Raw genomic sequence first — 57,671 nt, 5'->3', positions numbered from 1 at the left:
CATCGCGCTGAGCGGCTTCCTCGTTGAGTTGCCTCCCGATGGCGCGCAGCCGCTCTTCACGCGTCGTCTCATATTCCGTCCGCTCCCGCTGCACTTGCGCTAGTTTGTCCTGCTCCTGTCTTGCCTGCTCTTTTTGTAGTGTCTCTTTTCGTAAATTTTCTTGACGCAAACTCTCCTGTCGCAGACTCTCTTGCCGGGCAAGTTCCTGACGTTCGGCAGCTACACGCTCGGTCTCTTTACGTGCTGCTTCGCTTCTGGCTGCTTGCTCTGCGCGCGCGGCGTCTTGTTGCAGCTGCTCTTGCCGCGCTGTGTCGAGCTGGGTTTGCCTGATCTGTTCTTGTCGTGCAGCTTCTCTGCGACTGGCTTCCAGTCTGGTCGCTTCAGCTTTGGCAAGTTCTTGTCGAGATGTTTCTTGCTCAGCCTGTTCGGTTTGCCTTGCCAACTCTTTTTGTGCCGTGTCTCGTCGCAACTTTTCTTGTTGCGCAAGTTCCTGACGTTGGGTTTCAAGGCGCTCAGCCTCTTTGCGCGCCGCTTCGTTTTTGGCAGTTTGTTCAGCGCGTGCAGCATCTTGTCGTAGCTGTTCTTGCCGCGATGCGTCGAGCTGGGCTTGTCGGATTTGCTCTTGTCGTGCCGTTTCTTTACGGTTCGCTTCTACTCTTGAGGCATCAGCCCGGGCTAGCTCTTGTCGAGCGGCCTCCTGCTGAATCTGTTCGGTTTGCCTTGCCTGCTCTTTTTGCAGTATCTCTTGTCGCAAATTTTCTTGGTGAAAACTCTCTTGCCGCGCAAGCTCCTGACGTTCTGCCCTCTGGCGTTCGAGTTCCAGTTGAGCAGCTTCATTTTTCGCGATTTTTTCAGCGCGTGTAGCGTCCTGTTTTACCTGCTCTTGCTGCTTGTTTTCTCGTTGAGCGGTCGCTATCAGTTCTGCTTGTTTCAATTGTTCGGTGTTCTGCTTCTCGCGCTCAAGTGCGATCTGTTCAGGCGCTTGTTCTTGGGTATCTTGTTTAACCGGTTTCGGCGGTGAGCTGTCCGCATTGATTGGTAAGGAAGTTTTATTAACCTGAGCAGGCGCGTTTTGCGCCACAGAAGTCATCGCTACTACCGTTGGTTGCGGGTCGAATCGCTTCTGCGATGTCATGACCGGCTCCGCAGGCGGAGCGGGGACGACTGTCGGTGTTGTCGCGGATGTTGGCGGAGGTATCAATATCGGAGTGATTTCGCTGTGTTCCACTGAGGGATCTGACATCGTCATTGATGTGAGCTGACCCGACGCGGTGGGCGTGTCTACAGCGCTATGCTTCGCCTTGGGTAGTTCAGCTGGTTCTGGTGCTGATGTCGAGGTTGTGGGCTGCGCTGGCAGAAGCAGGACGAGTAAATCGTTGGCTACCAGCCGCCTTTCCTTCCAAGGAAAGTTAAGTCCGGGAAGCCCGAACGCCTGACCACCCAAAGTGATGCTCAACAGCAGCGCGTGAGCTATTAAGGAGAGCAGCAGCGCAGCGCTCAATCGCGAGGGTTCATTCTGAAAGAAAAAATCAGTTCTCAAATGTCAAACCCTTTGCGCAGATGCGGACGACGTTCCTCGCGTTTCTGCCAGCTTATAATTGGTTCATACGTCGCTAACTTATGTCGATGTCACCGTCGGTGAAAACAGCATTATTGTTGCTTAATATTTGTTGCAATTTCGATTACATGTATTTTACAGGCAGTCGCGTGGTAAATGAAAAAATTACGTCATTTGTGATTGCATATTAGGTCGATAGCCCATTGTGTCTCTATGTCACCCCGGCGCTTTTTTAAGCAAAATTCCATGTTCTTATCCTGATAATGGAAATTGCTGATTTCACTTAAGGTAGCGTGAGCAGACATCGCATCATTTCGGAAAAAAACACATTGAAACGACGCGTCATTTTTTTGTAAATTGATGTGACTAGCATCAATATTCAATCAGAATATAGTCTCAAATATCAATTACTCATAGGGAGTATATTTTTATTGCCTATGTAAATAATGCGGAGTGAGGCATTTTTATAGGGGTAAATAAGGGAGTATATGAATTTCGTGTTATTTGCTTGCATCCGCCAACATGTAGAAATCCGGCGTTTGCTCCAGATATAGGTTTACTTGGTTTTCCCCTGATCGTCCGTATTTTTCAGGCCAAGCATGGTTTTGATTTTCTCTTTTGCGGCGACTAGTACTGCCGCACTGATCGCGGCGAGTATGCCTAGATACAGTTTGTTGATTTCATCCCAGGTTTGCCTGACGAGATCCCAGAAACCATTTTGCACATTGTTCTTGATGTCGACACTCACGGTGATCTCCGTATCCTGAGCAATCACGGACTTTGGTGTGCCGCTGCAGTCCTCGGATTTATACAGTTCGACCGTGGCACTGACTTTAAACTTGCCTAGTTTTTTTGGGGTTAATGAAAACGGGATTTCAGAACCGGACGGCGTGAGTTCGGTGCAGTCTTTACCTATCGCTTTCCATTCAAAATCGGGCGCAATCGGAACGATCTTTGCAGATCTTTTTTGTGGATCGACGCTGAAGGTTTTTTGTGTCTCTGCCTGACCCGTTTCTTTGGCGGGCACATTGCTCGCCAGTCCTACCCATACCTGCATCTCGCCTGAGCTTTTCATCGGGATTCTAGTATCGGCTCTGACGCGCGCTAGATAAAGTGCTTCGCTGTTGTTTGAGCTTGGGCTAGTGGCTGAGTTGGTAGCAGGACTGGGATTGTCGCCGCCCCTGGCGCTGGCGGCTGCCGGTTTTTCTGGTTCTTCGCCCACTGCGGCCCGCGTCGCTTTGTGTGCTTTTTTGTGTTTCTGGTTGGTCGCATGATGCTGGCCTGTGACGGCGACTGCTCCCAACTCTGGCATCGCAGCGGGCGGCTTAGCGGTGTCGCGATACGGTGCGGCTTGAGCTGGATATGCCGGATACGGTGGTGGGGCAGGAGAGGGGGGAGGCGGTGATGCATGTACAGTTGCCGGTGTTGGTTCTCCAGTTGTATGAGCTGTTAGCGGCGTATCGGATGCGCAGCCGTTGAGCGCAGTCAGCAGGCACAGAAGCAAGCTCAATCTGGTTCGCATGAGATGTCCTTTGAGGCGCGATCAGAAGGCGCCAGTGACTTCTATTATATTGATAAATTTACAATTATCAATGATTTTTATTTGTTCGCTAAGTCTTGGTCGCCGGCACTATGCGCTGGACGGTGAGGGGTGGATAGTAGTTCTCAATCGAAACTTCTAACAAACCCAGAATCGATATGCATGAAGTGACTTACTCCTGTCTTTTCTCTACGTCTCCGTGCCTCTGTGTTGAGAGGTCTCGTTTTTTTGCGTCGGTTCCGTCGACGTGAATTTTATTTTGGAGGTTTTAGAAGTTTCCAAGACGATACACGCAATGTTGATGCGCCTCCCAGGCCTAAAACACGTTGTAAGGCGCGCCAGTGCTGCGGATCAATCTGAGAAACTGTGTAATCCAGAGATATTTTATATCGCTCGCTCGGCAAAGACTTCTTTTGCAGTAAACATGCCATTCAATGCCGCGGGAAAGCCTGCGTAGACCGCCATCTGGGTGATGATCTCGATAATTTCTTCTTTGCTGCAGCCGACATTGAGTGCGCCGTGAATGTGGACTTTTAGTTGAGGCTGGCAATGACCCATCGCTGTCAATGCGGCGACGGTGGCGATCTCCCGGCTTTTGAGATCTAGACCGGGTCGCGAATAGATATCGCCGAACGGGAACTCAATGGTGTAGCGGGCCAGATCGGGGGCGATATCGCTGAGTGCATCGATGACTTTTTGACCGGCGTCGCCATCGATTTCTGCGAGTTTGCTTAATCCGCGCTGATACCGGCGGGTATCGGTATCGCTTGATGCGATGGCGCCATGGCTGGTGTCTGAGATTGAGGTGCTGTCGGTCATGCTGCTCTCCTGATGCGAAGGGTGTTAAGGGAAAACAGCAGCGTAGACCTGAGAGCGGACTCTCAGTCAATAGGGTTTGTGCTACATATCGTATTTGATATTGAGTTATTTTTTCTTCGAGATGTTGGTCGTCGCGACGATTGCATTTTGGTACCAGCGAATTTTTTCTTGTAGCTGGGCGTAGTGCTCTTGCTGTAGTTGGATTTGTGATGCCAGTCGCTGTGCATGAACGTCTAGCATGTGCTGTCGGGCTGACAGTGTTGTTGCGCCTTGTGATCTCAGCGTCGCATAGGCGAGGATGTCGGCTAGCGGCATGCCGGTATTTTTTAATCGTGTGATGAATTCCATCCAGAGAATGTCGCTGTCGCTAAAGTCGCGATGCCCGCTTGCCGTTCTCCGCACATCGGGGAGTAAGCCGATTTTTTCGTAGTAGCGAACAGTGTGCGGACTGATGCCGGTGCGACTGGCGAACTCCTGAACATTCATTGGTGAGTCCAGATAGTGGTGGTGATTGCGGTCATTTGATAGAGGTCTTTATCTATTGCGCCGATTGTGTATCTATTGCGGTCTGGCGCATTTGAGCCAGACTCATACCGGGAGTAATCAGGTTGCCGTCATAACGCAATTCAATCAGTGCCGGTAGCTGATGAGTGCGGGTATGAGTGAGTGCGCGTTGCAGAGCGGGAGCGAATTCTGCCGTGGTGCTGACGACTTCGCCGCTGGCGCCGTAAGCGCGTGCCAGTGCGGCAAAATCGGGGTTGTGCAAGTCGGTACCGGAGACGCGTGCCGGGAAGGTTTTTTCCTGATGCATGCGGATGGTGCCGAACATGCCGTTGTTAAACACAATGATGATCACACCGGCCTGATATTGCACAGCGGTGGCCAGCTCCTGGCCGTTCATCAGGTATTCGCCGTCACCGGCAAAAGTAATCACGGTACGTGCAGGATCAATGATTTTGGCGGCAATACCCGAGGGGACGCTGTAACCCATGGCGCCAGAAGTCGGTGCCAGTTGTGTGCGCCAGCCACCATAGCGGAAATAGCGATGCGCCCAGGTAGCGTAGTTACCTGCGCCGTTGGTGATGACGGTGTCTGCGGGCACTGACTGCATGATGTCTTGCACGACTTGCCAGAGATTCAGCGGTGCTTGCTCGTTCTTAAAAATCACCGGTTCTTGTTGCCATGCCAGCAGTTCTGCGCGTGCTTCTGCAACTGTATGTTGCCAGGCGCTGGCATCGAGTGCTGCCATCTCGGCCAGACACTCGGCGATCTCTTGCATGCCGCTGTTGATCATCAGATCTGCCTGGTACACGCGGCCGAGTTCCAGCGCGTCGCTGTGAATGTGGATGAGTGTCTGGCGAGGGATTGGCGCTTCCAGGATGGTGTAACCGCTGGTGGTCATTTCGCCGAGGCGCGGGCCGATGGCGATGATCAGATCCGCTTCCTGCACGCGTTTTGCGAGCTTGGGATTGATGCCGATACCGACATCGCCGACGTAGTGTGGATGGGCATTGTCCATCAGATCCTGAAAGCGGAAAGCGCAGGCGACTGGCAACCGATTGCTGACGGCGAAGCTGGCGATATGCTCGCAGGCTTGCTTGTTCCAGCCGCCGCCGCCGAGCAGCACGAGCGGTCGTTGCGCGTCGGCTAGCAGACGGCGAAATTGTGCAAGCAGACTGCTGGAGGCTGAGGCTTGTATCGGAGTGTAATGGCGGGTGTCAGCGACGTCGGCAATTGCGGACAGGCAGTCCTCTGGTAATGCCAGAACGACGGGGCCGGGGCGGCCACTGGTGGCGACCTGAAAAGCCCGTGCGATGTATTCGGGAATACGATCGGCGCGATCAATTTGCGCTACCCATTTCGCCATCGGCCCGAACATGCGGCGATAGTCGATTTCCTGAAAAGCTTCCCGCTCAACAAAGTCATTACCAACCTGGCCGATAAATAAAATCATCGGTGTTGAATCCTGATACGCCGTGTGAACGCCGATGGAGGCATTGGTGGCACCGGGGCCGCGCGTCACAAAGCAGATGCCGGGTTTGCCTGTCATTTTGCCATAGGCGTCTGCCATGAATGCTGCGCCACCTTCTTGACGGTTGACGATGAAACGGATGGGACTGTCATGCAGCGCATCCAGCACCGGTAAATAGCTTTCGCCCGGTACACCAAAAATCGTATCGACGCCATGCACTTCTAAAGCATTGACGACCAGCTGACCACCAGAACGCGATTTAATCATGACAATAAGACCAGTTCGGAAAAACCCATACGCTAGCAGAAAGCGCTCGCGTCGTGCTGGCTTTGCGCCGGAAATAGAGCGGTAGTTGTGCAGGATCAGGGTATTTCGATGTTGCGTCGCATCATCCCTGTAGCTGGTACAATAGCGCCCGAAGCAGGCCAGACAATCGCTGGCTTTGGTGTGAGCCAAAGCGGGAGGAAGGTCCGGACTCCATAGAGCAGGGTGACGGCTAACGGCCGTACGTTGAAAGCCAGAGCGCAAGCCGAGGTATAAGACGAGGAATAGGGCCACAGAGACGAGCGTATTTAGTTACGGTGAAACGCGGTAACCTCCACCCGGAGCAATTTCAAATAGGCACGCGTTGAGGCGGCTCGCGGAGCGTGCGGGTAGAAAGCTTGAGCGGCGGAGTAATCCGTCGCCTAGAGGAATGATTGTCATAGCACGAGGCAGCAATGCGCAGTGCCGTAACAGAATCCGGCCTACCGGCCTGCTTCATTTTTTATCTCGTATCCATTTATATTCCCACGCACTGCCATCAGGCTCGCACACTTGCATAAACCGACATGGTTTTCGGAGTAGTGGTAACGCTCACAAAAAACCATCAGACTGCTTGGCAATTCGCTGCCCTTGGCGCACTATTGTTAAAAATCCAGTGTTACACTGATAATAGGTCTCTACCCGTTTAGACTCATTCGCACTCCCGATGTAATTGTTAACCGACCCTAAGGTAGCGCATGGAGAGAAAAGCAAGTAATCGTCAATGGCGTGATTTGCCGACGCTGGCTTTTTTGGTGTTTGTCAGTTTGATTGTAGTCGCGATTATGGCGCAGACCTGGTGGTCGATTGTTCAGGATCGCCAGCTAACGCTGAGCGGTGCACAAGAGAACAGCTATTTAACCGTGCGTATTCTGGAAGAGCATGCCAGTCGTATCTTGCATGATGCCACTCGCGCCATTAATGCCGCCGCAGAAGAAATCCAAAGTGATACGGAGCCGGCACCTCACGATGAGGTTGATGTCCGGAAAATCCTGATCAATCAGCGGCAGGATTCCCCCTTTTTGCAATCGCTCTCCATTGTCGATACCAAAGGTGTCTTGTGGGGCACCTCATTTCAATACCCGGCCGAACCTCAAAATATGCGCAGTGTGGCGTATGTAAAAGAGTTGCTGGAGCATCCTGAGAATCATGAAATTGTCACTGGCAAGCCGATGCAGTTGCCTAATTCCAGTCGCTGGGTATTGCCGGTAGCGAAAAATATTTTTAACCAGCATGGCCAGCACGTTGGTATTTTGCAGGCATATATCGGCTTGGTTTATCTGCGCGAGTTTTATGAGCGTCTGGCAAAAGATGGTGGTGCCGTCATTTCTCTGCATGATGAACAGGGCAATATATATATCCGTGCGCCGAATGATCCCGTGTATCTCGACCAGAACGTCGCCAAGTCCTTATTGGCAAATAAAATTCGTTCGGATACGGTAGAGGGAAGTGTGCAGGATGGACCCTTGATCGGCGGTGATGCACAATTGATTTATACCTACCGCAAGACCAAGGATTTTCCTATTGTCTTGGTGTATGCCAAAGACGTAGAGGTGATTCTTGCCAATTGGCGGGATCGCGCAAGGCAAAAACTTATATATGCCGTATTGACGGTCTCCTGCATTCTGGCGTTCATCTTTCTGCTGCTAGGAAAAATTCGCCGATTGCGAGGTTCTTCTGAGGAGCTGAGTGCCAGTGAGAGTCGATATCGGATGTTGTTTCAAGATGCTGAAGATACAATTTTGCTGATCAATCGTGACTATGTGTATGTCGACTGTAATGCAGCCGCTTTGGAGATGTTTGGTGTAACGGATCGTGCCGAATTGCTGAATAAGCGAGCTGGCCGTTATTCGCCAGAAGTACAGCCAGTCAGGCATTTACCTAGTTTGCAAAGAGATCGTCTTATCGAGACGCTGGTGGATGCAGCTTTTGCTGGAAAGGTACAACACTTTGACTGGATCGTGACGCGTAAAGGTGTTTTGCTGTATAGCGAAGTGACGATGAGTAGGGTGGAGATTGGCGATGAAAGCCTGATTTTTTGTGTGATGCGCGATGTCAGTGCCAGAAAATCCGTTGAGCTGTTACTTGAAGGGCAAAATCAACTATTGCAATTGATCGCAACTAGTGAGGATATGTTGATTATCCTGGAGTCGATTTGCCAATTTGCAGAAAGATTGTCGCCAAATTGGTGTTGCGGCATTCAGTTGCTAGGAAACGAGCAACATAGTTTTACCATGTCGGTCGGTAAGAATTTTCCGGAAGTACTTAGGTCGCAATTGGATGGCATGTCCGTCACTTTTGGAAATGGTGTGTGGAGTGAGGCGATCTTAAATGCGTCGCCAGTGTGGATATGTAAACCACAGGAGTCAACGTCGATGCAGTTTGTCAATGAGCTTGAGACGCTGATGGAATTTCCTAGTTGCGGTGCCTGGCCTATTATGGGGAAAAAAGGACAGTTGCTGGGCAGTTTCACATTATTTTCTCGTTCTGCGGACTTGCTCAATGATCACCAATTAAAATTAATCGGTATTACGACGGATATTGCAAGTATCGCGATCGAAGGTCGCCGCTCGGAAGATAAGATACTCAAACTGGCACATTATGATGAGCTGACCGGATTGCCCAATCGGTTTTTATACAGCCAGCATTTAAGTAAGTCCCTTGCTCATGCCGAGCGCAATCGGAGTCGCCTCGCTGTCTTCTTTCTTGATCTCGATCGTTTTAAAAATATCAACGATACTTTCGGACATGACGAGGGTGACACCGTATTGCGTAATATTTCGCAGCGTTTCAAGCAGTGTTTGCGTGAATCGGACATTATTGCCCGCGTTGGCGGGGATGAATTTATTTTGCTGGTTGATCAGTTCAGTGATCCGAAAGATCTCGGTGACATCGCTGACAAACTCTTGTTTGAAGCATCTTATCCGTTTGATCTGCATGGACAGGAATGTCAATTGAGCGCAAGTATCGGGATTGCGACTTTTCCCGATGACGGACGTGATCCGCAAACCTTGCTAAAAAATGCAGATATCGCGATGTATCGTGCCAAGAACAAAGGCAAGGATAACTATCAGTTTTACGCTTCTGAAATGAATGTGCATACGGTTGAGCGTCTCGCATTTGAGGCACGGCTCAGGCGCGCGCTGGAGCGGCGTGAGTTCGTGGTGTATTACCAGCCTAAAGTGAATGTTGCGTCGGGCAGAATCGTCGGTGCCGAGGCGTTAGTGCGTTGGAACCATCCTGAGCGCGGCATTCTCTTTCCCGGGGATTTCATTACGCTGGCAGAAGAGGCTGGCCTGATCGCTCGCCTCGGGATGCTGGTACTGGATATCGCGTGCCGTGATGTGCTGGCATTCCGTGCCGCGGATAAATCCTTTGGCAGGGTCGCCATCAATTTATCAGGGGCGCAGTTCAATGATGTACATCTGCTGGAAGAAGTGAAAAGCGTGGTCGATTTCTGGCGGGTGCACCCTAGCTGGATAGAATTTGAAATCACTGAAAGCATGGTGATGCATAATCGCGACCAGGCAATTGTCCTGATGGATGGCTTGAAAGAAGCAGGCTTTACATTGTCCATCGATGATTTTGGAACCGGTTATTCATCTCTGGCTTACCTGAAGCGCTTCCCTGTGGATAGCGTCAAAGTTGACCGATCCTCCATTAAGGATATCCCAGGTGATCCGAACGACACGGCGATTGTGCTTGCGATTGTGGCGATGGCGCATACCTTGAGCCTGAAAGTCATCGCCGAGGGGGTAGAAACGGAATTGCAATTAGAGACTTTGCAAGCCAACCGTTGCGATGAATATCAGGGCTTTTATTTTAGTAAAGCGGTTCCTGAGAGCGAATTTTTGCAGCTCTTACAGCGTCAATATGTGACGGAGACGCAATAAACACTGGTTTGCTACTTGCCTTTGGTCTTGTCCCACTCATCTCTGATCTCCCGTTTCTCTGGTAATTCCCTCTCCGCCCAGCCGATTTTGCCCACATACTGCCTGGGTTTAACTCAAGTCGTTCGCACTTGGATTACTCTCGCTTCTCCCTTTGCTTGCTTCCGGCATTTCTCTGACGCCCTTTTGGGTAATCATTATTTCCATATAGCATCGGCATTCAGGCGTTAGTGGGGGCTTACATCTTCTTCGCAAATATGGGAATTAAGGTATTTTCAGACAAAGTGTTTTTTGATGAAACACATGGGTATATATGAGGCGCTACTTTCAGTATGTATCGTAAGTGCCTAATTTATTGGAATATTCTTCTTTTTATTGCTTGAGGAGTCTACGCTAAGTCCTTGACTTCATTAAAGAATTTCACATTTTCACTCCTGAATTCGCTTGACCCGGCTTAACTGATCCTCTAAAGTGGGCAATAGTGTGAAAAAGTGTATTTTTGTGGTGAATATTTTTTATTTCCATAGAAAAATAATTCTCAAGTTCAGGGTAAAAGGCATAGCGTGTTCCAAGGGGCGTCCTCACTTAATCTCGATGCAAAAGGCAGAATGACTGTGCCTTCCCGGCATCGCGACGCCCTGAGCTTGCAATGCGAGGGACGCATTACCCTGACCCGTCATCCAGATGGTTGTCTCCTGCTTTTTCCTCGTCCTACCTGGGAAGCGCATCGTGAAAAAATCGCGGCTTGGCCGATTCAGGCGCGTGACTGGAAACGTATTTTTCTTGGCAATGCTTCTGATGTCGAGATGGACGGTGCGGGTCGCATTTTGGTAGCGCCGGAATTACGTAGCGCCGTCAGTATGCAACGCGATGTCATGTTGCTTGGTATGGGTACGCATTTCGAAATCTGGGATGCGGTACGACTTGCCGAAAATGAGGCGAAAGCCATCGCCAGCGGTGCGCCTGATGCGCTCAGCAATTTCTCCTTCTGAGCAGCACATGATAGATAGTCCAGCGCAAGAGTTAACACACCAGACGGTGTTGTTAAACGAGGCCGTCAATGCACTTGATCTGAGTGGCGATCGCGCTGCCAGTATCGTGGTAGATGGCACGTTCGGTCGCGGTGGTCATAGCCGCAAAATCTTAGAGCATCTCAATCCTTCTGGTCGTCTGATTGCTTTTGATAAAGACACTCAGGCCATTGCCAATGCACAGCAAATTCAGGACCCTCGTTTTGTCATCGTCCACGACAGTTTTGCCACGATGGCGGACGCATTGGCCGACATGGGGATTGCCAGTGTCAACGGTATTTTGATGGATCTGGGGATTTCTTCGCCTCAGGTGGATGATGCTGCACGTGGCTTTAGTTTTAGAGCCGATGGTCCGCTGGATATGCGCATGGATACCACACGTGGTATTTCGGCGGCAGAGTGGCTGGCGACCGAAGATGAACAAAAAATCAGGGAGGTTATAAAAAATTATGGGGAAGAACGGTTTGCTTTTCAGATTGCAAAGGCGATTGTTGCTCGCCGGGCGATCGAGCCCATTTCAAGTACTCGACAACTTGCCGAGATCGTCGCAAACACCGTCAAAACTCGCGAGAAGGGCAAAGACCCGGCAACTCGCACCTTTCAGGCTATACGGATTTTCATCAATAAGGAACTGGAAGATCTCGAAATAGGACTGGCTGGTGCCTATGAGCGTCTGGCGCCGCATGGCCGGATGTCGGTGATTAGCTTCCACTCGCTGGAAGATAGAATAGTCAAACAATTCTTCGCCTCGAAAGTGACGCTGACCCAGCCGGATCGTCGCTTGCCAATCCGCTCAGTTGATTTGCCGCAGCCAGAGATGCGCCTGATTGCCAAGATCAAGCCATCGGATGCAGAGGTCGCGGCGAACCCGCGAGCACGTTCTGCGATACTGCGCGTAGCAGAACGTTTGCCGGGAGTGGTGCGGTGAGTACGCGACTGAATTTTTTACTCGGCGTGATTCTGATGTTATGCGCATTGTCTCTGATTAACTCTCAATATCAGGCGCGTCGCCTGTTCATCGAGTTAGAGCGTGCACAAACGCAAAGTCGTCAATATGAATTGCAGTGGACGCAACTCAAGCTGGATCAGTCTACATTCGGTAAGCACTCTCGTATCGAGGCGAACGCCAGTAAAGAACTGAACATGGTGCCGGTGACGCCTGATCGCACCCAATATTTGACCGCGGTGGGGACAAAGTGAGTCGCGCTTCCCCTATGTCACGCACCGCTGCTGCTAAGGGCGTTCCCTTCTCCTCAAGCCCTTTGCTGGCAGTGAAGTTGCCGGTCTGGCGCTCGCGTCTGGTGCTGTTCTTCTTGTTCGCTGCATTTCTGGCGCTGATTACGCGCGCCTTGTGGCTGCAGGGAATGAGTACCGAATTTTTGCAAAAACAAGGCGCAAGTCGCTACGCCCGTACGCTGGAGTTACCTGCGACACGCGGCCGCATTACCGACAGGAATGGACAGGTGCTTGCATCATCCGTGCCTGTTAAAGCGATCTGGGCGATTCCGGATGATGTCCTGGAAGCGCCAAAAGAGAAGCTGCATCAGCTTGCTGCTCTACTCGATATGCCTGAATCTGAACTGCGTAAAAAACTGGATTCCGACCGCCAGTTCGTCTATCTGAAACGTCAAGTCGAAGCTGAAGTCGCGGAAAAAATCGTAGCGCTTGGTATCAACGGTATTGAAACGCGTAAAGAATATAAACGCTTCTACCCGGAGGGCGAAGTCATGTCCCACGTGGTTGGTTTTACGAATGTCGAAGACATTGGCCAGGAGGGTATTGAGCTGGCGTCAGAAAAAAATCTTGCTGGCAAGACCGGTAGTCGCCGCGTCATTAAAGATCGCCTTGGCCGTATTGTTGAGGATATCGAATCGATCCGTGAGCCACATGACGGCAAAGATTTAACTCTCTCGATTGACAGCAAGGTTCAGTACATTGCCTATACGCATTTGAAAGAAGCAATAGAAAAGCACAAAGCGAAGGCAGGTGGTGCGGTGGTATTAGATGTTAAAACCGGTGAGGTGCTGGCACTGGTTAATTTACCCTCGTATAACCCGAACGATCGCTCAATTTTAACTGGCGCGCAACTACGTAATCGTGTCATGACCGATACGTTTGAGCCTGGCTCAACGATGAAGCCATTCACCGTTGCATTAGCCCTAGAAACTGGTCGCGTTACACCGGATACGCAAATCCAGACAGCACCTGGCAGCATGACGATTGGTAAGGATACTATCCATGATGCCCATAAACAGGGCGTATTGACTGTTGCACAGGTCATACAAAAATCATCGAATATCGGTACGGTAAAAATGGCATTACAAATGCCGCCACAGGAAATGTGGGAAATGTTCACAACTGTCGGCTTCGGTCAGCAGCCAAAATTTGGCTTCCCCGGCGCGGTTGCCGGGCGTTTGCGCAACTTTAAAACCTGGCGTCCAATTGAGCAGGCGACCATGAGTTATGGCCACGGTGTTTCTGTTTCTTTGATCCAGATGGCGCGCGCTTATATGATTTTTGCCCGTAACGGCGACATGATTCCTTTGACGTTTCAGAAATCATCGGATCAGCCCGTCGGTCATCGTGTGATTTCAGAAAAAACTGCCCAGCAATTACGCATGATGATGGAGACCGTGACTGAGCCGGGTGGCACCGCTACACAGGCGCGTATCGCCGGATATCGTGTAGCGGGTAAAACCGGTACGGCGCATAAGATCGAAGGCGGTAAGTACGTCAATAAATACGTCGGCGACTTCGTCGGTTTTGCGCCGGTATCGAATCCCCGTGTCATCGTTGCGGTCATGATCGATGAGCCGACAACTGGTGGCTACTATGGCGGCACAGTTGCCGCGCCAGTATTCGCCGCAATTACTGCGAATATTTTACGCTCTATGAACGTCCCCCCGGATTCCAGTGTCATCAACATTATTCCTGATAACAGTGTGCAGGAGAGTATGTGATGGCCAATCATAAAGAACCAATGACAGAAATTTTAAAATGGCTGCGTCAGCTTCCAGCCGTAACACCGCGTTCGCACTTGAGTTCAGATTCTCGTGCGATTGCGAAGGGCGATGTGTTTTTTGCCTTCCCTATCAACGGTGCTCATGGGGTGAGTGGTGACGGTCGTCGCCATATTCAAAGCGCGATCGATAATGGCGCCGTTGCTGTCGTTTACGAAGCCGACAATTTTTCCTGGGATGCGAGTTTGGCCTTCCCGCATCTCGCAGTAACCGGATTGCAGGGTCAACTGGGTTCAATTGCAAATGGCTGGTACGCCGAGCCTGATCGCGACATGGTGACGATCGCCGTTACCGGCACTAACGGGAAAACCTCGTGCTCACAATGGCTGGCAAAGGCGCTGTCACTGACGGGTAAAACTAGTGCCGTTATCGGTACTCTGGGCGTCGGCAATTATAGAGACGGTGTACTGGCGAATCTGGTTGAGACTGGCTTTACGACTCCTGATGCGATACAGCTGCAGCGCCGGCTGGCAGATTTGCGTGACACGGGAGCTAAAGCGCTGGCGATCGAAGCATCGTCGATCGGCTTGCATCAAGGTCGTTTGAACGGTTTGCATTTTGACGTCGCTTTGCTAACGAACCTGACTCGTGATCATCTCGATTATCACGGCGATATGGATGCTTACGCGGCAGCTAAAACAGCCTTGTTCGACTGGCCTGATTTAGGTGTTGCCGTGCTCAATCTAGATGATGCTTATGGTGTCGAGCTGATACAGCATCTGAAAGCGAATGAGCCTGCTAAGCAAGTAAAGACCCGTATACTTGCCTATAGCCTTGAGCAAAAACAGCACGACGCTGCCGAAGTTATCTATGCCCATAATATCCGCACCCATCATGCGGGAACCAGTTTTCATGTTGATTCTCCGTTTGGATCCGGACAGGTCAAGACGCAAATGATTGGTCGCTTCAACGTCAGTAATATCCTCGGCGTATTGAGCGTGTTATTGGCAACTGGCGTGACCTGGAGCAAGGCACTCAGCGTGATTGAAAAACTGACCTCGGTTTCGGGACGTATGCAGCAATTAGGGACTGCCGGCCATGTGATGGTGGTGATCGACTACGCACATACACCGGATGCTTTAGAAAAAACTGTCCAGACTTTGTTGCAGGTGGCTCAAGAGCGTCACGGCGAATTATGGTGTGTATTTGGTTGTGGTGGTGACCGGGATCCGGGTAAACGTCCGCAGATGGGCAAGATTGCCGAACAGGCACATCATGCGGTAGTCACCAGTGATAATCCACGAACAGAAAGTCCTGCCGCCATCATTGCTCAGATCCTCCAAGGGATGAGTAGTACGCCGCATGCAATCGAAGACCGAGCGTCTGCAATTCTGTATGCAATCAAACATGCTGGCAATAATGATGTCGTCCTGCTCGCAGGTAAGGGGCACGAGAGCTATCAGGACATTAATGGCAAAAAATGGCCATTTTCTGACGAAGAACATGCAGCCTTGGCATTGGCAACCGTTGCTACCAGCGGCAATATGAAGAGGAGTAACTGATGCAGGCAACTCTTCAACAATTGTGTGCTGTAGTGAGTCATGCACGTTTACATAGCGCGGTTGCGAGCGGTGCAGACAACACCGCACTGACAGGATTAACCACCGATAGCCGCAAAGTGACTATAGGTGATTTATTTGTTGCCTTGCGCGGTGAACATTTTGACGCGCATGATTTCTTGACGGATGTTGTAGAAAAAGGTGCGGTTGCTGTTGTGGCAGAACAAGTGCCGGCGGGTCTGGGTGTGCCTGCACTGATCGTGCCGGACACTTTATTGGCATTGCAGGAAATCGCTCGTTACTGGCGGCAGCAATTTAGCTTGCCTGTCATCGCCGTGACAGGCAGTAACGGTAAGACTACTGTAAAAGAAATGATTGCTGCGATTTTGACTGCCTATGTAGGCGAAGAACATTCGCTTGCAACCAGTGGCAATCTGAATAACGAGATCGGCGTGCCATTGACGGTATTGCGTTTGAATAAGGCACATCAGGCTGCTGTGTTCGAGCTTGGTATGAATCATCCTGGCGAGATTGCAGTGCTGGCGTCGGTAGCGCAAGCGACAGTAGCCATGGTCAATAATGCACAGCGTGAGCATCAGGAATTCATGCAGACCGTACAGGCGGTAGCTGAAGAAAATGGAACCGTATTACGGCAGTTACCCGTCAGTGGTGTCGCCGTATTTCCAGTAGACGATACCTATTCAGACTTGTGGCGTGCTTATGCTAACGAGACTGGACAACGCAAGATTGTGACGTTCGGCTTGAGCGCAGACGCCGATGTCAGCGCGACTTATCAGGTGCAAAGTTTCGGTAGTGAACTGCAGATGCGTATTGGTGGCAATGACATCAACATCAAGCTTACTGCCGCCGGGGTCCATAACGTGCGTAATGCGCTTGCTGCCGCAGCTTGCTGCCACAGTATTGGTGTCCCGAACGAGGTGATTGCTACGGGCTTGCAGGCGTTTAGTCCCGTCAGTGGGCGTTTGCAAAGTAAGCAGGCCCATAACAATGCACGTATTATTGATGACACCTATAACGCAAATCCGGATTCAGTGCGGGCCGCAATCGATGTGCTGGCACCTTCTGCACAATCAAGCATCCTGGTGCTTGGCGACATGGGCGAGGTTGGTGATGACGGCGTCGCTTTTCATAATGAAATTGGACATTACGCCCATGAGCGTGGCATTGCACAGTTGTTGACGCTAGGGGAATTGGCACAGCACACGGCACAAGCTTATGGCGCCGGTGCGCAACATTTTTTTGATGTGGCTGAACTGTGTAGCGCGCTTGATGCCGCAATTGATAGCAATAGCACTATTCTGATCAAGGGTTCCCGTTTCATGAAAATGGAACGCGTCGTTGCCCATCTGACTAAACAACAATCAATAGGAAGTCATTAACATGTTGCTTTGGTTAGCACAATTTTTCAAACAAGATATTGGCCTTTTGCGGGTCTTTGGATTTATTACTTTTCGCGCGGTGTTCGCGACCTTGACCGCGATCTCTATCGGTATTTTTGCAGGCCCCACGGTGATTCGCATGCTGACCCGCCTGAAGGTCGGACAGGCCGTGCGCACCGATGGTCCGCAAACACATCTGGTTAAATCGGGCACACCGACGATGGGCGGCGTCCTGATTCTGATTTCTATCGGCATCTCAACTTTGTTATGGGCCGATCTGAGTAATCGCTTTGTATGGATTGTCCTGATTGTGACTCTGGGATTTGGCGCAATTGGTTGGGCGGATGACTACCGCAAAGTGGTTTATAAAGATCCGGAGGGAATGCGTTCCAGAGAGAAATATTTCTGGCAATCAGTGATCGGAATTATTGCAGCCTTTTATCTCGCATTTACCGTGTCAGCTCCGTCGAATACCAAGGTGCTGGAATTATTTATCGCTTGGGTGCAATCCGGTTTCAGTATGGATCTGCCACCGAAAGCCGATCTGATCGTGCCGTTCTTTAAATCGATCAGCTATCCCCTGGGTGTCTGGGGTTTTATCGGTCTGACTTACTGTGTCATTGTGGGAACCAGTAATGCCGTGAACTTTACCGATGGTCTTGATGGTCTGGCGATCATGCCTACGATTATGGTCGGCTCTGCACTGGGCTTATTTGCGTATCTGACGGGTAATGTCGGCTACGCTAAATACCTGTTGATACCGCATATACCGGGTGCTGGTGAACTATTGATTTTCTGCGGTGCGATGGCAGGTGCTGGTCTGGCTTTCCTTTGGTTCAATGCCCATCCTGCACAGGTCTTTATGGGCGATGTCGGTGCGTTGGCACTGGGGGGGGCGCTCGGCACGGTGGCGGTGATCGTCCGTCAAGAAATTGTTCTGTTCATCATGGGCGGTATTTTCGTGGTGGAAACCGTATCGATTATTTTGCAAGTCGGCTACTTTAAATTTACCAAGAAGCGCTACGGTGTTGGTCGCAGATTGTTTTTGATGGCGCCCCTGCATCACCATTTTGAACAAAAAGGTTGGAAAGAAACGCAGGTTGTTGTGCGTTTCTGGATTATTTCGATGATGTTGGTCCTAGTCGGTTTGTCTTCGCTCAAGCTGCGTTAGCCTTTGCTGAAACAGTAGCTGATCCGGCTCATCATAAAGCGACAGAATTAGTAAAAAATAGAAGCAAAATTAGCGACATAATTAAAAAGAGCATCATGAATTTTTCTGGCAAACACGTATTGGTATTAGGTCTGGGCGAGAGCGGTCTGGCCATGGCGCAATGGTTATTGCGTTGTGGTGCCCGTTTGCGTATTGCCGATACCCGCGCCAAGCCGGACCGTCTCGAAATAATCAATGCTTTGTCGTCTGAGATTGAATTTGTCAGTGGCGAATTTGCGTTGACCTTGCTAGATGGAATTGACGCGATTGCCGTTAGCCCAGGTTTATCACCTCTGCGTGAAATAGCAAATTTGTTACCAGAGGCAAAGCAAAAAAATATTCCGGTGTGGGGTGAGATTGAGTTATTCGCGCAAGCCTTAGCGGACTTAAAAGCCGAGCGTGATTACTCGCCGAAAATCATTGCGATCACAGGTACAAATGGCAAGACTACAGTAACCAGCTTGGTGGGCTTACTCTGTGAACGTGCTGGTCTGTCTACTAAAGTTGCTGGCAATATCAGTCCGGCTGTACTCGATGTATTGCGTGAAGAATTAGAGCGCGAAGCCCTATCACATGAAGGTCTTGAGTGCGGTGAGTTGCCGCAGGTCTGGGTACTCGAATTGTCCAGTTTTCAGTTACATACGACTTTTAGTCTTGAGCCAGATGTTGCGACGGTATTGAATATCACGCAGGATCATCTGGACTGGCATGGCGATCTGGCTGCCTACTGTGCGGACAAAGCGCGCATTTTTGGCACGCAGGCGGTACAGGTACTGAACCGTGACGATGCTCTGGTAATGGCGATGGCGCGTCCAGATACCAATGCGATCAGTTTTGGTATTTCTGCTCCAGAACATGCAAACGATCTGGGTTTGCTAAGCGAGCATGGCATGACCTGGCTAGCTGCAGCAGTTGCCAGCGAGGACGTCGCACCTGTAACAGGTCGCCGCAAGAAAAAAGAAGTTGAAGAGATTCCCTTCGCGATTGCCCGTCTGATGCCGGTCGAAGCATTAAAAATTCGCGGACAACACAATGCCTGTAACGTCCTCGCCGCATTGGCGCTCTGTCGGGCGATTGGTTTATCGTTCGCGCCTTTGCTCCACGGCGTGCGTGAATATCAAGGCGAACCGCATCGTGTCGAAGTCGTGGCGACAATTGCTGGCGTTACCTACGTCGATGATAGCAAAGGGACGAATGTAGGCGCGACAGTCGCAGCCCTGAAAGGATTGGGCCAGGAGCTCAGTGCAGGAACGGACTTCAATAAGCGCATCATTCTGATCGCCGGAGGTGACGGTAAAGGGCAAGATTTTTCTCCTTTGGCCTCTCAGATTACGCAGTTTGCTAAAGCTGTTTTACTGATAGGAAAAGATGCGCAGGCAATTCGTCAGGCAATTCAGTTCAATAGTGAATTGACGCAGGATGTAGTCACCGATCATGCAACGTTGGAATCGGCTGTGCAGGCAGCGGCTGCGCTGGCAAATGAGGGCGATGTCGTCTTGCTATCACCTGCCTGCGCTAGTCTGGATATGTTCCGTAACTATGGGCATCGCGCACAGGTTTTTGTGGACGCCGTGAAAGAGATCGGCCTCTCCAGCGGTGAGGTGTTCTGATGAGGCAAGCCATTCTGTCACTCGTAGCATCATCAAGTAAGTGGCTGCCATTTTCGGCAGAGCCAGTTGCTGCGTCACATTTGACGAAACGCTCGACGATGATGGAATACGATCAGCCCCTGGTGTGGGTTACTTTGATTCTGATGGTGTTCGGTATGGTCATGGTGTATTCCGCATCGATCTCACTGCCGGATTCACCTAAATATGCGAATTATAAAAACACCCACTTCCTGATGCGCCAGGCGATGTTTGTTGTCGTGTCTCTGATCGCCGGATTATTTGTATTCAGAATCCGTATCTCAACCTGGCAAAAAATCGCGCCATATCTATTTGTAGCGACCTTGATTTTGCTGATTGCCGTCTTGATTCCGGGACTCGGTAAGGGTGTAAATGGTGCCAAACGCTGGTTGTCTTTCAAGGCATTTAATTTGCAACCATCGGAATTGATGAAGCTTTTTGTCGTTTTGTACGCTGCAGATTACACGGTTCGCAAACAGGAATATATGCATAAGCTGACCAAAGGTTTTTTGCCGATGGCAGCGGCAGTCGGCGTGGTGGGCTTGCTACTGTTACTGGAGCCGGATCTCGGGGCGTTTGGTGTGATCGTTTGTGTCGCCATGGGTATTTTGTTTTTGGGCGGCATCAATGGCATTTGGTTTGGTGGTATTGCAGCGACCCTGGTGGGAATTTTTAGTTTGGTAATCATGTTGTCACCGTGGCGTCGTGAGAGGATATTTGCCTATCTCAGCCCATTTGATGATGACCATGCGCTGGGTAAGGCGTATCAGTTGACGCATTCTCTGATTGCATTTGGCCGTGGCGAATTGTTTGGCGTCGGCCTTGGTGCGAGTGTCGAGAAATTGCATTATTTACCGGAAGCACATACCGATTTTTTACTTGCCGTGATTGGTGAAGAGTTGGGTTTTGTCGGTGTTCTGACAGTAGTTTTGTTGTTTTACTGGATTCTGAAACGCGCGTTTGAAATTGGTCGTCAGGCGATTGCTCTTGACTTAACTTTTGCAGGCTTAACTGCGAAAGGTATTGGTATCTGGATCGGTGTCCAGGCTTTTATCAATATGGGTGTGAATCTAGGTTTGCTGCCGACAAAAGGCCTGACCTTGCCATTGATGAGCTACGGTGGTTCCGGTGTCCTGATTAACTGTGTCGGTCTGGCGATTTTACTGCGAATTGATTATGAAAACCGTGTCCTGATGCGCGGGGGACGGATATGAGTGCAAAGAAATTATTAATTATGGCCGCAGGAACCGGCGGTCATATTTTCCCCGGTCTGGCCATTGCCGAAACGATGCGGGCGCGTGGCTGGCAAGTGTCTTGGCTTGGCACCACTACGGGGATGGAAAACCAGATTGTGCCTAAGCACGGCGTGTCGATGGATACGATTGCTTTCTCAGGAATGCGTGGAAAAGGATTGCTGCATAGCCTGACGGGTGGACTGAAACTGCTCGCCAGTTTTTTTACATGCTTGCGTATTGTAGGAAAGCGTCAGCCTGATGTCGTGCTTGGGATGGGTGGTTATGTCACTGTGCCTGGCGGAGTAATGGCGGCGTTGTGTGGCAAACCTGTTGTGCTGATGAACGCTGACGCTGCTCTACTCTTGTCGAACAAATTATTGCGTCCGATTTCAAAACGCGTCTTGTTTGGTCTGCCTTCCAGTGATCATGCACCGGATAAAAAAATTCAGGTCACGGGCAATCCGATTCGCAAGGAAATATGTGCACTGGCGACACCGGCGCAACGTTATGCAAACAGAAGTGGCGCTTTAAAAATACTAATTGTTGGGGGTAGTCTTGGTGCGCAGGCCTTGAACGATAGCGTGCCCGCTGCATTGGCGTTGATTCCTGAGCAGGACAGACCACAAGTGACGCACCAATCCGGGAAAAAACATATTGATGCTTTGCGTGCACGTTATGCGGCTGAGAATGTGGTAGCGGAAGTGTTAGATTTTATTGATGATATGCCGCGTCGCTACGCAGAGGCGGACCTAGTGATTTGCCGTGCCGGTGCGATCACGGTGTCTGAACTGACCGCCGCAGGCGTGGCAAGTATTCTGGTGCCTTTTGTCGCATCAAGTACTTCACATCAAAAAGATAATGCGCAATGGATGGCGGAACAGAATGCCGCTATTTATTTGCCCCAAAGCGAATTGAGTGCAGCAACTCTGGCAGCAAAACTACAGAGCATGAGCAGAGCGCAATGCTTGTCCATGGCTGAGACGGCATATGCCTTAGGGCAGCGGCAAGCCAACGACACTATTGCACAAGTGTTAGAACAATTGGCTTGTACTAAAGAGTTAGCCAGTTAGTAAACTAGATGCGATCGACCTATAAAACATAAGCTATGAAACATAAAGTTAAACATATTCACTTCGTCGGCATTGGCGGCTCAGGGATGAGCGGTATCGCAGAGGTGTTACTGAATCTGGGATATACGATTTCCGGATCCGACCTGGGAACTAACGCGGCATCACAGCGATTGGCAAATCTGGGTGCCAAGGTCATGCTCGGCCATACCGCTGACAATATCGCCGGTGCCGATGCGATCGTTACTTCTACCGCCGTCAAAGCAGATAACCCGGAAGTTATCGCCGCCCGCGAAAAACATATACCTATCGTTCCGCGTGCAGTGATGCTGGCAGAGTTGATGCGTCTGAAAAGTGGCATCGCAATTGCAGGTACCCATGGCAAGACAACGACTACTAGTCTGGTTGCCAGTATTTTGGCCGAGGGTGGTTTCGATCCTACCTACGTGATCGGTGGCCGTTTGAATAGTGCTGGCGCTAATGCCAAACTTGGTAGCGGTGATTTCATTGTTGCGGAAGCTGATGAATCCGACGCATCGTTTTTGAATTTGTTACCGGTGATTGAGGTCATTACCAATATTGATGCTGATCATATGGAAACGTATGAGCATGATTTCGGTAAATTGAAACAAGCATTTATTGAATTCACACAACGACTGCCGTTTTACGGCGTCGCGGTGTTATGTCTCGACGATGTGCATGTACGTGAAATCATGCCGTTTATTTCTAAGCCTATCGTGACTTATGGTTTTCATGAAGAAGCCGATATCCGCGCCGTGGATGCAAAAGCCGTCGGTGGTGTGATGCAGTTCACGGTAATTCAGGACGGTTATGAAGCAATGCAGGTCAGCCTGAATCAACCCGGTATGCACAATGTACAAAATGCTTGTGCAGCGATTGCGATTGCACGTGAGGTCGGCGTGGCAGATGAGGCAACCCAAAAAGCATTGAGTGAATTTCATGGTGTTGGCCGTCGCTTCACGCGCTATGGCGAGATTAACTTAGCTGACGCCGATGGTAAATCCGCAGGTAGCTTTGCGTTAGTCGATGACTATGGACACCATCCGGTAGAGATGGCGGCAACACTGGCAGCTGCTCGCGGTGCCTACCCTGGTCGCCGTCTGGTACTGGCGTTTCAGCCGCATCGATATACCCGTACCCGTGATTTGTTTGAGGACTTCGTCAAAGTTATTTCAACTGCCGATGCGGTTGTTCTGGCCGAAGTGTATGCCGCAGGCGAAGCACCTGTTGTCGCTGCTGATGGTCGTGCTCTGGCAAGAGCCTTGCGTGTCACAGGCAAAGTAGAGCCTGTTTTTGTCGAGGCGATACAAGATATGCCGGACAACATTTTGCATGTACTGAAAGATGGTGACGTGTTGATCGTCATGGGCGCTGGCTCGATCAGTGCTGTACCAGCCAAGCTGGCTAATGCCGGTGACAAGTAAGGTAGAAATTCGAATCAACATCAAAATCAACATCAACATGTGCAGGACAAATGCAGGACAAATGCAGGCAAGAAAATAGTAACAGCAGGTCATGTAAAAACATTGAATCTACATATTGAACTTAAGCAGAGATGCCGTCATGAATGACATTGAGAATGTAAAAGAATTAGGTAAAGTTGGCGTGCTGTTTGGCGGACGTTCCGCTGAGCGCGAGGTATCTATCATGTCTGGTACTGGTGTGCTGGCAGCACTGCGAAGCAAAGGTGTTGATGCACACGGGTTCGATACGGGTGAACGCAGCCTGGCGGAATTAGCTGAACAGCAGTTTGATCGCGTCTTTATTGCCTTGCACGGTCGGTTTGGCGAAGACGGTAGTTTGCAAGGTGTGCTGGAACAATTGAGTATCCCTTACACAGGCAGTGGCGTGATGGCATCGGCGATTGCAATGGACAAGATTTTTACAAAAAAAATCTGGCAGAGCCATCAATTAACCACCCCAGCTTATGAAGTGTTAAATGCCGAAACTGAATTGCGCCTGGTCCCTGACCGCCTGAGTCTGCCTTTGATTTTGAAACCGCCACATGAGGGGTCGACGATCGGTATCACTAAGGTGAATGGTTATTCGGATATGCAGGAAGCGTATGCACTGGCAGCGCAGTTCGATGACGAAGTATTGGCTGAACAATTCATCTTGGGCCGCGAACTGACCGTCGCGATTCTTGGTACGGGTAAGCACGCATATGCTTTACCAATCATTGAGATCGTTGCACCGGATGGTAACTATGATTATCAGAACAAATATTTCACCGACGATACGCAATATTTATGTCCCGCTCCGTTAGACGCAGGCTTGACGGCAAAAATACAAGAGATGTGTGTTGATGCTTATCGTGCCGTAAATTGCGAGGGCTGGGCACGAGTTGACGTGTTATTGCGTAAGTCTGATAACGAGCCATTTTTGATTGAAATTAATACCTCACCTGGGATGACGGGGCACTCACTGGTGCCAATGGCGGCGCGCGCGGTCGGGATGAGTTATGAAGATTTATGCGTCACGATTTTGCGGTCGGCAAGGTTGAAAATGTCCAAGGGCAGTAAAGAAGGTAATAAGTAAGTTATGTGGCAAGACATCAGGTCAATGAATGCAACAGCGAATGCTTTGTTCGGTGTTTTTATACTTGCATTGCTGATGTCCGGTATCTGGTGGGTAGTGCAGCGGCCAATGTTTACGCTGAAAGTGATTAGGGTTGAAGGTGTAGAACAGGCAGCCTTGCGGCATGTGAACGCGTTCACGATTCGTGATGCCGCACTGCCAAAGTTGCGAGGAAATTTTTTTACGACGAATCTGGACAATGTCAGAACAGCTTTTGAATCGGTACCTTGGGTACGCAAAGCAAGTGTGCAGAGAGAATGGCCGAACAAACTGATCGTGACGCTAGAGGAACATCAGGCACTCGGTACCTGGGGTGAAGATGGTCGCTTAATGTCAGTCAAGGGCGACGTGTTTACTGCCAATCTGGCTGAAGCGGAAGAAGACGCTGAGTTGATTGCGTTTGCAGGACCAGACGGTAGTGAAAAAGAAGTACTGGCACGCTATCTCGATTTTAAGCAATGGTTTGCCAATATCAGTCTCGCACCTGAGGTCGTACAGTATTCAAGTCGTTATGCATGGAGTCTGAAATTAAATAACGGTATGAAGGTGGAGTTGGGCAGGTTGCAGGACGATCAGACTTTAAAGAATCGGGTTGATCGCTTGCTGACGGTGTACCCGCAGTTAGTTGCCAGTTTGCAGGACAGTATTGAAAGTGTGGATATGCGTTATCCCAATGGCCTTGCGCTGAAGTCCAGTCACAATGCCTTTGGAATTAATCCAAAGCTTAAGGTTAAACGAAAGTAAGTACATGACAAAAGATGCAAAAAACCTGATAGTCGGCCTCGATATTGGCACCTCCAAAATTGTCGCGGTGGTGGCCGAGGTGATGCCCGATGGTCGTCATGAAGTGATCGGTCTGGGTCAGCATGATTCCAAAGGCCTGAAAAAAGGCGTGGTCGTCAATATTGAAGCCACCGTCGAATCGATTCAGCGTGCTCTTGAAGAAGCTGAACTAATGGCTGATTGCAAAATTCGTCATGTGTATACCGGCATTGCTGGCAGTCATATCCGCAGTTTCAATTCCAGCGGTATGGTCGCAATCAAGGATAAAGAAGTCACCGCTGCGGATGTTTCGCGCGTAATCGAGACGGCTAAGGCAGTCAATATCCCTACTGATCAGCAATTGCTGCACACCTTGCCACAAGAATTTATTGTCGATAGCCAGGACGATGTGCGCGAGCCGATAGGTATGAGCGGTATTCGTCTCGAGGTCAAGGTTCATATCGTTACTGGCGCCGTCTCTGCGGTACAGAACATCGTCAAATGCGTACGTCGTTGTGGCCTTGAGGTCTCAGATCTGATACTGCAACCCATGGCTTCTGCCGAAGCGGTATTGACCAAAGATGAAAAAGAACTTGGTGTTGTACTGATCGATATCGGTGGCGGTACTACCGACGTGGCGGTGTTTAGTGAAGGTGCAATTCGTCATACTGCGGTGATTCCGATTGCCGGTGATCAGATCACGAATGACATCGCGATGGCATTACGGACGCCCACATCCGAAGCGGAAGAAATCAAAATTCGTTTTGGTGTGGCGAAACAGGTATTGGCTGATCCGTCCGATACGCTCGAAGTGCCGGGCCTGGGTGATCGTGGTCCGCGCTCTTTATCCCGCCAGGCCCTGGCCGCTGTGATCGAACCTCGTGTCGAAGAATTATTTGCGCTGGTCCATCAAGTTGTCCGTGAATCCGGATACGAAGATGTACTGTCGTCCGGCATCGTTTTAACCGGTGGTTCAGCGATCATGCCAGGCATGGTTGAGATGGCAGAAGACATCTTTTTGAAACCCACGCGTTTGGGTATGCCGGTGTATTCCGGACAGTTGGCTGATGTCGTTCGCAGTCCTCGTTATGCGACAGTTTTAGGTTTGTTGTTGGAAGCGAAGAAGCAGTATATGCGCGGCCATATCGTCACACGGCAAGAAGGTTCTGCAAAAGCAGTGTGGCAGCGCATGAAAGAGTGGTTTTTAGGGAATTTTTAAGTAGTAATTGGTGTGAAAACTGTAGTAGAAATAGTAGTAATCATTTTATAATGTTCTTATCTGCAGTTATTAGTCGCTAGTCGTCACGCACATGCAGGAATCGTGATGATTATCGACTGAAAACTGCCTACCTAAAGGAGTCATGATGGAGTTCGATATGGTTGATAACGCTACCCAAGGCACCGTAATCAAGGTCGTGGGCGTAGGCGGCGCAGGCGGCAATGCTGTGCAGCACATGATTAATAAAGGTGTGGCAGGAGTTGAGTTCATCGCTGCTAACACTGATGCGCAGGCTTTGTTGCAGTCCAAAGCACATAACGTGATTCAGATCGGTGAGACCGGTCTGGGTGCAGGCATGAAACCTGAAGTGGGTCGCCAGCTTGCAGAAGAATCACGCGCACGGATTGAAGATGCATTGCGTGGTTCGCATATGGTGTTTATCGCTGCCGGTATGGGCGGCGGGACTGGCACTGGCGCCGCACCGGTGGTCGCACAAGTGGCAAAAGAACTGGGCGCATTGACAGTGGCCGTCGTATCCAAACCATTTTCTTACGAAGGTAAGAAATGCATGGACATCGCCGACGAAGGTCTGGAAGCCTTGTCGCAGCACGTCGATTCACTGATCATCATCCTGAACGAAAAACTCGAAGAGATCTATGAAGATGACAGCATGATCGAATGGCTGCAACATGCCGACGATGTGTTGAATAATGCAGTTGCCGGTATCGCCGAAATCATCAATGTACCTGGTCATATCAACGTCGATTTTAATGACGTGAAAACCATCATGGGTGAGCAAGGTAAAGCGATGATGGGTACGGCGACGGCATCCGGTGTCGATCGTGCACGTATCGCTGCAGAGCAGGCAGTTGCATCACCATTATTGGATGGTATCGACCTGTCAGGCGCGCGCGGTGTCCTGGTCAATGTGACGGCCAGCCGTGGTCTCAAGGGTAAAGAGATCAAGGAAGTCATGGCGGCAGTTCGCGCATTCGCCGCACCAGATGCTTCGATTGCTCAAGGTATTGCATATGACGACACGATGGGTGACGACATTCGCGTGACCGTTGTTGCAACCGGTCTGGGTCGTGGCAAGAAAAATATCCAGCTAGTACAAACACCGATGCTGCGTACTGGGACGCACAATGAGCCAATGATGGCATCACCAGTGATGGCGTCTGCGGCGACAACCACAACGGGTATGGCAGCGCCAGCGTTTGACGGGTTGAGCAAGCCAGCAGTATGGCGTCGTGAGTCTGCCTCTGATACCGTTCGTGCTTTGGAAAAAAATGGAATGGAGACATACGACATTCCGGCCTTCCTGCGCAAGCAAGCTGACTAAGATCCGTCGTATCTGAACCTCAGTATCAACAAAACGCCAGCCTCTGTGCTGGCGTTTTGCTTTCTGCACGAAATAGCAGACTCAGGCATACTGACGCACCAGCCTCAGTGATCGCAGCATGAATTAATTTTTTAATGCGGCGCTGAGGGAATATCGTGAATCAACCCATACAAATCAGGAGCGCAACATGAGCATCAAGATCGGTGACAAATTGCCAGCAGGCAGCCTCGCAGAATTTATCGAAGTCGAATCAGAAGCTTGTTCTTTAGGGCCAAATACCTTCAAGGTAGAAGATCTGACTAAAGGCAAAACGATTGCGATTTTTGGTTTGCCCGGCGCTTACACACCAACTTGCTCCGCGAAACATGTTCCAGGTTATATACAGCACGCTGCCGATTTAAAAGCCAAAGGTGTTGATGAAATCTGGTGTATCTCCGTCAATGATGCATTCGTAATGGGTGCATGGGGCCGTGATCAGAAAGCGACTGGCACCGTGCGCATGATGGCTGACGGTAATGCTGACTTTAGCAAAGCGTTAGGTCTGGATGCTGACTTCAGTAAATTCGGTATGGGCGTGCGTTCCCAGCGTTATTCGTTACTGGCAGTCGATGGCGTCGTGACGCAATTGAATGTGGAAGAGGGCGGCAAGTTTGAAGTATCCAATGCAGAGACTTTGCTGGCGCAACTGAGTTAAGACATCTAAGTTTTACCGCGGGACTCCAAGTTCCGGCATAAAAAAGCCATAGCGACCCTATGGCTTTTTTTATGGTGGCAGGCTTTGTTGTAAAGCAAGCCACTGCCACCGAAGATTTTGAGCAACCGTTATAATGCTGGAATGCTAAAACAAAGAACAATCAAACAAACCGTTAAAACCGTCGGTGTCGGCTTGCATTCCGGTACCCGGGTTGACCTGGTGCTGCGACCTGCTGCTATTGATACCGGTATCATTTTTACACGCACCGATCTCGTGCCTCCGGTTGTATTTCCAGCAACCGCCTTGAATGTCGGCGATACGCGTATGGCATCGACGCTGAACGTCGATGGCGCGAAGGTCTCTACGGTAGAGCACTTGTTATCAGCATGCGCAGGATTGGGTATTGATAATCTGTATATCGATATCAGCGCAGAAGAAATTCCTATCATGGATGGCTCTGCATCCTCGTTCGTGTACTTGTTGCAGCAGGCCGGCATGCAAGAGCAGGAAGCTGCCAAAAAATTCATTCGCGTGTTAAAGCCCGTCGAAATTCGTGAAGGTACAGGTAAGTCTGAAAAATGGGCGCGGCTGGAACCTTTCGACGGTTTTAAATTACATTTTTTTATCGAATTTAATCATCCGGCCGTGGACGGGACAACGCAAACCGCCGAAGTCGATTTTGCCAAAGTCTCGTATAGCAAAGATGTCGCCCGGGCGCGCACTTTCGGTTTTATGCAAGATGTAGAGATGCTACGCGGGATCGGCCTGGCGCGCGGCGGCTCGATGGAAAATGCCATCGTGATGGATGAATACCGTATTCTGAACGCAGATGGTTTGCGTTTTGACGATGAATTTGTCCGCCATAAAATTCTCGATGCGATCGGCGATCTCTACCTGATCGGTCATCCTTTGCTGGCTAGTTATACCGCGCATAAATCTGGTCATGGCTTAAATAATCAGTTATTGCGGGTCTTGCTGGAACAACCTGATGCTTATGAAATTGTGAGCTTCGATGCGATTGAAAATGCGCCTGATTCTTACGGTTTGCAAGAGCAGCGTGAATGGGCGTTGTCTTCCTAAGTCTGGTAGCGATGCTCGTTTGCCCGCAAACTTGATAACAGTGCCAGACAAAAAAGCCTTGAACGGAATGCGCAATCACCGTTTCGCCGTCAGAGTCCGCAACTGCCCGTAGACTGCCTGGACCCTGGCAGAGGTGGTCCGAGACTACACCCAAACTCATTTACTATAAATCCTATACTGGGGATGAGTATTGGTAAAAATACTACTTAAACCGCCTATTTTACGAAGTGATTTAAAAATACTCCCTGCGATTCTATTTTTATCCGAGTAATGTCAGGCTATGTGCCTGACTGATGCCGCTTCACCAGCTTATGCAAAGCAGCTCTCAAATCTGCATTTTGTGGTGTATTTTCTAAGGCATTTTCCAGATTATCGAAGGCTTTGACAGCGCGGTCGGACAGGCTGCATTGCTTGACATAAGGCTTGGGCTCGACTTTTCGCCTGACTTGTACTTTGATACGGATTGCGTTAATCTGCCATCCCCGCTGTAGTAAACCGTCTTGCAATTTTGGACACTGTTGTTTGAGTTTGGTGGCTAGTGCAGCGTTGGGCGCAGACAGGGTCAGCTGACCCTCTTCTAATTGCAGTACATCGCAGGCTTCAAACATCGCGGGGAGCAGGTTCCCGCAGTCTTTTTGCAATTTGGCATTGCGCCTGATCGTAGGTAAGAGAGGCGAAATTTGTTCGTTGCTACGCAAGAAATCGGCGGCACCGCTGGTTTCCGGCAACTTTCGTCCGCGTTTGATGTTGATTCGATAGGGAGGTGGTGAAAATGCTTGCATGGATGGAACCTTACCACAAACTGCCTGGTTTGTTCGCTCTCAGCATCTGCTCATGTCGCTATGACGGTGTCGCTTTTTCAGGAGTGAATTGATGCAAATTATCGTCATGCATTCGCGCTTCACCAAAGCAAAGTCTATTACCCTTAGTTCCAACCACCTGATTTTCGGCATTCTTGGTTTTTTGATGCTGACTATGATTTGCTCTGCCGTGATGGCCGCCTTAACCTTGCGTCTGGCCAGCGGCGACATTCCCTTTTTACGAGATTTTGTACCGGTTGCCGTGGCGAATGACCCGAATGCGAAGGATCGCTACGTCAAAGAAAATATCGCCGCCATGGCCGTCAAGCTCGGCGAAATGCAGGCCCAGCTGATACGTCTAGACGCATTGGGCGAGCGGGTTCAGGGTCTGGCTGGCGTGAAGCCGGAGGAATTTAATTTCCGCGAATTGCCCGGACGTGGTGGTGCAGAAACGTCGTCAGTCGCACCGCGGGAGTTGACTATGACGGAGTTTCAGGCAGCACTGGATGCCATGGCAAAAGATGTCGAACATCGTTCCGATTATATGAACGTGGTCGAGACGAAATTGATGGGTTTTAAAGTGCAGTCAAAATTATTGCCGACGATTTCTCCGGTGAATGCAAGCTACAACGCGTCTACGTTTGGCTGGCGGCTTGATCCTTTCTCCGGTCGCAGTGCGTTTCATGAAGGAATTGATTTTCCTGCGCCAACCGGAACGACGATTGTTGCTGCTGCGGGTGGCGTAGTGATTGCCGCGGAGTTTCATCCGCAATTTGGCAACATGATAGAAATTGATCATGGCGGCGAAATCATGACCCGCTACGCGCATACCTCGAAGGTGTATGTCAAAGTCGGTGATATCGTCAAACGGGGTCAGCACATTGCTGATATCGGCTCCACCGGACGTTCCACGGGCTCACATCTGCATTTCGAGGTACATGTCAAAGGCGTGCCACAAAACCCGAGCAAATTCCTGAACGCGGGTGCAAATCAGGCTGACATGGCTGCGATTAGCCAAAAATAAACTTGTTTTTGGTAAATTTGCCTCCAAATCCTCCTACATATGTCACTTTGTCATTGAGCAATTGCTAGTCACTAGCGTTGCCATGTTAAAATCCGACGTTTACTTGTGTTAGCTTATTGTTGTTGCAAAATCAATTTTTCAAGTTATTTTTGATCAAGCGGCAATTTTTTTCAGAATTCATTCATCCATTCATAGCATGTCATTCCTGACCAAAATATTCGGTAGCCGCAATCAGCGGCTCTTGAAGCAGTACCAAAAAACCGTGCGTGACATCAACGCATTGGAACCCAAGCTGGAAGCCTTGTCGGATGAGGCCTTGCAGGCCAAGACTGTGGAGTTTAAAACCCGCGTCGAGAATGGCGAAACCCTGGATGCGATCTTGCCGGAAGCATTTGCGGTTTGCCGCGAAGCCAGTAAGCGCGTTCTCAAAATGCGCCACTTTGACGTGCAGATGATAGGCGGCATGGTGCTGCATTACGGCAAAATTGCTGAAATGGGCACTGGCGAAGGTAAAACGTTGATGGCGACTTTGCCGACCTACCTGAACGCATTGTCAGGCAAGGGCGTGCACGTTGTCACAGTCAATGATTATCTGGCGCAGCGCGATGCTGAATGGATGGGTAAATTATATGGCTGGCTCGGATTGAGTACGGGCGTCAATCTGTCTCAGCTCGAACATGATGCGAAACAGGTCGCTTACGCTTCTGATATTACCTACGGCACCAACAACGAATTCGGTTTTGACTACCTGCGTGACAACATGGTGTACGAAGCCAAGGATCGCGTCCAGCGCAGTCTGAATTTCGCGGTGGTTGATGAGGTCGATTCCATTTTGATCGATGAGGCGCGGACACCGCTGATTATCTCCGGCCAGGCAGAGAATCACACTGAGCTGTATTACAAAATCAATGAAGTGCCGAAGATGCTGACCTTGCAGATCGGTGAAGAAACACCGGACGGCAAAAGCACGATTGAAGTTCCGGGTGACTATACCAAAGATGAAAAATCGCATCAGGTTTTGCTGACCGAAGCTGGTCATGACAATGCCGAGCGCATTCTGACCCAGATGGGTTTGTTGCCGGAAGGTGCATCTCTGTACGACGCAGCACACATCACGCTGATTCATCATCTGTATGCTGCATTACGCGCCCATGCACTGTATTTCCGCGATCAGCACTATGTGGTGCAAGACAACGAAATCGTGATTGTCGATGAATTCACTGGCCGTATGATGACGGGCCGTCGCTGGTCAGATGGTTTGCATCAAGCTGTGGAAGCCAAAGAAGGCGTCAAGATCCAAAACGAAAACCAGACGCTGGCATCGATTACCTTCCAGAACTACTTCCGTATGTATAACCGCTTGTCCGGCATGACCGGTACAGCCGATACAGAAGCCTACGAATTCCAGGAAATCTACGGTCTAGAAACCGTCGTGATTCCGCCGAACCGTCCTTCGCAGCGTAAAGATCGTCAGGATCAGGTCTATAAGAGCGCCGAAGAAAAATACAATGCCATGCTGATCGACATCAAGGATTGCTACGAGCGTGGTCAGCCGGTATTGGTCGGTACTACCTCGATTGAAAATTCTGAATTGTTGTCCGGCATTCTGGATAAAGCCAAATTGCCGCATAACGTGCTGAACGCAAAACAGCATGCACGCGAAGCGGAAATCATTGCCCAGGCAGGTCGTCCAAAAGGTATCACGATTGCGACTAATATGGCCGGTCGCGGTACTGATATCGTCTTGGGCGGTAACGTCGCCAAACAGGTGCAACTGATCGAGGCAGATGAAACACTGTCCGACGCAGTCAAACAGGAAAAAGCACAGCAATTGCGTGATGAATGGCAATCGCTGCATGAGCACGTGGTCAATGCCGGTGGCTTGCATATCGTCGGTACCGAGCGCCACGAATCGCGTCGCGTCGATAACCAGTTGCGTGGTCGTTCTGGTCGTCAGGGTGATCCTGGTTCTTCCCGCTTCTATCTGTCGCTGGATGATCAGTTGCTGCGTATTTTTGCAGGCGATCGCGTACGCGCCATCATGGATCGCTTGAAGATGCCCGAAGGCGAACCGATCGAAGCAGGTATCGTGTCGCGTTCTATCGAATCCGCTCAGCGCAAAGTAGAAGCGCGTAACTTCGACGTCCGTAAGCAATTATTGGAATACGATGACGTCGCCAATGATCAGCGTAAAGTCATCTACCAGCAGCGTAATGAATTGTTAGAAGCACAGGACATGTCTGAGCTGATTTCGTCTTTGCGTGCCGGTATGTTCTACGATGTTGTGCGTGCCCACGTGCCAACCGAATCTGTTGAAGAGCAATGGGATATCCCGGCTTTGCAATCAGTGCTAGCGACTGAATGGGCTCTGGATATACCTTTGGCAAGCATGCTCGAAGCGGAACCGAATCTGAATGACGAAGACATTCTGGAGCGTGTGCAAAAAGCTGCAGATACGGCCTACGAAGCAAAAGTGGCTTTGGTCGGTAAAGATGCATTCGCAGGCTTTGAGCGCAGCATCATGTTGCAGAGCATTGACTCTCACTGGCGCGAACATCTGGCTGCACTGGATCACTTGCGCCAAGGTATCCATTTACGTGGTTACGCGCAGAAAAATCCTAAGCAGGAATACAAGCGCGAAGCATTTGAATTGTTTGGCCAGATGCTCGATCTGATCAAAAATGAAGTGGTGCGTACGATTGTTACCGTGCGTATTCAGTCGCGTGACGAGATCGAAGCGGCCGAGCAGCAACTGGCACAGTCGCAAGTCGAAAACGTGCATTATCAGCACGCCGATTTTGATGCGAATGCGTCGCCGGAAGAAATGCTGGCTCCCACAGCAAATCCGGAATCTGGCCAGACGCAATATGTTCTTAAAGTTGGTCGCAATGATCCATGCCCCTGCGGCAGTGGTAAGAAGTTCAAACAATGCCATGGCAAGCTGAATCCTGACCAGGCTCAGGGTGAGTATGCCTTCTCCGTTGGCCGCAATGACCCATGTCCTTGTGGCAGCGGTAAAAAATTCAAACAATGCCACGGCAAGTTAGCCTGAGCAAACGAGGCGGATAAACGCATCGTTAGGTTTTAGGCAGTACCAATAAAAAGGCGGAGATATCCGCCTTTTTTTATATCCTGGCTCAGGATCTCACGCAATATCATCGCGATATGGACATTGGACATACGGCATAGAGCAAAGGACGTGACGCATCAATCGCAATCAAACGATAAATACAGCGTCGTACTTTGCCTGTTATACAATAAGCTCAGATTGGTTTTTCCTTGATTGAACGCTTATCAGGCTTTGCAGTCTTTTAAAGTTTGCATGTGAAAACACCACCTATACCAAAATTCCTGCAATCGCTCTGGCTCGCCGCTTTTGCTGCCATCTTATTCGCGCCTGCGGCGATGGCGTTTGATTGCCCGCGTCCTTTGACGCTGGCCTTGCATGAGCACGGTTTGTTGTACTCATCCCAGACCGGTGCTGGCATTGACAAAGATATTGCCGATGAACTGATGCGACGAAGCGGTTGCAAAATAACGGTCAGCGTGTTGCCACGAGCCCGCATCTGGCAGCTTATTGAATCGGGGGCGCTCGACTTCAGCCTGTCCGGTATCCGCAATGACGAGCGCGATCACTATGCGGCGTTTGCCTGGTATTTTTCAAATAAATATTACTTACTGGTACGCAAAGACGTGCAGGTCAGGCAGCTTGCAGATTTTGATGATAATCCTGCATTGCAGTTAGGGGCGATACGCTCATTCAGATATGGCCCAAGTGCGAACCGGCTGGTAGATAAATTGCACGCTGGGCAGCGTGTGACCTATGCCTCTGCGCTGGAACCTTTATATCAAGCGCTGGCAAGCAAGCGGATTCACGGTATGATCATTGAGCCTTTCGATTATTCTCAGGTCGAATCCATGTCAATCCGCGACCTCACTACCATCATAGAAACGAATGACTCGCCGATTCCGCACGGTCTGATCATGTCGAAAAAATCCTTGAGTACCGCAGAGCAGGAAAAGTGGCGCAGTCTGATTAAGGGCATGCGTGACGATGGCACGGTGCTGGCGATTTTTGAAAAATACTTCAAGCCAGAATTGGCTAATGCAATGGTTAACTTCTATCTATCATGGTAAGCAGTCTTAGCCGCCGCCTGACTGTCGCCGTCGTCCTGTGTATTTCGCTGGGCGTCACCTATGCGCTCTGGCGTCACGAAAAAACCAATGCCTGGCTTGATACCCGCACCACACTGGACTTCAGCGCTCGTGATGTAGCGAGCCGCATCGAACAGCGGCTCGCTGCCAGTGAGCAGGTTCTGCGTGGCGCACAGGCGGTATTCGGCATGTCGGATGTCGTCAAGCGCAAGGACTTTGCCAACTACGTCAATTCACTGCAATTAGGCGCTGATTATGTTGGCATGGAAGGGGTAGGCATCGCCCTGGCAGTCGAATCCGGCAAACTGGAGCAGCATGTGCTCGCCATGCGGCAGCAAGGCATCAGTGATTATCAACTGTATCCGCTGGCGACGGCGACACGTTCTACTCAGACATGGATGGCGCCGTTCATACAGATCGAGCCATCACTGGAGCGCAATCGTCGCCAGCTAGGCTTCGACGCCATGTCCGACCCTGTGCACAGAGCCGCTCTGGAGCGTGCCCGTGATGCCGGTACTCTGGCTATTACAGGTATGTTGAACTTGTCTCATGACGATAAAGCCAGTTTGCACAAAGGTTTTTACGTGTATTTGCCCGTCTATAAAGACGGTGTTGTACCGGATAGTCCCGAAGCGCGCCGTAGTAGTCTGGTTGGCTGGGTGTTCGCCCCTTTTCGTATGGATGATCTGATGGCGAGTCTATATGGTGAGACGCCCCGCGCAACTGCGGTCCGGATTTACGATGGGGTTGAAACCTCAGTCAGCAACTTGATGTACGAATCCTTGCGGCTTGAATCGCTGAAACTGGCGCCAGTCAAATCAGGATTGTCCGGTGCGATAGCCATGTTCTCGCCGCGCGATCACACCATTGAAGTGACCGAATATCTCGCGAACGGCGGACGTTCCTGGTCGGTCGTGATTACGGCACTACCGGGTTTTGAAGAGCATGTTGGTAAAGACAAATCCGGGCTGATCGCCATGATCGGCGTTACGTTGAGTATGTTGATGTGCCTATTGACCTGGCAACTGGTTTCCGGTCGTGAACGTGCGTTGAATCTGGCACGCGAAATGACCAGAGAACTGCGTGAGAGTGAGGCGCGCTTCCGTTATCTGGCACAGTATGACGAGTTATCGGGTTTGCCGAATCGCGCGATGTTTCGCGATCGTCTGCAACATGCCATCACCGTTGCCAAGCGTGATAAACATCTGCTTGCATTGATGTACTTGGATCTGGATAAATTTAAGCCGATTAACGACAGTCTCGGGCATCACGTCGGTGATTTGTTACTGCGTGCTGTTGCCGAAAAAATGCTGCGCTGTGTCCGCGAGTCTGACACCGTTGCTCGTATGGGTGGCGATGAATTCGTCATACTTTTGCCTGTTATCGAGTATGAGCAGGACGCCTTGCTGGTCGCAGAAAAGATCCGGCAGGCACTGTGCGAGCCTTTCGAGGTCGCAGGTGGTCATCTGCTGCATGTGTCGTGCAGCATCGGCATTGCGTTGTACCCGCAGCATGCGCAGGATGATATTGAGCTTTCGCGTCATGCTGATATTGCGATGTATCGCGCCAAAGAATTAGGCCGCGATATGGTGCAGGTATTTACACCATCCTGATCGCAGGATCTGGGGCAGTTCAGGCTCCCAGTGATAGCTTTAGCCGTCGCACCAGATCGAGCAAGCGCGGGCGTACTTCGGCCAGCAAAAAAGACGATGACAAAGTGAAGGCCGGACCGCCGCAATTAATCGAGACCGGCGGCATGCCGTTACCCGGATAAAAGGCGACCGCGATCGCATTCACATCTTTTTGCCAGCTACCGAATGAAGTGCAACAACCCAGTTCCTGATATTCACTGATGGAGAGCTGAATCTCTTTGGCCACCGTCTGCCAGTGCGCCTCATCCGCCTGCTGTATCTGGGTGAGCAGCTGGCTACGTTCATCAGCGCGCATCTCTGCCAGAATCGCCCGCCCCATCGCTGTGTTTCCCAGCGGGATTCGAGAGCCAACATCAAGGCTCAGTGTCAGCGCGGTCTGGCTACGACAATTCTCCACATAAATCATACTGAGCCGGTCGCGCATGCCAAGCGAGACCATGCCCTGAGAAAAATCTGCTAGCTCCTGCATCAGCGGACGCGCGAGCTGACGCACATCCAGCCTTGCCAGCATCGCACTGCCGAGCGCCAGAGTCGCAGAGCCCAGGCGATATTTACCCAGCGAATCGACATAATCGAGATGACCTGTTTTGGTCAGCGTATAGGTCAGACGCGATACCGTCGATTTGGGCAACTGGCAGCGCTCCGCCAATTCCTGATTGCCCAAAGCCTTATCACCTGAGCGAAAACATGCCAGCAGCTCTAGACCTCGTGCCAGTGCGGTGACGAAATGCCGGTCCTCTTTGGCGTTGCCGCCAGCTTGGGCCGATTGCTCTGATGCCGTGGCAATATGGGCGATTTTTTTGATCATTCTTGACTTGGTGCGATAGACGAAATACAGTAAATAAATATTGCAGAACATAATTCTGCATTGCGGAACTAGCTTATCAGTAATCGGGTAAAACGCAAAGTCGGCATGATAAAAAAGTGGGACGCCGCGAGCGCCGCCCAATGAAAAGGTAAGTAGAAAACGTAGATGAAAAATGCTCACAATCATGCAATTTTGAATGGCATCGAAATACTGTGCAAGCCGCGATGAACCAATAAGCGTGCGGCTAAGTTGATCCGCGGTATGGCGATGCAGTCAGACCACCGATTCAATGCTTAATCTGATATTAAGTCTAATGTTCAGCCTGATGTGCAATCTGATGGGCAGCACGATGAACAGCAAAGCAGGGAATCGCCCGAACTCCCGGCAAACCAAGTAACAGGACGACGCAATGAACGAACATAAATTACAAGGAGCCGCCTCACCGCGGCCCGCCTATGATTCACCTGACCTAATATTGGGTGTCATCGGTTGTGGCGTGATGGGGCGCGGGATCGCCCAGATCGCCGCTCTGGCTGGGACGCAGGTGCGGCTGATGGACAGTCGTGCCGGTGCCGCGCAGGCTGCACGTCATGAGCTGCTGTCGACCTTCGCTACATTAGTGGAGAAGGGCCGTCTGACGCAGAGTCTTGCCGATGTCGCGGCTGCGCGCCTGTCGATTGCCGGCGATATCAGGGATCTGGCTGATGTACATATCGTCATTGAGGCGATCGTCGAAGATCTCGCTGCAAAAAAATCCTTGTTCCAGCAGCTGGAATCCATCGTCGGACCAACAGCCATACTGGCGACGAATACCTCGTCTTTATCCGTGACCGCCATCGCGGCTGGCTTGCAAGTACCGCAGCGTGTCGCCGGATTTCACTTCTTCAATCCTGTGCCACTGATGAAAATTGTCGAAGCCATCGGCGGCTTGCTGACTGATGCAGAGGTCGTGGATTTCCTGATTGCATTGGGTACGCATTGGGGTCATGCAACGGTGCGCGCCAAAGATACACCAGGCTTCATCGTCAATCACGCCGGTCGTGGTTACGGTACCGAGGGCTTGCGCATCTTGGCGGAGAATACGACGGACATCGCGCATCTCGATCATATTTTGCGTGAGTGTGCAGGATTCAAGCTAGGTCCTTGCGAACTGATGGATCTGACAGGATTGGATGTCTCGCACCCGGTGATGGAATCGATTTATCAGCAATACTATGAAGAGCCGCGTTTTCGTCCGCAAAGCCTGACACGTCAGATGCTGACGGCGGGTGTGCTGGGTAAAAAAACAGGACAAGGTTTTTATCGCTACGACAATGCGGGTAAAAAGCTCAGTCAAACCGCTGTGTTGCCGCAGACAGGCGTCGCACCTTCGGCTCACTTACCCCCTGCGATCTGGCTCAGTCGCGCTCGGTCCGGACATAGTGAGGGCTTACGGGATTTGATCGCGACTCTGGCAAGCAGCACCGGTGTTGAATTTGATCAGGGGGAGCGCCCCGGTGTGGATAGTTTATGCATCGTCACGCCTATCGGTGATGACGCCAGTACCTGCTGCATCAACGAAGGCCTTGATCCGCAACGCACGCTGGCGATGGATGTGTTGTTTAGCCTCACAACCCGTCGCGTGTTGATGACGACGCCTGCGACCAGCGATATGTATCGCGCTATGGCAGACAGTTTTTTCAGTGCCGATGGTGCTGCGGTCAGTGTGATCCGCGACAGCTATGGCCTGGTCGCACAGCGAGTCGTCGCCCATATCATTAACATTGCTTGCGACATCGCCCAGCAGCATATTGCCTTACCTGAAGATATCGATCGCGCCGTCAAACTTGGCCTTGGCTATCCGCAAGGCCCGCTGGCGTGGGGTGACCAGCTGGGTGTCGCCACGGTGCTGCAAATTCTGGAGTGCTTACTGCTGCATACCGGCGATCCGCGGTATCGTCCGAGTCCTTGGCTGAAGCGCCGTGCGCAGCTCCGTTTATCGTTACATCAGATAGAAAAATAAGGTCAGTTTACCCATACTCCCCCTAATTTATATAAAAATAGGCTTGATTCCGCTTATTTCTATTGTGCTTTTAAAAATACAGGGGTGGAGTATGGGTATATTGTCTCAGCGTTCAACATGTACGTCGTCATCGTGGGAACCCAGTATGAATCTCAATTTTAGTGAGCAGGATCAGATCTTTCGACAAGAAGTGAGAGCTTTTATCGCCCGTGCTCTGCCAGTGGATATTCAGCACAAAGTTGTCAACGGATTGATCCTGGACAGGGATGATTATGTGCGCTGGCAGCAAGCTCTGCATGCGCAAGGGTGGGGCGGATCATCTTGGGCAACCGAGTTCGGCGGCACCGGTTGGTCAGCGGTACAGAAATACATTTTTGAAGAAGAAGTCGCCGCTGCCGGTGCGCCGAGAATTGTTCCTTTCGGTGTCAAGATGGTGGCTCCGGTCATCATGGCTTTTGGCTCGCCCGCACAACAGCAACGCTTTTTGCCTAATATTTTATCCGGCGAAGAATGGTGGTGTCAGGGATATTCCGAACCCGGTTCTGGTTCCGATCTCGCCTCTGTCAAAACGACGGCGCAGCGGGATGGTGACTCCTATATCGTCAATGGGCAAAAGACCTGGACCACGCAAGCCCAGTATGCCGACTGGATTTTTTGCCTGGTGCGTACCGATCAGGAAGTCAAACCGCAACGCGGGATCTCCTTTCTGCTGATCGATATGAAAACGCCGGGCATTACCGTACGTCCTATTATCACCATGGACGGCGCGCATGAAGTGAATGAAGTCTGGTTCGATCAGGTGCGCGTACCGAAAGAGAACCTGGTCGGCGAAGAAAATGCGGGCTGGACCTATGCCAAGTTTTTGCTCGGCCATGAGCGCACCAATATCGCGGGCATCGGCATTGCCAAGCGGGAGCTTGCGCGCCTGAAACGGATCGCCAGTCAAGAAATAAAAAACGGCAAACCACTTATTCAGGATCCGCAATTTTCATTACGCATTGCCCAGATTCAGGTTGATCTGACCGCGCTGGAGATCACCAACCTGCGCGTACTGTCAGCCGAAGAGCAGCGCAGAACCCCCGGGCCTGAAGCCTCAATTTTAAAAATCAAAGGAACTGAAATCCAGCAGGCGATTACCGAGCTTATGACCCAGGCGGTTGGTCTTTATGCCTTGCCTTTGCGGCGTGATGCGATGGCGGCGGGCTATCAGGGAGAGCATGCTGGTCCCGAGTACGCCACCTCACTCGCCGCCAATTACCTGAATATGCGCAAGCTCTCTATCTACGGCGGATCGAATGAGATTCAAAAGAATATCATCGCCCAAATGATTCTCGGTTTATAAAAAAACTACGGAGCACACAATGGATTTCACCTTCAGCGAAGAGCAGACGATGTTGCAAGATGCCACGCGCCGCTTCATCGGTAACGAGGCAAGTTTTGACCAACGTCAGCTGGCCAAAAAAACGCCCAACGGTTACAGCAGAAAGGTCTGGCAGGGATTTGCCGACCTTGGTTTACTGGCGTTGCTAGCCACCGAAGAAGACGGTGGCCTGGGCGGATCAGCGATCGATGCCATGCTCGTCATGGGAGTGATGGGCGAGGGTCTGGTAATCGAACCTTACCTCGCCAGCGCCGTGCTCGCGACAAGGATGATCAGCTTGTCCGGCAATCCTGCACAACGCGCCCGCTACCTGCCTGATCTGATCAGCGGCGCAGCGGTCGCGGTACTTGCCCATGACGAAACCACTACCCGGTTCGACCGTCTGAACATCAACACCAGTGCCAAGCCAGCGACTGAGACCGGAGGCTATGTATTGAACGGACACAAGAGCGTGGTACCGCATGGTGCCTCGGCTGATCTGTTACTCGTCACAGCACGTATGCCGGATCAAAGTTTGTCGGTATTTGCCATCGAAAAATCAACGCCAGGATTGCGCATTCTGCCTTACACCACGGTCGACGGTATTGCTGCTGCCGAAATCTATCTCGATCAGGTGATCATCCCCGCAAACTGCCTGCTCGATGCCCAATCCGATGCCGAAGTAGCACTCAGTCAAACACTCGATCTCGGCATCGCCGCCGTCTGTGCAGAAGCCGTTGGCGCACTCGATAAACTGCTGGCCGCCACCATCGCTTATGCAAAAAATCGTCAGCAGTTCGGCGTCGTCATCGGCAAATTCCAGGCACTCCAGCACAAGATGGCCGACATGGTGCTCTACATAGAACAAGCCCGCTCGATGAGTTACCTCGCCGCCGTCAGATCCGAAGATCGCGACACGACCAGCCGCAGCATTGCCCTATCATCCGCAAAAGCAGTGATAGGCCAGGCCTGTCGCTTTGTCGGCCAGCAAGCAGTCCAACTCCACGGTGGCATGGGCGTGACAGATGAGCTTGACGTCAGCCATTACTTTAAACGATTAATGGCGATAGAGTTGCAGTTCGGTAGTACGGATTATCATTTGGAGGTGGTGGCGCAACGCTTGGTGTCGTAATTGCCTCTGATGAGTCTCAATTGGATTCGCGTCCAGCGTGAGTTTTAGTCGCTTAGTCCGTCAAAAAATACCCTACAATATTGGATTGACTTCATCGCTAGGACAGATCATGGCCGTTAATTCCCCTCTTCCCGTCGCCGCCGACTTACTTCCTGTTACCGGTATCCAGCTTGGATATGCTGAAGCGGGTATTAAAAAACCGAATCGTAAAGATGTGCTGGTCATGACGCTGGCGCCGACGGCGACCGTTGCAGGTGTGTTCACGACTAATCGGTTTTGTGCTGCGCCGGTGCAGGTAAGTAAGGCGCATCTAGAGGGGTTACACATGTCGGCTGGACCGATTCGTGCGCTGGTGATCAATACAGGTAATGCGAATGCGGGGACGGGAGACGCCGGCCTGGCCGCGGCGAACGCGACATGCGCTGCATTGGCTGAATTGTTGCAGTGCGAAGCGTCGCAGATTTTGCCGTTCTCGACTGGCGTGATTCTCGAGCCCTTGCCGGTGGATCGTCTGGTTGCAGGTTTGCCGCAGGCGATTGTGAATTTAAAAGCCGACAACTGGTACGCGGCAGCCGAGGCGATCATGACAACTGATACGCAGCCAAAAGCTGCGTCAGCGACCGTCGTTATCAATGGACAGACCGTGACGCTGACGGGTATCAGTAAAGGTGCGGGCATGATCAAGCCGAATATGGCGACCATGCTCGGCTATCTGGCACTGGACGCGAAAGTCGCCCAACCGGTACTCGATCATCTGGTCAAGCAGGCGGCGGACAAATCTTTTAATTGCATCACGATTGATGGCGATACATCGACCAACGATTCGTTTATGCTGATCGCGACGGGAGCATCCGATGTCGAAGTCAATGAAATCGATACGCCGGAATATCAGTTGCTGGCAAAAGCCGTGATCGATTTGTCGCAAAAACTCGCGCACATGATTATCCGTGACGGCGAGGGGGCAACCAAGTTTATGACAATTACGGTTGAGGAAGGTCGTGATATTGATGAGTGTCGTAAGATTGCGTATTCGATTGCGCATTCTCCTTTAGTTAAAACGGCGTTCTTTGCCTCTGATCCGAATCTGGGACGTATCCTGGCGGCGATCGGTTATGCCGGTGTCGGTGATCTGGATGTGAGTAAATTGAATTTGTACCTCGACGATGTCTGGGTCGCCAAAAATGGCGGACGTAATCCAGATTACAGAGAAGAAGACGGTCAGCGCGTGATGAAACAAAGCGAAATCACGATTCGCGTCAAACTCGCTCGCGGTGATGCCGAGGCGACGGTATGGACCTGTGATCTGTCGCATGATTACGTATCGATCAATGCGGATTACCGTTCTTAATACTCCTTTAATATCACTCCGTGCATGGAAACAGAATGACGCAACTTGATCAATTTTTAGTCCGTGCTGAACAGGTATTAAGCCGACTGGAAAAGTTATTGCCCGCCTCAGCACCGCCACCAGATTTTGCGCTGGGTACGGCATTTCGCTGGCGTAAGCGCGGTAATGTCGCTTATTTGCAAGTGGTGCGTCATGCATCGTCTATTGCACTTGGTGATTTGCATAATATTGCGATTCAGAAGCAGCAGATTGAGCAAAATACTTTGCAATTCGTACGTGGCAAGCCTGCCAATAATGTACTGCTGACAGGTGCGCGAGGCACCGGTAAATCGTCTTTGATTAAAGCCTGCCTGAATCAATTTTCCGGTCAGGGTTTGCGTTTGATTGAGGTCGACAAATCAGATCTGGCGGATTTGTCGGATATCGTTGATCTGGTCGCTGAACGTTCTGAGCGCTTCATTATTTTTTGCGATGACTTATCGTTTGAGGAAGGCGGGGGCGGCTATAAGGCGCTAAAAGTCGCGCTGGATGGCAGCATCGCGGCGCAATCCGATAATGTATTGATCTATGCGACCTCAAACCGGCGTCATTTGCTACCGGAAAAAATGTCGTACAACTCAAGCTATACGCATGCCGAGGACGGCGACTTGCATCCCGGCGAAACGGTAGAAGAAAAAATCTCGCTGTCCGAACGATTCGGCCTGTGGGTCTCGTTTTATCCGTTTAAGCAAGACGACTATCTGGATATCGTCGCGCACTGGCTAGGCAGTATGGGATGTAATGCGGAGCAGGTGGCTGCTGCACGTGGTGATGCGCTGCGCTGGGCCTTGCAGCGCGGCTCCCGTTCTGGGCGTGTTGCATGGCAGTTCGCCCGTGACTATGCGGGTAAGCTTGCATAATTGTATGATACTGGGTAGGTGTATATGGTTTTATATGCCTTTATCCGCAGGTTTTATCTAGTTATTTAAAAATACTCCCTCTTACTCTAATGTCGTTCAGTTAAGCTCTAAACCTAAAGTCGTCGTCCCTGCGCAGACAGGGATACAGCGTCTTTTGGCAATATGTCACTAGACTCTGGCTATCGCCGGAATGACGAAACAAATGGCACAGTCTAACTGAGCAGTATTACCACCTTACTTCCTTATTCTATGAAACCAGCACCCATTGATGTCGCAGTCGGTATTTTGATGAAGCCGAATGGCGATGTCTTATTAGGGCAACGCCCGGCGGGCAAGCCTTACGAAGGTTACTGGGAGTTCCCGGGCGGCAAAGTCGAGGCGGGCGAAAGTATCTTGGATGCCTTGAAACGGGAATTTGTTGAGGAACTTGGTGTGCAGATCGATACGGCCGAACCCTGGTGCGGCGTCGAGCATGTGTATCCGCATGCACATGTGCGATTGCATTTTTATATCAGTCATGAGTGGACTGGTCAGCCGCAAAGTCTGGAAGGTCAGGCTTTCGCCTGGCAGGGAAGTGTGGCTGTGTCCCCATTATTGCCAGCGACCATTCCGCTGTTGGAGTGGCTGGACGTCAGGCGCGCTGACGCTGCTGTGTAATCCGGCAGGTATCTCGATATTTCGATGTAAGTCGGTTTGCTTGCAGATGGCTGGCACTGAGCGCTAGTTTTTCTCCGCACTGGCCAATCATTTTTCCTCTTTCTCCTCCCGGAATATGGCGTTCAGCATTGTATGCATTCCGCTACAGTGCGTAATTTCAAGTATTGCCGCTGTCATATAATGCTGAAATCATGCGTCACCTGAGACTTTTTTGTCTTTTCAGCTAGTGTCATTAGTCCGCATGTACTAGAATTCATACACTGTATCGTTATCAATACAGTGTCTAGTTTACGTGACATGCTAGAAGAGAAACTCTAGATTTTCATCAAAATTCATTCGAGTGTATTGAAAGCAATACACATGATTATCGGTATTTCCGATGAATATTTTCTAAGTCGTTGAATTATTTCAATAAAATTTTGTGGCATGGCGATTGCTAATACGATCCCTAATGTCGTTTCCAGCGAATAAGAGAAAAGGGCGCACCTTGGTGGGTGGCTACTACAGACAGCACGAGCGAATAGCGCGTTATTCAGACTTATCTGGAAATGGAATAGCGATGGTCACTACGGAGATGTGTAAATGCGGCATATGACGGGAAACTCAGAAGCAGCGGGACGTGCGGGCGCTATTCTGACGATTGATCTTCCAGCTTTACGTCATAACTATCGTTTTTTGCAAAATAAATTAGGCAAGGCCCGCTGCGGTGCGGCGGTCAAAGCCGATGCGTATGGTCTGGGTGCAATTAAAGTTGCTCAGGCTTTGCAGCAAGAAGCTTGCCGTGATTTTTTTGTGGCGCATCTCGATGAGGCGATTGCACTGCGTCCCCATTTGTTGGCGGAGAGTGCGATCTATGTAATGCACGGTTCCCCTGTCGGCTACGAAGCCGAATTCCTTGAATTTAATTGCACTCCTGTTTTAAATAGTCTGGAACAAATTGCAGCATGGCGCGCACTCGCGACCGCAAAGCAAAAGACCTTGCCGGCCATTGTGCAGCTCGATACGGGCATGTCACGGATGGGGATGTCGCCGCAAGAAGTTCAGGCGTGGCTGGCTGATCCGGCGATTACGCAGGGAATTCAGGTGACGCATTTGATGAGTCACCTCGCCTGTGCGGAGGATCAGCAAGATCCGATGAATCAGCAGCAGTTGCAGACCTTCAGGGCATTGCGGGCACTATTACCCGCCTGTGGTGCGACGCTGGCGAATTCTTCCGGAATATTTTTAGGTTCCGATTTTCATTTCGATATGGCACGCCCCGGTGCGGCTTTGTACGGCGTGGCGCCGGTTGCCGACCTACCGAATCCTATGAAGGCAGTCGCCTCTCTGCAAGCAAAAATTATCCAGATCCGCACGATCGCTGCGGGGGCTGGCGTTGGTTACAGCATTACATACCGGGCACCGGCTGCGCGCACTATTGCGACGGTAGCGGTGGGCTACGCAGATGGCTGGTTGCGTAGTCTGAGCAATCGCGGCGTCGCGTATATCGCGGGTCAGGCGGCACCGATGGTCGGCAATGTATCCATGGACACTATTACGCTCGACGTGAGCAATGTCGATGCGGCGCAGCTTTACCCGGGTGCGCCGGTCGATCTGTTATCAGCGACAAATACGGTCGATATCGTCGCCAGACTCGCTCATACCATCGGCTATGAAATCCTGACTAGTTTGGGTCAGCGTTATCATCGCCATTACCTAGAATCTGAATCTGAGTAGTATCCAATAAGTCATTCCAGTGATGTAAGGAATAAGGGAGAAGCACAATGAAAGTAGTCATACTGGGCGCCGGCGTAATCGGTACCGCATCAGCGTATTACCTGGCCAAAGCCGGACACGAGGTGACGGTAATCGAGCGTCAACCCGCTGCTGCATTGGAGACCAGTTACGCGAATGCGGGCGAAGTATCCCCCGGATATTCTGCGCCATGGGCCGGACCGGGCGTTCCAATGAAAGCTGTAAAATGGCTGATGATGAAGCATAGCCCGCTGGCTATTCGTCCCAGCCTCGATCCGCATATGTGGCGCTGGGTCACACAGATGCTGTTGAACTGCACGACTAAGCGTTATGAGATCAACAAAGGCCGTATGTTGCGCATGGCGGAATATAGCCGTGATACTTTGCAGCAGTTGCGTGCCGATACCGGGATTCATTACGACGAGCGCACTCAGGGAACGTTGCAGTTATTCCGTAACGAGGCACAACTCGAAGGATCCAAATTCGATACGGATATTCTGGATCGTTATGGCGTACCTTACGAAGTGCTGGATAAAGCAGCCTGTCTGAAAGTCGAACCGGCACTGAAAAATGTGCAGAATAAGTTTGTCGGCGCTTTACGCCTGCCAGGTGATGAAACCGGAGATTGTTTTAAATTTACCCAAAATCTGTCCAAACTGGCTGAAGAGTTGGGCGTTCAGTTTAAGTACGGTGTGATCGTCGAAAAAGTTCTTCATGAGGGTGATCGCATTACCGGCGTAAAAACCTCGACGGGTACCGTGCAGGCCGATGCGTATGTGCTGGCCTTGGGAAGTTATTCTTCAGTCATGCTGCGGGAGCTGGGGATGAAAATTCCTGTGTATCCGATTAAAGGCTACTCGATCACGGTACCGATTATCGATGCGCAAAAAGCGCCGGAGTCGACTGTGATGGATGAAACCTACAAGATCGCCATTACGCGTCTGGGTGATCGCATCCGTGTCGGTGGTACCGCAGAAATTACCGGTTACGACCTGAGCTTACGCGAGGAGAGACGGGCGACACTGGTGCATTCGGTCACGGACCTGTTTCCAGGTGGCGGCGATATCGCGAAAGCGGAATTTTGGACTGGCTTGCGTCCTATGACGCCAGACGGCACACCGATCGTCGGACCTACACCCTTCCGCAATCTTTTCCTGAATACCGGTCACGGAACATTGGGTTGGACTATGGCGTGCGGCTCCGGCCGTTTTATCGCTGACGTCGTATCGAACAAACGTCCTGCTATTTCTACGGAAGGCCTGTTCATGGATCGTTATGGCAATGCGAATCGTCCGATTATTGTAGCCAAGGAGTTGCAAGCATGAATTTGATCGAACGTGAGCAACTGGTCTCGACGACCGAGATATTTTCTGACCCGACACTCAACATGCGCTTCTACACAGCAATCGAATTGCTGGCGCAAATCGTGATGGTAATGCCACGCACAGCAACTGTCGCTTCACTGGTGCAAGCAACAGGAAAAACGCCACGGCTGGTGCGCTCTATCCTGTCTACGCTGAGTAAAGATGGTCTGGTCGCACGTGATGTGAAAGAAAAAGATGCATGGCATTGCCGCTCCTGTAACGGTATCATCACACTCGCCGATATTTATCGCTGTTTCTGTCTGGCGGAAGAAAAAGCGGTTGCTAAAGCAGAAGAGAAGGTACGCGAAGAATTGAATGCCAAAGCTGCACAGGCAGAGATTGATGCAGAAAATGGTGTAGAGTCTTTTGATGCGGCGAATGACACGGTTAAAGAACGTGAGCGTCCATCCAGACCACGTAGCTCTAACCAGCAAAGCGTTGATCTGTTGATGATGCAGGTCAAAATGACCGTCAATCGTGCAGTGTTTCAACAATTAGAACAATTTGATCTCGGTCGTCTGCGCGGGTTAGCGTCAACCACAAGTTTTCGCAGCCATAATGCACGACCACGCGGTTACATCCCCGAACCCCACTGATCATCTGAGACGATAACCTGCTCACTCTTCACCTAAGCAAGGCCGATGCGCATCAATATCCAGTTTAAAGATCGAGTAGGGATTGCGCATGAAATACTGGCGGTATTCGCCCTGCGCGGGTTGAATGTCGTCGGTGTTGAAGTTGATCCTCCAAATATCTATATCGATAGTCCTGAGCTGCTTGAGTTTATGCTGCCATCCTTGCAGCAGGATTGTGATCAGGTGCGCGGTGTAGGTAAAATCAATATTCTTGATATTTTGCCTGGCAAACGTCGCCGCCTGAATCTTGACACCATGATGGCCGTGATGGAAGACCCGGTGTTGGCCATCGATGCAAACGGCCGGGTCGTCGTGGCGAACGCCGCAGCAGCGGCTGTGTCCGGCATGTCAGAGGAAATTCTCTGCCAGAAAAGCCTGGTCGATTTGCTGGAAGATACCTCAGTCCAGGAGGAGTTGATATCCAGTTCTTTTCATGTTCCAAGTCGTGAGGTGATCTTGAATGGCGAGCCGTTCTGGATGGACGTCACTCCGGTTTCTGAACCGATCACTCACGATATGGCACGTAACGGTCAGACCGTGGGAGCTGTATTGACCCTGCATGCGCCACGTCGTATCGGTGGCAGAATACATGCATTGCAGCACTCTGAAGGGAGTGGTTTTCACTTCATTATTGGTGAGTCCGAGCAGATCAGGGCAATCAAGGCGAAGGCCGCCAAGGTGGCAGTAGTGGATGCGCCGTTGCTTATCACGGGTGAGACGGGAACCGGTAAGGAATTGCTGGCACAGGCTTGCCACGGCGTCAGTGCACGATGCAATGCCCCTTTTCTTGAGCTGAACTGCGCGGCGTTGCCTGAGAGTCTGGCAGAGAGTGAATTATTTGGTTATATGTCCGGTGCATTCACTGGCGCGCAACGTGGCGGCAAGCCAGGATTGATTGAAATGGCCGATGGCGGCACCGTGTTTCTGGATGAGATCGGGGAGATGTCATTATATCTGCAGGCGAAACTACTCCGTTTTTTGAACGACGGTAAATTCAGGCGTATTGGTGGCGATAAGGAGGTTAAGGTGAATGTCCGCATTATTAGTGCGACCCACCGCAACTTACGCAAGATGGTGCAGGAAGGCTTGTTCCGCGAAGATTTATTTTATCGCCTGAATGTACTGCATCTGGAAATGCCAGCACTGCGCGAGCGTCCGGATGATATTTTGCCGCTTGCCAGACACTTCATTGAGCGCGCCTGCACACAGGCGCAAAAGCCCGTATGCCGCTTGAATTCCGCTGCTTGTGCGGCACTGGTGGCGAACCGCTGGCCAGGCAATGTGCGCCAGCTGCAAAATGTCGTTTTCAGGGCAATTACGATGTCGGATGAGCGGGTACTAGATGCTGCTGATCTGGATTGGGCTGAAGGAAGTATTACTGCGGATGAGGTGAATATCGATGCAGCGGAAAGCTGGGAATTGACGGTGCAGGCATTTGAATCAAGCTTGCTTGAGAAGCTGTATTTGCAGTATCCATCGAGCCGCAAACTCGCTGGCCGGTTGGATACTTCGCATTCTATGATTGCCGCTAAACTCAGGAAATACGGAATCCCCAAGCGTTAGAATTGGTGTGCATTTTTAGTGGAGGTGCCGATGCAAACTGATACTTGGCGACCTTATTGACTTCATTAACCCAATTGATCCTATTACGGATCCTGTAACCGATTCTGATAGATGGGATTATTGCAGGTTTGATTGAGATAAATCCTCGTCGGGATCTTCGGGCAAATTTACAGCGGGGATCGTGTATTTTTCTTCTGCCCACGCACCCAGATCAATTTTTTTACAACGTTCAGAACAAAACGGACGATACGTATTCTCAATGGTCCAGGCTACTTTTTTGCCGCAAGTCGGGCAATCTACAACTGTGCTCATAAGTCTCTATTACATTAAAAATTACAGAGTGTCAGGTCAAACGGGATATCGCTTTCAAAAGCTTTCGGCTTCATATCACCGTCTTGGGACATGAAGCGTATCCACAACATGTATTTATTTGCTGAGATTTCCGGAATGGCTCCTATCTCACGTACCACGCTGACGCGTAGTAATTGATATATTTTTCCTTGCAACATTTGCTGGTAACTACCCGCCTGTGCAATGACTTTCGTCGTTACACCAGATTCTCTCAATAGCCTCAGGACGATATTAATCGCATCAAATAAGGGGGCAATCGGCGCAAACCAATTGGCAATATCCGCGAAACGTTTTTCAGCAGGATTCTTTTGCCATGCGTGGTAACTGGGTAAGTCAAATTCACAGGCCCCGCCGGGAATAATCGTGCGACCACGTATGCTCATCAACCATTCATTATCACGAACGTTCTGACCAGTTTTGCCAGTGGAGGCCATCAGGGCGCTGCTGGCGCGATCTACCTCGTTAAGAATCTGATCCAGCATGTCCGCCTGAACATTGGGATTAGATTTGAAGCTGATGAGAGTGTGTTTTTGTCGTTCCAGTTCTTGCAGGAGATCAGACTTTAGGTCGGCTCGACCAGCGACTTCCAGCATTTCAAAAATGGTGGAGAGGGCAACGTGATGCTGCATAGGATCAGACTGATGTAGGAAAAAAGTGAATTTTTCATACAGGTCTTCTAGCCGCAATAACGTGCGAATACGCTCGTTAAAAGGGTATTCGTAAACGATCAAAATAATATCCCTGTCAAAATTGGTGCTAACGCGCAAGTGTCACGTGATTCTGAACCATGCTGAGCAAAATTACAAACATTGCGTGCTTATTGTTTGTGATTTTTTATCGATGTTTGCGCTAACTGACAATATTTGCGATGCAGCCCGGCGACTTGTTCGCGGATTGCGTCTAGATCGCCATCATTGACGATGATGTCGTCGGCTGCGGCCAGTCTTTGCTGGCGGCTGGCCTGATGATGCATGATGGCGAGTACCTGCTCTTGATTTAAATTATTTCTTGCCATCACACGCTGCACCTGCACTTGCTCTGGACAATCCACAACGAGAATTCGGCTGACTTTTTTCTTCCAGTTACCAGACTCGACCAAGAGGGGAACAACGAAAATTGGATAGCTGCCTGTCGCCTGTTTTGCCGCGCGTTCAGTTTCTTGTCTGATGAGCGGATGGAGAATTTGTTCGAGTTTGGTTTTGGCGGATGCATCCGCAAAAACCAGTTCCCGCATTTTTGCGCGATCCATGGCTCCGTCCGCCTGAATAGAGGCATCGCCGAACTGCTGGCGAATCAGTGATATGGCAACACCATGCGGCGTGGTAAGTTGGTGGGCAATAAGGTCGGTATCAATCAGGCTGGCACCAAGCTCGCCGAACATATTGGCGACAGTCGTTTTGCCACTTCCGATTCCGCCTGTCAGCCCCAGGCTAAATACCTGCGCTAACTCCATCAGCCAAGGATGCCCAGATATTGCTGCGACAGAGTTTTACCCCAGATTAGCGCAATGAGGCCTGCTCCAGCAAGATAGGGGCCAAACGGGATAGGATTGTTTTTACCCATTTTTGCCAATACGATCAAGCTGATCCCTACAATCGCACCGACCACTGAGGATAGCAAAATAATAACAGGTAGCATGGTCCAGCCCATCCATGCGCCAAGAGCTGCCAATAATTTAAAATCGCCGTAGCCCATACCTTCTTTACCCGTTGCGAGCTTAAACAGCCAGTAAATGGACCATAAAGCGAGATAGCCAGCGACCGCACCGATGACCGCATCGTGCAAGGACGCGAATGTGCCGTGAAGATTAATTAACAAGCCGAGCCACAACAAAGGCAAAGTCAGATCATCAGGCAGTAGTTGCGTATCAGCATCAATGAAAGTCATTGCGATTAAAAGCCAGGCAAATACGACAGCCCCTAGACCAGCGACGCCACTACCGAAGTGCCAAATAAGATAGCCAGAGAGAGCGCCAGTAAGCAGCTCTACTAATGGATAACGTATCGAAATCGATGCTTTACATGTTGTACATTTGCCGCCTATTGCAATGTAGCTAAACACCGGAATGTTTTCCAAGGCAGTAATCTGGTGCCCACAATGAGGGCACGCAGAGCGCGGCACCATGAGATTGTAGCGGTCAGCGTGAGGCAATTCATTACCGCTCTCACTCGCCACATAGTTATCCGATTCCCTTTGCATCATTTTGGGAATGCGATGGATAACTACGTTCAAGAAGCTACCAACGAGTAAGCCGATTACACCAATTAAGATCACGCTGGGCCAGAAAGCTGGTGGCGCAAAAAAAAACATGTCGAGCATTAAACTACGGATCCGAGTTTGAAAATCGGCAAATACATAGCAACAACCAAGCCACCGATTAGTACACCCAAAATAACCATGATCGCTGGTTCCATCAGGCTTGATAGAGAGGCAACCGCCTCATCAACTTCGTCCTCATAGAAATCAGCAACTTTACCCAGCATTTGATCCAATGCGCCAGACTCTTCGCCAATAGATACCATCTGAGTGACCATATTCGGAAAAACATTAGAATTTTGCATAGCTACTGTCAGACTAGTCCCGGTGCTAACTTCGGTTTGAATTTTTATAGTCGCATCAAGATATACAGCATTACCAGCAGCGCCTCCAACCGAGTCAAGTGATTCAACTAATGGAACGCCAGCCGCGAACATCGTGGCAAGTGTTCTTGTCCAGCGAGCAATCGTTGCTTTCCTTATGACATCACCAAAAATGGGGGCTTGTAATAGAGCTTTATCCATAAATCTTTGCATTTTTAAGGATCTGCGCCACGACTGAAAGAAGAAGTAAATGGTTCCAAATACAGTACCAAAAATCAGATACCAATATTCGACAAAAAAATCTGAAATTCCCATTACGAAAAGAGTAGGTGCCGGCAAATCAGCACCGAAGCTTGTGAATACTTGCTTGAAAGCTGGGACTACCCAAATCATGATCACTGCGGTTACGATGAAAGCGATAGATAAAATTGCAATTGGGTAGGTCAACGCAGATTTGATTTTAGCTTTGATCGCTAACGTTTTTTCTTTGTATATAGCGAGTCGCGTCAATAAATCTTCAAGAATACCGGCTTGCTCACCTGCACCAACTAAATTACAAAACAATGGATCAAAGTAAAGTGGGAACTTACGAAATGCCTGATTTAAACTTGTCCCAGTTTCCACATCACCACGAATGTCTTGTAATAGCTTTGACACGGACGGATTTGTGTGGCCTTTTGACACGATATCAAATGATTGTAAAAGCGGAACACCTGCTTTCATCATGGTCGCTAATTGACGAGTAAAAAGAGTGATGTCCTTATCAGTGATTTTTTTGCCTGATGCGTAGGTCTTCTTTTTTAACTTTGTTACCAAAACACCTTGACGTCTTAGTGTTGCGTTAACAATTGCTTCACCGCCAGCACGCAATTCTCCCCGGACTGTTTTTCCGTATTTGTCTTTTCCTTCCCAAGCATAAACTTGCTCTTTAACTTGGCCAGTTTTTGCGGCTGTTTTTGGAGTTGTCGCCATATATCGTCCTGTTATTCGTTGGTGCAGCCAAGAACTTCTTCGAGACTGGTAAGGCCTTGTTTGACTTTTTGCAAGCCAGATTGACGCAATGTTCTTACACCTTCTTTTTCTGATTGTTTTTCAATTTCCAAGGCGCTGCCGTTTGCCAAAATAATACGTTCAATGGCCTCGGTAATCGGCATAATTTGATAAATACCTACGCGACCTTTGTAGCCGCTACCACTACAGCGATCACAACCTACTGGCTGATAGGGTTTCCAAGTACCATCTAATTCTTCATCTTTAAAACCTGCTTGTATCAAAACTTCGTCCAGCACATCTGCAGTTTTTTTGCATGTGCAGAGACGTCGTGCCAAGCGCTGTGCAGTAATCAGAATGACGGAGGATGCAATGTTAAAAGGTGCAACTCCCATGTTCATCAAGCGTGTTAACGTCGACGGGGCATCATTCGTGTGCAAGGTAGAGAAAACCATGTGACCAGTTTGTGCAGCTTTGATGGCAATGTCAGCAGTTTCAAGATCACGAATCTCACCGACCATGATAATGTCAGGATCTTGCCGAAGAAACGACTTCAAAGCAACGGGGAAGGTCAATCCTGCCTTATCGTTGATATTCACTTGATTCACACCGGGTAAGTTAATCTCTGCAGGGTCTTCTGCCGTAGAGATATTAATGCCAGGTTTATTAATGACATTGAGGCAGGTGTATAGCGAAACTGTTTTACCTGAACCCGTTGGCCCTGTAACAAGAACCATTCCGTAAGGACGCTGAATTGCATTCATCAGTATCTCTTTTTGGTCCGGATCATATCCGAGCGCATCAATTCCCATTTGTGCTTGCGACCCGTCAAGGATACGCATAACGATTTTTTCGCCAAACAGCGTCGGTAGTGTACTGACGCGAAAATCGATGGCTTTTGTCGCGGACAAAACCAGCTTCATACGACCATCTTGCGGCACGCGTTTTTCTGATATATCTAGCTTGGAAATAACTTTGACACGTGACACAAGTTTATCTTTAATTACGAGTGGTGGCTGTGCAATTTCTCGCAACTCTCCATCGACCCTGAAGCGGATGCGATAAAATTTTTCAAAGGGTTCGAAGTGTAAATCCGATGCGCCCATATTGATGGCGTCTATCAGCATTTTTTGTAAAAACTTGACTACTGGTGCGTCATCAACTTCGGCTGCCTGAGCGTCAGCAGATGCGGTGGAGATATCTTCTTCTTTGAACTCAATATCATAATCGTCGCCGGAAATGTCACTCAGGCTTTGTTCCGATGTTTTACCCAGTCTATCCAGAAGTTTCAGTAGCGCATCGTGTTGCACAATGACGAGTTCAATTCCTAGACCAGTCTGGAATTTGATTTGATCTTGTGCAGATGTATTCGTTGGATCCGATACCGCAAGGGCTATTTTATTCCCGCGTTTTGCAAGAGCAATAATCCTTTGCGTCTGCATCAATTTAGTATCGACGATTTTTTCTGGTAGGCTGCTTTCATTAAATAAAGTCAGGTCTACCAAAGGGTAGCCAAATGTTTCTGAGCAAAATGACGCGAGGTCACGCGCACTCATCGCCCCGCTTTGTATCAAACTATCGATAAATGCTGTTTTATCTGCCTGTGATTTTTTGAGCGCACTATCAACTTGTGCAGCCGGTAGTACATTGCCTTGCATCAGAGCTCTGGCAAGTCCCGATGTCGATGGAGATATGTTTGGTAAGACGGCTGACATAAGTTCTTTATCGTAAAGTTCGTCCGGGCGATGATTGCCTTAAGATAATGCAACCAAGCACTTCTTTTGTAAAGGAATCCATTTCATTCATTTGATAATGTGGATGTGACTACTTAACGATATACAAATGCACGACACCTAAGTAGCGCTTAATGTTGAAGTCACTAAAATGATTTCCATACGAGAAACTTCTCTTAGTATAAAGGGCTTCTTGTTTTTCGACTAATTGTTCAATCGGATAAATGGATTTTTCGTGTGAAATTACCCACGATTTTGGACGGAAACCGGGCCAAAATTGCCCTCATGGCGAGCAATATTTGCAGGGAAGAGGGAGGGTTACACTTGGAAACAATTTTGTGTGGGTGATTTGTTCAAAGTGATTCTTATTTGCCGTAAACAAAACATGGCGCACGTATTTCTATAAAAACTCATTTGCTGGTTGTTAGTGATTTCTATCAACTGAAAATTTACATAAAGCAAGCAAGGCGTCTTTGTATGAGCTATCTGAAAGGGTTTGTATTGACGATGCAGCACGCTGAGATGCTTTCATTGCCTCTGATCTTGTATAGTTAAGTGCTCCGGACTTGGTAATGGCTTCCAATATCGCGTCAAACTGCGTTTCGTCACCTTGCTCAATGCAACTTTTAACCAAATGCTTTTCTTGTTCACTGCCATTTTTCATCAAATAAATCAGTGGTAGTGTCGGTTTTCCCTCACGCAAATCGTCGCCGACATTTTTCCCTATTTCTTGCGCATTACCGGAGTAGTCGAGTACATCGTCGATCAGTTGAAATGCCGTGCCAAGTGAGCGGCCATATTCTGCTGCTGCTTCAATTTGTTGGGCTGTAGCGCCGGAAATCAATGCACCTACCTGTGCGGCAGCCTCAAATAGTTTTGCAGTCTTAGAGCGGATGACTTGCAAATATCTTTCTTCGGTAACATCAGGATCATGCATGTTTAGTAATTGCAGCACCTCACCCTCCGCGATAACATTCGTTGCATCTGCTAGGATTTCCATGACTTCCATGCGATTAAT

Annotated in this window: 46 protein-coding genes and 1 other RNA gene (2 of these 47 cut by a window edge); 33 read left to right on the top strand and 14 right to left on the bottom strand. The window is 50.2% G+C overall.

Translation table 11 applies throughout. The annotated features are described in order from the left end of the window. The 5 genes from ACO0LE_RS13695 to ACO0LE_RS13675 form a co-directional block, all read right to left on the bottom strand. Positions 1-1,456 carry the 5' portion of a TonB C-terminal domain-containing protein gene (locus ACO0LE_RS13695; protein WP_422960906.1) on the bottom strand. Its footprint begins 398 nt before the window's first position, so only the first 1,456 of its 1,854 coding nucleotides appear in the window; it begins with the start codon at positions 1,454-1,456; the stop codon falls past the left edge of the window. A gap of 658 nt (positions 1,457-2,114) precedes the next feature. After that, positions 2,115-3,080 (bottom strand): hypothetical protein, encoded by a 966-nt coding sequence (locus ACO0LE_RS13690; protein WP_422960905.1) that lies wholly within the window; start codon positions 3,078-3,080, stop codon positions 2,115-2,117. A gap of 402 nt (positions 3,081-3,482) precedes the next feature. Beyond that, positions 3,483-3,917 (bottom strand): carboxymuconolactone decarboxylase family protein, encoded by a 435-nt coding sequence (locus ACO0LE_RS13685; protein ID WP_422960904.1) that lies wholly within the window; start codon positions 3,915-3,917, stop codon positions 3,483-3,485. Between the two features lie 105 nt (positions 3,918-4,022). Then, positions 4,023-4,403, bottom strand: a complete 381-nt coding sequence (locus tag ACO0LE_RS13680; RefSeq protein ID WP_422960902.1) for a MerR family transcriptional regulator — start codon at positions 4,401-4,403, stop codon at positions 4,023-4,025. Between the two features lie 52 nt (positions 4,404-4,455). Next, entirely contained in the window at positions 4,456-6,156 is a 1,701-nt protein-coding gene (locus ACO0LE_RS13675; protein ID WP_422960901.1) for a thiamine pyrophosphate-binding protein, read from the bottom strand. A gap of 150 nt (positions 6,157-6,306) precedes the next feature. Here ACO0LE_RS13675 and rnpB point away from each other — a divergent pair. From rnpB to lpxC, 19 genes are all read left to right on the top strand, one after another. Further along, positions 6,307-6,654: RNase P RNA component class A (gene rnpB, locus ACO0LE_RS13670), an RNA gene on the top strand. Between the two features lie 236 nt (positions 6,655-6,890). Continuing rightward, positions 6,891-10,085, top strand: coding sequence for an EAL domain-containing protein (locus ACO0LE_RS13665; RefSeq protein WP_422960900.1), 3,195 nt, complete (start codon positions 6,891-6,893; stop codon positions 10,083-10,085). 560 nt (positions 10,086-10,645) lie between these two features. Next, the gene (gene mraZ, locus ACO0LE_RS13660; RefSeq protein WP_422960899.1) at positions 10,646-11,074 is read left to right on the top strand and encodes a division/cell wall cluster transcriptional repressor MraZ; all 429 of its coding nucleotides are present in this window, start codon (positions 10,646-10,648) and stop codon (positions 11,072-11,074) included. Positions 11,075-11,081: 7 nt separating this feature from the next. Next, on the top strand, positions 11,082-12,041 hold the full coding sequence (gene rsmH / locus ACO0LE_RS13655) for a 16S rRNA (cytosine(1402)-N(4))-methyltransferase RsmH (RefSeq protein ID WP_422960898.1): 960 nt from the start codon (positions 11,082-11,084) through the stop codon (positions 12,039-12,041). After that, positions 12,038-12,313: a cell division protein FtsL gene (gene ftsL, locus ACO0LE_RS13650; protein ID WP_422955726.1), complete on the top strand. Its 276-nt coding sequence runs from the start codon at positions 12,038-12,040 to the stop codon at positions 12,311-12,313. Before rsmH ends, ftsL begins: the two co-directional genes overlap by 4 nt. 14 nt (positions 12,314-12,327) lie before the next feature. Beyond that, a complete protein-coding gene (locus ACO0LE_RS13645; RefSeq protein ID WP_422960912.1) occupies positions 12,328-14,073 on the top strand; it encodes a peptidoglycan D,D-transpeptidase FtsI family protein in 1,746 nt (581 codons plus the stop codon). Beyond that, positions 14,073-15,635, top strand: a complete 1,563-nt coding sequence (locus tag ACO0LE_RS13640) for a UDP-N-acetylmuramoyl-L-alanyl-D-glutamate--2,6-diaminopimelate ligase (RefSeq protein WP_422960897.1) — start codon at positions 14,073-14,075, stop codon at positions 15,633-15,635. The genes ACO0LE_RS13645 and ACO0LE_RS13640 overlap by 1 nt, the downstream gene beginning before the upstream one ends. Continuing rightward, the gene (locus ACO0LE_RS13635) at positions 15,635-17,032 is read left to right on the top strand and encodes a UDP-N-acetylmuramoyl-tripeptide--D-alanyl-D-alanine ligase (protein ID WP_422960896.1); all 1,398 of its coding nucleotides are present in this window, start codon (positions 15,635-15,637) and stop codon (positions 17,030-17,032) included. Before ACO0LE_RS13640 ends, ACO0LE_RS13635 begins: the two co-directional genes overlap by 1 nt. A gap of 1 nt (position 17,033) precedes the next feature. Then, positions 17,034-18,203, top strand: coding sequence for a phospho-N-acetylmuramoyl-pentapeptide-transferase (gene mraY, locus ACO0LE_RS13630; RefSeq protein WP_422960895.1), 1,170 nt, complete (start codon positions 17,034-17,036; stop codon positions 18,201-18,203). A 95-nt stretch (positions 18,204-18,298) separates the two neighbouring features. Continuing rightward, on the top strand, positions 18,299-19,852 hold the full coding sequence (gene murD / locus ACO0LE_RS13625; RefSeq protein WP_422960894.1) for a UDP-N-acetylmuramoyl-L-alanine--D-glutamate ligase: 1,554 nt from the start codon (positions 18,299-18,301) through the stop codon (positions 19,850-19,852). Positions 19,853-19,950: 98 nt separating this feature from the next. Continuing rightward, positions 19,951-21,084: a putative lipid II flippase FtsW gene (gene ftsW / locus ACO0LE_RS13620; RefSeq protein ID WP_422960911.1), complete on the top strand. Its 1,134-nt coding sequence runs from the start codon at positions 19,951-19,953 to the stop codon at positions 21,082-21,084. Further along, entirely contained in the window at positions 21,081-22,175 is a 1,095-nt protein-coding gene (gene murG / locus ACO0LE_RS13615) for an undecaprenyldiphospho-muramoylpentapeptide beta-N-acetylglucosaminyltransferase (RefSeq protein ID WP_422960893.1), read from the top strand. The genes ftsW and murG overlap by 4 nt, the downstream gene beginning before the upstream one ends. A 35-nt stretch (positions 22,176-22,210) precedes the next feature. Continuing rightward, complete coding sequence (murC, locus tag ACO0LE_RS13610; RefSeq protein ID WP_422960892.1) at positions 22,211-23,617, top strand: UDP-N-acetylmuramate--L-alanine ligase; 1,407 nt, start codon at positions 22,211-22,213, stop codon at positions 23,615-23,617. Positions 23,618-23,756: 139 nt separating this feature from the next. After that, entirely contained in the window at positions 23,757-24,731 is a 975-nt protein-coding gene (locus tag ACO0LE_RS13605; protein ID WP_422960891.1) for a D-alanine--D-alanine ligase, read from the top strand. A gap of 3 nt (positions 24,732-24,734) precedes the next feature. Next, a complete protein-coding gene (locus tag ACO0LE_RS13600; protein WP_422960890.1) occupies positions 24,735-25,514 on the top strand; it encodes a cell division protein FtsQ/DivIB in 780 nt (259 codons plus the stop codon). Between the two features lie 4 nt (positions 25,515-25,518). Continuing rightward, the gene (ftsA, locus tag ACO0LE_RS13595; RefSeq protein WP_422955717.1) at positions 25,519-26,751 is read left to right on the top strand and encodes a cell division protein FtsA; all 1,233 of its coding nucleotides are present in this window, start codon (positions 25,519-25,521) and stop codon (positions 26,749-26,751) included. A 145-nt stretch (positions 26,752-26,896) separates the two neighbouring features. Then, positions 26,897-28,093: a cell division protein FtsZ gene (gene ftsZ / locus ACO0LE_RS13590; protein ID WP_422960889.1), complete on the top strand. Its 1,197-nt coding sequence runs from the start codon at positions 26,897-26,899 to the stop codon at positions 28,091-28,093. A gap of 187 nt (positions 28,094-28,280) precedes the next feature. Continuing rightward, the gene (locus tag ACO0LE_RS13585; RefSeq protein WP_422955716.1) at positions 28,281-28,787 is read left to right on the top strand and encodes a peroxiredoxin; all 507 of its coding nucleotides are present in this window, start codon (positions 28,281-28,283) and stop codon (positions 28,785-28,787) included. Between the two features lie 141 nt (positions 28,788-28,928). Continuing rightward, entirely contained in the window at positions 28,929-29,867 is a 939-nt protein-coding gene (gene lpxC, locus ACO0LE_RS13580) for a UDP-3-O-acyl-N-acetylglucosamine deacetylase (protein WP_422955864.1), read from the top strand. Positions 29,868-30,145: 278 nt separating this feature from the next. Here the strand turns inward: lpxC and ACO0LE_RS13575 are convergent, their stop codons facing one another. Beyond that, positions 30,146-30,649 (bottom strand): DciA family protein, encoded by a 504-nt coding sequence (locus ACO0LE_RS13575; protein ID WP_422960888.1) that lies wholly within the window; start codon positions 30,647-30,649, stop codon positions 30,146-30,148. Between the two features lie 91 nt (positions 30,650-30,740). On the opposite strand from ACO0LE_RS13575, the gene ACO0LE_RS13570 reads away from it, so the two are divergent. The 4 genes from ACO0LE_RS13570 (at position 30,741) to ACO0LE_RS13555 (ending at position 37,459) form a co-directional block, all read left to right on the top strand. Continuing rightward, positions 30,741-31,691: a M23 family metallopeptidase gene (locus ACO0LE_RS13570; RefSeq protein WP_422960887.1), complete on the top strand. Its 951-nt coding sequence runs from the start codon at positions 30,741-30,743 to the stop codon at positions 31,689-31,691. A gap of 196 nt (positions 31,692-31,887) precedes the next feature. After that, positions 31,888-34,743, top strand: coding sequence for a preprotein translocase subunit SecA (gene secA, locus ACO0LE_RS13565; protein WP_422960886.1), 2,856 nt, complete (start codon positions 31,888-31,890; stop codon positions 34,741-34,743). A gap of 353 nt (positions 34,744-35,096) precedes the next feature. Then, positions 35,097-35,828 carry a substrate-binding periplasmic protein gene (locus ACO0LE_RS13560; protein ID WP_422960910.1) on the top strand — a complete coding sequence of 244 codons (732 nt, stop codon included), beginning with the start codon at positions 35,097-35,099 and terminating at the stop codon, positions 35,826-35,828. Continuing rightward, a complete protein-coding gene (locus ACO0LE_RS13555) occupies positions 35,822-37,459 on the top strand; it encodes a CHASE domain-containing protein (RefSeq protein WP_422960885.1) in 1,638 nt (545 codons plus the stop codon). Before ACO0LE_RS13560 ends, ACO0LE_RS13555 begins: the two co-directional genes overlap by 7 nt. Positions 37,460-37,478: 19 nt before the next feature. On the opposite strand, the gene ACO0LE_RS13550 is transcribed toward ACO0LE_RS13555, so the two are convergent. Further along, on the bottom strand, positions 37,479-38,306 hold the full coding sequence (locus ACO0LE_RS13550) for an IclR family transcriptional regulator (RefSeq protein ID WP_422960884.1): 828 nt from the start codon (positions 38,304-38,306) through the stop codon (positions 37,479-37,481). Between the two features lie 409 nt (positions 38,307-38,715). Here ACO0LE_RS13550 and ACO0LE_RS13545 point away from each other — a divergent pair, with 409 nt between their 5' ends. The 10 genes from ACO0LE_RS13545 (at position 38,716) to ACO0LE_RS13500 (ending at position 51,000) form a co-directional block, all read left to right on the top strand. Continuing rightward, positions 38,716-40,308, top strand: a complete 1,593-nt coding sequence (locus tag ACO0LE_RS13545) for a 3-hydroxyacyl-CoA dehydrogenase (protein WP_422960883.1) — start codon at positions 38,716-38,718, stop codon at positions 40,306-40,308. A gap of 145 nt (positions 40,309-40,453) precedes the next feature. Then, positions 40,454-41,650 carry an acyl-CoA dehydrogenase family protein gene (locus ACO0LE_RS13540; protein ID WP_422960882.1) on the top strand — a complete coding sequence of 399 codons (1,197 nt, stop codon included), beginning with the start codon at positions 40,454-40,456 and terminating at the stop codon, positions 41,648-41,650. A 19-nt stretch (positions 41,651-41,669) separates the two neighbouring features. Next, a complete protein-coding gene (locus ACO0LE_RS13535) occupies positions 41,670-42,800 on the top strand; it encodes an acyl-CoA dehydrogenase family protein (RefSeq protein WP_422960881.1) in 1,131 nt (376 codons plus the stop codon). Positions 42,801-42,909: 109 nt separating this feature from the next. Beyond that, positions 42,910-44,148, top strand: coding sequence for a bifunctional glutamate N-acetyltransferase/amino-acid acetyltransferase ArgJ (gene argJ, locus ACO0LE_RS13530; RefSeq protein ID WP_422960880.1), 1,239 nt, complete (start codon positions 42,910-42,912; stop codon positions 44,146-44,148). A 35-nt stretch (positions 44,149-44,183) separates the two neighbouring features. After that, complete coding sequence (locus tag ACO0LE_RS13525) at positions 44,184-45,047, top strand: ATP-binding protein (RefSeq protein ID WP_422960879.1); 864 nt, start codon at positions 44,184-44,186, stop codon at positions 45,045-45,047. A 249-nt stretch (positions 45,048-45,296) separates the two neighbouring features. Further along, complete coding sequence (locus ACO0LE_RS13520; protein ID WP_422960878.1) at positions 45,297-45,704, top strand: NUDIX domain-containing protein; 408 nt, start codon at positions 45,297-45,299, stop codon at positions 45,702-45,704. A gap of 591 nt (positions 45,705-46,295) precedes the next feature. Continuing rightward, positions 46,296-47,420: an alanine racemase gene (alr, locus tag ACO0LE_RS13515; RefSeq protein WP_422960877.1), complete on the top strand. Its 1,125-nt coding sequence runs from the start codon at positions 46,296-46,298 to the stop codon at positions 47,418-47,420. Between the two features lie 47 nt (positions 47,421-47,467). Next, positions 47,468-48,763, top strand: coding sequence for a D-amino acid dehydrogenase (locus ACO0LE_RS13510; protein ID WP_422960876.1), 1,296 nt, complete (start codon positions 47,468-47,470; stop codon positions 48,761-48,763). Continuing rightward, the gene (locus ACO0LE_RS13505; protein ID WP_422960875.1) at positions 48,760-49,398 is read left to right on the top strand and encodes a hypothetical protein; all 639 of its coding nucleotides are present in this window, start codon (positions 48,760-48,762) and stop codon (positions 49,396-49,398) included. The genes ACO0LE_RS13510 and ACO0LE_RS13505 overlap by 4 nt, the downstream gene beginning before the upstream one ends. Before the next feature lie 45 nt (positions 49,399-49,443). Further along, a complete protein-coding gene (locus ACO0LE_RS13500) occupies positions 49,444-51,000 on the top strand; it encodes a sigma 54-interacting transcriptional regulator (protein WP_422960874.1) in 1,557 nt (518 codons plus the stop codon). A 117-nt stretch (positions 51,001-51,117) separates the two neighbouring features. Here the strand turns inward: ACO0LE_RS13500 and ACO0LE_RS13495 are convergent, their stop codons facing one another. The 7 genes from ACO0LE_RS13495 to ispB all read right to left on the bottom strand — a co-directional run. Further along, a complete protein-coding gene (locus tag ACO0LE_RS13495) occupies positions 51,118-51,312 on the bottom strand; it encodes a DNA gyrase inhibitor YacG (protein WP_422960873.1) in 195 nt (64 codons plus the stop codon). Between the two features lie 14 nt (positions 51,313-51,326). After that, a complete protein-coding gene (gene zapD, locus ACO0LE_RS13490) occupies positions 51,327-52,082 on the bottom strand; it encodes a cell division protein ZapD (protein WP_422960872.1) in 756 nt (251 codons plus the stop codon). A gap of 86 nt (positions 52,083-52,168) precedes the next feature. After that, on the bottom strand, positions 52,169-52,804 hold the full coding sequence (coaE, locus tag ACO0LE_RS13485; protein WP_422960871.1) for a dephospho-CoA kinase: 636 nt from the start codon (positions 52,802-52,804) through the stop codon (positions 52,169-52,171). Beyond that, positions 52,804-53,670, bottom strand: coding sequence for a prepilin peptidase (locus tag ACO0LE_RS13480; protein WP_422960870.1), 867 nt, complete (start codon positions 53,668-53,670; stop codon positions 52,804-52,806). Before ACO0LE_RS13480 ends, coaE begins: the two co-directional genes overlap by 1 nt. Continuing rightward, on the bottom strand, positions 53,670-54,902 hold the full coding sequence (locus tag ACO0LE_RS13475) for a type II secretion system F family protein (RefSeq protein ID WP_422960869.1): 1,233 nt from the start codon (positions 54,900-54,902) through the stop codon (positions 53,670-53,672). Before ACO0LE_RS13475 ends, ACO0LE_RS13480 begins: the two co-directional genes overlap by 1 nt. An 11-nt stretch (positions 54,903-54,913) precedes the next feature. Then, positions 54,914-56,635 carry a type IV-A pilus assembly ATPase PilB gene (pilB, locus tag ACO0LE_RS13470; RefSeq protein ID WP_422960868.1) on the bottom strand — a complete coding sequence of 574 codons (1,722 nt, stop codon included), beginning with the start codon at positions 56,633-56,635 and terminating at the stop codon, positions 54,914-54,916. Positions 56,636-57,077: 442 nt separating this feature from the next. Next, on the bottom strand, positions 57,078-57,671 hold the 3' portion of the coding sequence (ispB, locus tag ACO0LE_RS13465) for an octaprenyl diphosphate synthase (protein ID WP_422960909.1). The gene runs 336 nt beyond the window's last position; 594 of the gene's 930 nt are visible here — the last part of the coding sequence; the start codon falls outside the window, past its right edge; the stop codon is at positions 57,078-57,080.

It is taken from the genome of Undibacterium sp. Xuan67W, from assembly GCF_049340165.1.
Classification (GTDB): Bacteria; Pseudomonadota; Gammaproteobacteria; order Burkholderiales; family Burkholderiaceae_D; genus Undibacterium.
The sequence above is the reverse complement of the archived record's forward strand: the minus strand, read 5'-3'. Positions and strand labels throughout refer to the sequence as shown.

Bases quoted from the DNA above. Each gene is read 5' to 3' on its own strand.
- ACO0LE_RS13690 (WP_422960905.1), bottom strand. From the start codon at position 3,080: ATGCGAACCAGATTGAGCTTGCTTCTGTGCCTGCTGACTGCGCTCAAC.
- ACO0LE_RS13685 (WP_422960904.1), bottom strand. From the start codon at position 3,917: ATGACCGACAGCACCTCAATCTCAGACACCAGCCATGGCGCCATCGCA.
- ACO0LE_RS13680 (WP_422960902.1), bottom strand. From the start codon at position 4,403: ATGAATGTTCAGGAGTTCGCCAGTCGCACCGGCATCAGTCCGCACACT.
- ACO0LE_RS13675 (WP_422960901.1), bottom strand. From the start codon at position 6,156: ATGATTAAATCGCGTTCTGGTGGTCAGCTGGTCGTCAATGCTTTAGAA.
- ACO0LE_RS13665 (WP_422960900.1), top strand. From the start codon at position 6,891: ATGGAGAGAAAAGCAAGTAATCGTCAATGGCGTGATTTGCCGACGCTG.
- rsmH (WP_422960898.1), top strand. From the start codon at position 11,082: ATGATAGATAGTCCAGCGCAAGAGTTAACACACCAGACGGTGTTGTTA.
- ACO0LE_RS13645 (WP_422960912.1), top strand. From the start codon at position 12,328: ATGTCACGCACCGCTGCTGCTAAGGGCGTTCCCTTCTCCTCAAGCCCT.
- ACO0LE_RS13640 (WP_422960897.1), top strand. From the start codon at position 14,073: ATGGCCAATCATAAAGAACCAATGACAGAAATTTTAAAATGGCTGCGT.
- ACO0LE_RS13635 (WP_422960896.1), top strand. From the start codon at position 15,635: ATGCAGGCAACTCTTCAACAATTGTGTGCTGTAGTGAGTCATGCACGT.
- mraY (WP_422960895.1), top strand. From the start codon at position 17,034: ATGTTGCTTTGGTTAGCACAATTTTTCAAACAAGATATTGGCCTTTTG.
- murD (WP_422960894.1), top strand. From the start codon at position 18,299: ATGAATTTTTCTGGCAAACACGTATTGGTATTAGGTCTGGGCGAGAGC.
- ftsW (WP_422960911.1), top strand. From the start codon at position 19,951: ATGATGGAATACGATCAGCCCCTGGTGTGGGTTACTTTGATTCTGATG.
- murG (WP_422960893.1), top strand. From the start codon at position 21,081: ATGAGTGCAAAGAAATTATTAATTATGGCCGCAGGAACCGGCGGTCAT.
- murC (WP_422960892.1), top strand. From the start codon at position 22,211: ATGAAACATAAAGTTAAACATATTCACTTCGTCGGCATTGGCGGCTCA.
- ACO0LE_RS13605 (WP_422960891.1), top strand. From the start codon at position 23,757: ATGAATGACATTGAGAATGTAAAAGAATTAGGTAAAGTTGGCGTGCTG.
- ACO0LE_RS13600 (WP_422960890.1), top strand. From the start codon at position 24,735: ATGTGGCAAGACATCAGGTCAATGAATGCAACAGCGAATGCTTTGTTC.
- ftsA (WP_422955717.1), top strand. From the start codon at position 25,519: ATGACAAAAGATGCAAAAAACCTGATAGTCGGCCTCGATATTGGCACC.
- ftsZ (WP_422960889.1), top strand. From the start codon at position 26,897: ATGGAGTTCGATATGGTTGATAACGCTACCCAAGGCACCGTAATCAAG.
- ACO0LE_RS13585 (WP_422955716.1), top strand. From the start codon at position 28,281: ATGAGCATCAAGATCGGTGACAAATTGCCAGCAGGCAGCCTCGCAGAA.
- lpxC (WP_422955864.1), top strand. From the start codon at position 28,929: ATGCTAAAACAAAGAACAATCAAACAAACCGTTAAAACCGTCGGTGTC.
- ACO0LE_RS13575 (WP_422960888.1), bottom strand. From the start codon at position 30,649: ATGCAAGCATTTTCACCACCTCCCTATCGAATCAACATCAAACGCGGA.
- ACO0LE_RS13570 (WP_422960887.1), top strand. From the start codon at position 30,741: ATGCAAATTATCGTCATGCATTCGCGCTTCACCAAAGCAAAGTCTATT.
- secA (WP_422960886.1), top strand. From the start codon at position 31,888: ATGTCATTCCTGACCAAAATATTCGGTAGCCGCAATCAGCGGCTCTTG.
- ACO0LE_RS13560 (WP_422960910.1), top strand. From the start codon at position 35,097: ATGGCGTTTGATTGCCCGCGTCCTTTGACGCTGGCCTTGCATGAGCAC.
- ACO0LE_RS13555 (WP_422960885.1), top strand. From the start codon at position 35,822: ATGGTAAGCAGTCTTAGCCGCCGCCTGACTGTCGCCGTCGTCCTGTGT.
- ACO0LE_RS13550 (WP_422960884.1), bottom strand. From the start codon at position 38,306: ATGATCAAAAAAATCGCCCATATTGCCACGGCATCAGAGCAATCGGCC.
- ACO0LE_RS13545 (WP_422960883.1), top strand. From the start codon at position 38,716: ATGAACGAACATAAATTACAAGGAGCCGCCTCACCGCGGCCCGCCTAT.
- ACO0LE_RS13540 (WP_422960882.1), top strand. From the start codon at position 40,454: ATGAATCTCAATTTTAGTGAGCAGGATCAGATCTTTCGACAAGAAGTG.
- ACO0LE_RS13535 (WP_422960881.1), top strand. From the start codon at position 41,670: ATGGATTTCACCTTCAGCGAAGAGCAGACGATGTTGCAAGATGCCACG.
- argJ (WP_422960880.1), top strand. From the start codon at position 42,910: ATGGCCGTTAATTCCCCTCTTCCCGTCGCCGCCGACTTACTTCCTGTT.
- ACO0LE_RS13525 (WP_422960879.1), top strand. From the start codon at position 44,184: ATGACGCAACTTGATCAATTTTTAGTCCGTGCTGAACAGGTATTAAGC.
- ACO0LE_RS13520 (WP_422960878.1), top strand. From the start codon at position 45,297: ATGAAACCAGCACCCATTGATGTCGCAGTCGGTATTTTGATGAAGCCG.
- alr (WP_422960877.1), top strand. From the start codon at position 46,296: ATGACGGGAAACTCAGAAGCAGCGGGACGTGCGGGCGCTATTCTGACG.
- ACO0LE_RS13510 (WP_422960876.1), top strand. From the start codon at position 47,468: ATGAAAGTAGTCATACTGGGCGCCGGCGTAATCGGTACCGCATCAGCG.
- ACO0LE_RS13505 (WP_422960875.1), top strand. From the start codon at position 48,760: ATGAATTTGATCGAACGTGAGCAACTGGTCTCGACGACCGAGATATTT.
- ACO0LE_RS13500 (WP_422960874.1), top strand. From the start codon at position 49,444: ATGCGCATCAATATCCAGTTTAAAGATCGAGTAGGGATTGCGCATGAA.
- ACO0LE_RS13495 (WP_422960873.1), bottom strand. From the start codon at position 51,312: ATGAGCACAGTTGTAGATTGCCCGACTTGCGGCAAAAAAGTAGCCTGG.
- coaE (WP_422960871.1), bottom strand. From the start codon at position 52,804: ATGGAGTTAGCGCAGGTATTTAGCCTGGGGCTGACAGGCGGAATCGGA.
- ACO0LE_RS13480 (WP_422960870.1), bottom strand. From the start codon at position 53,670: ATGCTCGACATGTTTTTTTTTGCGCCACCAGCTTTCTGGCCCAGCGTG.
- ACO0LE_RS13475 (WP_422960869.1), bottom strand. From the start codon at position 54,902: ATGGCGACAACTCCAAAAACAGCCGCAAAAACTGGCCAAGTTAAAGAG.
- pilB (WP_422960868.1), bottom strand. From the start codon at position 56,635: ATGTCAGCCGTCTTACCAAACATATCTCCATCGACATCGGGACTTGCC.